The organism is Arthrobacter sp. NPDC057013, from assembly GCF_042674585.1.
In the GTDB taxonomy this organism is placed as follows: Bacteria; Actinomycetota; Actinomycetes; order Actinomycetales; family Micrococcaceae; genus Arthrobacter.
Map to the genome: position 1 here is coordinate 794179 of NZ_JBHUSE010000001.1, position 57671 is coordinate 851849.

The 57671-nt window shown below is 67.2% G+C and carries 46 protein-coding genes, 2 tRNA genes and 1 pseudogene (2 of these 49 only partly in view); 30 read left to right on the top strand and 19 right to left on the bottom strand.

Annotated features, from left to right (window positions below; translation table 11 throughout):
• Positions 1-2309, top strand: the 3' portion of a protein-coding gene (locus ACFTSA_RS03740; RefSeq protein ID WP_377949716.1) for an ATP-dependent helicase. 1198 nt of this gene lie to the left of the window's left edge; the window shows 2309 of its 3507 coding nt (coding positions 1199-3507); the start codon falls outside the window, past its left edge; it ends in the stop codon at positions 2307-2309.
• A gap of 13 nt (positions 2310-2322) precedes the next feature.
• On the opposite strand, the gene ACFTSA_RS03745 is transcribed toward ACFTSA_RS03740, so the two are convergent.
• The gene (locus ACFTSA_RS03745) at positions 2323-3687 is read right to left on the bottom strand and encodes a phosphotransferase (RefSeq protein WP_377949717.1); all 1365 of its coding nucleotides are present in this window, start codon (positions 3685-3687) and stop codon (positions 2323-2325) included.
• Between the two features lie 164 nt (positions 3688-3851).
• Here ACFTSA_RS03745 and nudC point away from each other — a divergent pair, with 164 nt between their 5' ends.
• The 3 genes from nudC (at position 3852) to ACFTSA_RS03760 (ending at position 7716) form a co-directional block, all read left to right on the top strand.
• Positions 3852-4904, top strand: coding sequence for an NAD(+) diphosphatase (gene nudC, locus ACFTSA_RS03750; protein ID WP_377949718.1), 1053 nt, complete (start codon positions 3852-3854; stop codon positions 4902-4904).
• A gap of 86 nt (positions 4905-4990) precedes the next feature.
• The gene (locus tag ACFTSA_RS03755; RefSeq protein WP_377949719.1) at positions 4991-7123 is read left to right on the top strand and encodes an ATP-dependent DNA helicase UvrD2; all 2133 of its coding nucleotides are present in this window, start codon (positions 4991-4993) and stop codon (positions 7121-7123) included.
• Positions 7123-7716, top strand: a complete 594-nt coding sequence (locus tag ACFTSA_RS03760) for a M48 family metallopeptidase (protein ID WP_377949721.1) — start codon at positions 7123-7125, stop codon at positions 7714-7716. The genes ACFTSA_RS03755 and ACFTSA_RS03760 overlap by 1 nt, the downstream gene beginning before the upstream one ends.
• A gap of 9 nt (positions 7717-7725) precedes the next feature.
• Here the strand turns inward: ACFTSA_RS03760 and ACFTSA_RS03765 are convergent, their stop codons facing one another.
• Positions 7726-9180 carry a zinc-dependent metalloprotease gene (locus ACFTSA_RS03765; protein ID WP_377949722.1) on the bottom strand — a complete coding sequence of 485 codons (1455 nt, stop codon included), beginning with the start codon at positions 9178-9180 and terminating at the stop codon, positions 7726-7728.
• 222 nt (positions 9181-9402) lie between these two features.
• On the opposite strand from ACFTSA_RS03765, the gene ACFTSA_RS03770 reads away from it, so the two are divergent.
• The 5 genes from ACFTSA_RS03770 (at position 9403) to ACFTSA_RS03790 (ending at position 15226) form a co-directional block, all read left to right on the top strand.
• Entirely contained in the window at positions 9403-10563 is a 1161-nt protein-coding gene (locus tag ACFTSA_RS03770; RefSeq protein WP_377949723.1) for a PDZ domain-containing protein, read from the top strand.
• 123 nt (positions 10564-10686) lie between these two features.
• Positions 10687-13677, top strand: a complete 2991-nt coding sequence (locus ACFTSA_RS03775; protein ID WP_377949724.1) for a UPF0182 family protein — start codon at positions 10687-10689, stop codon at positions 13675-13677.
• Positions 13678-13836: 159 nt separating this feature from the next.
• Positions 13837-13910: transfer RNA gene (locus ACFTSA_RS03780), tRNA-Met, on the top strand.
• Positions 13911-14055: 145 nt separating this feature from the next.
• A tRNA-Met gene (locus ACFTSA_RS03785) sits at positions 14056-14132 on the top strand.
• A gap of 158 nt (positions 14133-14290) precedes the next feature.
• Positions 14291-15226 carry a cytochrome b/b6 domain-containing protein gene (locus ACFTSA_RS03790; protein WP_377949726.1) on the top strand — a complete coding sequence of 312 codons (936 nt, stop codon included), beginning with the start codon at positions 14291-14293 and terminating at the stop codon, positions 15224-15226.
• A gap of 4 nt (positions 15227-15230) precedes the next feature.
• Here ACFTSA_RS03790 and ACFTSA_RS03795 read toward each other — a convergent pair.
• The 3 genes and pseudogenes from ACFTSA_RS03795 to ACFTSA_RS03805 form a co-directional block, all read right to left on the bottom strand.
• Positions 15231-16654: pseudogene (locus ACFTSA_RS03795) on the bottom strand (cryptochrome/photolyase family protein).
• 85 nt (positions 16655-16739) lie between these two features.
• The gene (locus ACFTSA_RS03800; protein WP_377949727.1) at positions 16740-17528 is read right to left on the bottom strand and encodes a PspA/IM30 family protein; all 789 of its coding nucleotides are present in this window, start codon (positions 17526-17528) and stop codon (positions 16740-16742) included.
• Between the two features lie 109 nt (positions 17529-17637).
• The gene (locus ACFTSA_RS03805; RefSeq protein ID WP_377949729.1) at positions 17638-19716 is read right to left on the bottom strand and encodes a TPM domain-containing protein; all 2079 of its coding nucleotides are present in this window, start codon (positions 19714-19716) and stop codon (positions 17638-17640) included.
• Positions 19717-20023: 307 nt separating this feature from the next.
• On the opposite strand from ACFTSA_RS03805, the gene ACFTSA_RS03810 reads away from it, so the two are divergent.
• The 4 genes from ACFTSA_RS03810 (at position 20024) to ACFTSA_RS03825 (ending at position 24466) form a co-directional block, all read left to right on the top strand.
• On the top strand, positions 20024-21691 hold the full coding sequence (locus tag ACFTSA_RS03810) for a trypsin-like peptidase domain-containing protein (RefSeq protein ID WP_377949730.1): 1668 nt from the start codon (positions 20024-20026) through the stop codon (positions 21689-21691).
• Between the two features lie 222 nt (positions 21692-21913).
• The gene (locus ACFTSA_RS03815) at positions 21914-22714 is read left to right on the top strand and encodes an electron transfer flavoprotein subunit beta/FixA family protein (RefSeq protein ID WP_354263287.1); all 801 of its coding nucleotides are present in this window, start codon (positions 21914-21916) and stop codon (positions 22712-22714) included.
• Positions 22715-22728: 14 nt separating this feature from the next.
• Positions 22729-23682: an electron transfer flavoprotein subunit alpha/FixB family protein gene (locus ACFTSA_RS03820; RefSeq protein ID WP_377949731.1), complete on the top strand. Its 954-nt coding sequence runs from the start codon at positions 22729-22731 to the stop codon at positions 23680-23682.
• A gap of 4 nt (positions 23683-23686) precedes the next feature.
• Positions 23687-24466: a PIG-L deacetylase family protein gene (locus tag ACFTSA_RS03825; RefSeq protein ID WP_377949732.1), complete on the top strand. Its 780-nt coding sequence runs from the start codon at positions 23687-23689 to the stop codon at positions 24464-24466.
• A gap of 21 nt (positions 24467-24487) precedes the next feature.
• Here the strand turns inward: ACFTSA_RS03825 and ACFTSA_RS03830 are convergent, their stop codons facing one another.
• The 5 genes from ACFTSA_RS03830 to ACFTSA_RS03850 form a co-directional block, all read right to left on the bottom strand.
• The gene (locus ACFTSA_RS03830) at positions 24488-25261 is read right to left on the bottom strand and encodes a MerR family transcriptional regulator (RefSeq protein WP_377949733.1); all 774 of its coding nucleotides are present in this window, start codon (positions 25259-25261) and stop codon (positions 24488-24490) included.
• A gap of 54 nt (positions 25262-25315) precedes the next feature.
• Entirely contained in the window at positions 25316-26167 is an 852-nt protein-coding gene (locus tag ACFTSA_RS03835; protein WP_377949735.1) for an anti-sigma factor domain-containing protein, read from the bottom strand.
• 2 nt (positions 26168-26169) lie between these two features.
• A complete protein-coding gene (locus ACFTSA_RS03840; protein WP_331575826.1) occupies positions 26170-26775 on the bottom strand; it encodes a sigma-70 family RNA polymerase sigma factor in 606 nt (201 codons plus the stop codon).
• Between the two features lie 215 nt (positions 26776-26990).
• On the bottom strand, positions 26991-27458 hold the full coding sequence (locus tag ACFTSA_RS03845; RefSeq protein WP_377949737.1) for a tRNA (cytidine(34)-2'-O)-methyltransferase: 468 nt from the start codon (positions 27456-27458) through the stop codon (positions 26991-26993).
• Between the two features lie 31 nt (positions 27459-27489).
• Positions 27490-28434: a J domain-containing protein gene (locus ACFTSA_RS03850; RefSeq protein WP_377949739.1), complete on the bottom strand. Its 945-nt coding sequence runs from the start codon at positions 28432-28434 to the stop codon at positions 27490-27492.
• Positions 28435-28583: 149 nt separating this feature from the next.
• On the opposite strand from ACFTSA_RS03850, the gene ACFTSA_RS03855 reads away from it, so the two are divergent.
• Positions 28584-29276 (top strand): hypothetical protein, encoded by a 693-nt coding sequence (locus ACFTSA_RS03855; RefSeq protein ID WP_377949741.1) that lies wholly within the window; start codon positions 28584-28586, stop codon positions 29274-29276.
• Here ACFTSA_RS03855 and ACFTSA_RS03860 read toward each other — a convergent pair.
• Positions 29246-29692 carry a hypothetical protein gene (locus ACFTSA_RS03860; RefSeq protein ID WP_377949743.1) on the bottom strand — a complete coding sequence of 149 codons (447 nt, stop codon included), beginning with the start codon at positions 29690-29692 and terminating at the stop codon, positions 29246-29248. The genes ACFTSA_RS03855 and ACFTSA_RS03860 overlap by 31 nt on opposite strands.
• A 93-nt stretch (positions 29693-29785) precedes the next feature.
• On the opposite strand from ACFTSA_RS03860, the gene ACFTSA_RS03865 reads away from it, so the two are divergent.
• Together ACFTSA_RS03865 and ACFTSA_RS03870 are read left to right on the top strand one after the other, a co-directional pair.
• Positions 29786-30475, top strand: a complete 690-nt coding sequence (locus ACFTSA_RS03865) for a helix-turn-helix transcriptional regulator (RefSeq protein ID WP_377949745.1) — start codon at positions 29786-29788, stop codon at positions 30473-30475.
• A 52-nt stretch (positions 30476-30527) separates the two neighbouring features.
• Complete coding sequence (locus tag ACFTSA_RS03870; protein ID WP_377949747.1) at positions 30528-31757, top strand: cysteine desulfurase family protein; 1230 nt, start codon at positions 30528-30530, stop codon at positions 31755-31757.
• On the opposite strand, the gene ACFTSA_RS03875 is transcribed toward ACFTSA_RS03870, so the two are convergent.
• Positions 31736-32989, bottom strand: a complete 1254-nt coding sequence (locus ACFTSA_RS03875) for an NAD(P)/FAD-dependent oxidoreductase (RefSeq protein WP_377949749.1) — start codon at positions 32987-32989, stop codon at positions 31736-31738. The genes ACFTSA_RS03870 and ACFTSA_RS03875 overlap by 22 nt on opposite strands.
• A gap of 169 nt (positions 32990-33158) precedes the next feature.
• On the opposite strand from ACFTSA_RS03875, the gene mnmA reads away from it, so the two are divergent.
• The 5 genes from mnmA (at position 33159) to ACFTSA_RS03900 (ending at position 40136) form a co-directional block, all read left to right on the top strand.
• Entirely contained in the window at positions 33159-34298 is a 1140-nt protein-coding gene (gene mnmA, locus ACFTSA_RS03880; RefSeq protein WP_377949751.1) for a tRNA 2-thiouridine(34) synthase MnmA, read from the top strand.
• A 249-nt stretch (positions 34299-34547) separates the two neighbouring features.
• On the top strand, positions 34548-36182 hold the full coding sequence (locus ACFTSA_RS03885; protein ID WP_377949753.1) for an ABC transporter substrate-binding protein: 1635 nt from the start codon (positions 34548-34550) through the stop codon (positions 36180-36182).
• Positions 36183-36308: 126 nt separating this feature from the next.
• Positions 36309-37400: an ABC transporter permease gene (locus ACFTSA_RS03890; protein ID WP_377949755.1), complete on the top strand. Its 1092-nt coding sequence runs from the start codon at positions 36309-36311 to the stop codon at positions 37398-37400.
• A gap of 1 nt (position 37401) precedes the next feature.
• Complete coding sequence (locus ACFTSA_RS03895; RefSeq protein ID WP_377949757.1) at positions 37402-38424, top strand: ABC transporter permease; 1023 nt, start codon at positions 37402-37404, stop codon at positions 38422-38424.
• Positions 38421-40136 carry an ABC transporter ATP-binding protein gene (locus ACFTSA_RS03900; protein ID WP_377949758.1) on the top strand — a complete coding sequence of 572 codons (1716 nt, stop codon included), beginning with the start codon at positions 38421-38423 and terminating at the stop codon, positions 40134-40136. The genes ACFTSA_RS03895 and ACFTSA_RS03900 overlap by 4 nt, the downstream gene beginning before the upstream one ends.
• An 88-nt stretch (positions 40137-40224) precedes the next feature.
• Here ACFTSA_RS03900 and ACFTSA_RS03905 read toward each other — a convergent pair whose 3' ends face one another.
• The gene (locus ACFTSA_RS03905; RefSeq protein ID WP_377949760.1) at positions 40225-40881 is read right to left on the bottom strand and encodes an NADPH-dependent F420 reductase; all 657 of its coding nucleotides are present in this window, start codon (positions 40879-40881) and stop codon (positions 40225-40227) included.
• Positions 40882-40977: 96 nt separating this feature from the next.
• Here ACFTSA_RS03905 and ACFTSA_RS03910 point away from each other — a divergent pair, with 96 nt between their 5' ends.
• Together ACFTSA_RS03910 and ACFTSA_RS03915 are read left to right on the top strand one after the other, a co-directional pair.
• A complete protein-coding gene (locus tag ACFTSA_RS03910; protein ID WP_377949762.1) occupies positions 40978-41400 on the top strand; it encodes a chorismate mutase in 423 nt (140 codons plus the stop codon).
• A 3-nt stretch (positions 41401-41403) separates the two neighbouring features.
• Entirely contained in the window at positions 41404-42444 is a 1041-nt protein-coding gene (locus ACFTSA_RS03915) for a hypothetical protein (protein ID WP_377949764.1), read from the top strand.
• Between the two features lie 10 nt (positions 42445-42454).
• Here the strand turns inward: ACFTSA_RS03915 and ACFTSA_RS03920 are convergent, their stop codons facing one another.
• From ACFTSA_RS03920 to ACFTSA_RS03945, 6 genes are read right to left on the bottom strand one after another with little or no spacing between them, the layout of a single operon-like run.
• Complete coding sequence (locus ACFTSA_RS03920; RefSeq protein ID WP_377949765.1) at positions 42455-43189, bottom strand: DUF4166 domain-containing protein; 735 nt, start codon at positions 43187-43189, stop codon at positions 42455-42457.
• Positions 43189-44481: a DUF58 domain-containing protein gene (locus ACFTSA_RS03925; RefSeq protein WP_377949767.1), complete on the bottom strand. Its 1293-nt coding sequence runs from the start codon at positions 44479-44481 to the stop codon at positions 43189-43191. Before ACFTSA_RS03925 ends, ACFTSA_RS03920 begins: the two co-directional genes overlap by 1 nt.
• Before the next feature lie 4 nt (positions 44482-44485).
• Positions 44486-45466, bottom strand: a complete 981-nt coding sequence (locus tag ACFTSA_RS03930; protein ID WP_377949822.1) for an AAA family ATPase — start codon at positions 45464-45466, stop codon at positions 44486-44488.
• A gap of 56 nt (positions 45467-45522) precedes the next feature.
• Positions 45523-46719 (bottom strand): DUF4350 domain-containing protein, encoded by a 1197-nt coding sequence (locus tag ACFTSA_RS03935; RefSeq protein ID WP_377949768.1) that lies wholly within the window; start codon positions 46717-46719, stop codon positions 45523-45525.
• Positions 46716-47423, bottom strand: a complete 708-nt coding sequence (locus tag ACFTSA_RS03940; protein WP_377949770.1) for a DUF4129 domain-containing protein — start codon at positions 47421-47423, stop codon at positions 46716-46718. The genes ACFTSA_RS03935 and ACFTSA_RS03940 overlap by 4 nt, the downstream gene beginning before the upstream one ends.
• A complete protein-coding gene (locus tag ACFTSA_RS03945; RefSeq protein ID WP_377949772.1) occupies positions 47420-48853 on the bottom strand; it encodes a hypothetical protein in 1434 nt (477 codons plus the stop codon). The genes ACFTSA_RS03940 and ACFTSA_RS03945 overlap by 4 nt, the downstream gene beginning before the upstream one ends.
• A gap of 193 nt (positions 48854-49046) precedes the next feature.
• Here ACFTSA_RS03945 and mtrA point away from each other — a divergent pair, with 193 nt between their 5' ends.
• The 7 genes from mtrA to secA all read left to right on the top strand — a co-directional run.
• Positions 49047-49721, top strand: a complete 675-nt coding sequence (mtrA, locus tag ACFTSA_RS03950) for an MtrAB system response regulator MtrA (RefSeq protein ID WP_076801713.1) — start codon at positions 49047-49049, stop codon at positions 49719-49721.
• A gap of 199 nt (positions 49722-49920) precedes the next feature.
• Positions 49921-51726 (top strand): MtrAB system histidine kinase MtrB, encoded by a 1806-nt coding sequence (gene mtrB / locus ACFTSA_RS03955; protein WP_377949824.1) that lies wholly within the window; start codon positions 49921-49923, stop codon positions 51724-51726.
• A 23-nt stretch (positions 51727-51749) separates the two neighbouring features.
• Positions 51750-53459, top strand: coding sequence for an LpqB family beta-propeller domain-containing protein (locus ACFTSA_RS03960; protein WP_377949826.1), 1710 nt, complete (start codon positions 51750-51752; stop codon positions 53457-53459).
• 267 nt (positions 53460-53726) lie between these two features.
• Complete coding sequence (locus tag ACFTSA_RS03965; RefSeq protein ID WP_377949774.1) at positions 53727-54530, top strand: ComF family protein; 804 nt, start codon at positions 53727-53729, stop codon at positions 54528-54530.
• 143 nt (positions 54531-54673) lie between these two features.
• The gene (gene hpf, locus ACFTSA_RS03970) at positions 54674-55399 is read left to right on the top strand and encodes a ribosome hibernation-promoting factor, HPF/YfiA family (RefSeq protein WP_102971985.1); all 726 of its coding nucleotides are present in this window, start codon (positions 54674-54676) and stop codon (positions 55397-55399) included.
• 29 nt (positions 55400-55428) lie between these two features.
• Complete coding sequence (locus ACFTSA_RS03975; RefSeq protein WP_377949775.1) at positions 55429-56643, top strand: winged helix-turn-helix domain-containing protein; 1215 nt, start codon at positions 55429-55431, stop codon at positions 56641-56643.
• An 85-nt stretch (positions 56644-56728) separates the two neighbouring features.
• On the top strand, positions 56729-57671 hold the start of the coding sequence (secA, locus tag ACFTSA_RS03980) for a preprotein translocase subunit SecA (RefSeq protein ID WP_377949776.1). The gene runs 1787 nt beyond the window's last position; only the first 943 of its 2730 coding nucleotides appear in the window; its start codon is at positions 56729-56731; the stop codon falls past the right edge of the window.

Below are 57671 nucleotides of genomic sequence, written 5' to 3' on the forward strand. Positions count from 1 at the left end.
GTGCCGCCGCGGCGCAGGCCGGACCCGCGGGGCAGCGTTCCTCCAGCGCGGCCGTGGAGGTGCCCGCGCTGCAGCCGAGTCCGGCCGCCGTGCAGGGCCGGTTGGTGATTGGCCGTTTTGCCACCGATGAAGACGAAGCAGCGGCGATTGCCAAGGATCTCCTGAGGTTCCGGGCTACTGACTTTGGCGGTTCCCCGGCGGAAGCGCCCGTCCAGCCTGCCATGGCCGTGCTGTGCCGCAGGCGGGCTCAGATGGAATGCCTCCGCAAGGAGTTCGAGGCCACAGGCATCCCCTACGAAATCGTGGGCCTCGGAGGGCTGCTGGACACGCCCGAAATTGTGGACCTGGTCGCCACGCTGCGGGTTCTGGCGGATCCAGGCCGGTCCGACTCGCTGATGCGGCTCCTGGCCGGCGCACGGTGGAGGATCGGCCCCGCCGACCTCATGGCGTTCCGGGACTGGTCGGCGTTTCTGGCCCGCCGCCGCGGCATGGTCAGTGACGGCCGTGGCATGGGCGTGAACGAGGATCCGGGAGCGAACGATCCGCCGGTCGACGGGGATCCGGAAGCCGCCGACGCCGTCATCGAGGGTGACATCACCGACGCCGCCAGCCTCGTCGAGGCGCTCGACTGGCTCCCCAGCGAGGGGTGGACGTCCGCCCATGGCCGCAGCCTGACGGCTCCCGCCCGGGAGCGGCTGCAGCGCCTGGGCACGGAGCTGCGACAGCTCCGGACACTGATGGGCGAGGACCTGACCACGCTGCTGGGCGAGGTGGAGCGGGCCATGCTGCTGGACATCGAGGTTGCCGCGAGGCCCGGGTTCAGCATCCACCAGGCACGGCGGAACCTGGATGCATTCCAGGACGCGGCTGCCGGGTTCCTGCAGACCTCGCAGCGGGTGGACGTCCTGGCCTTTCTTTCATGGCTGGAAGCGGCAGCATCGGAGGAGGGCGGCCTGGACGTGCCGCCCGCGGACGTCAACCACGAGGCCGTGCAGCTGCTGACGGTGCACGCCTCGAAGGGCCTCGAATGGGACGTCGTGTTCGTGCCGGGCCTGAACGCGGGCGCGTTTCCCAGCAGCCGCGACTCCAGGTGGAGCAGCGGTGCGGCGGCCCTGCCCTGGCCCCTCCGCGGCGACCGTGCCGATCTTCCGCAGTGGGACCTGGACCAGCCGGACCAAAAGGGGTGGCTCGACGCCGAGAAGGTCTTCAAGGGGGACGTGCAGGCCCACGGCGAGGCTGAGGAACGGAGGCTGGCCTACGTCGCCTACACCCGCGCCAAGCACGTGCTCTGGGTTTCCAGCGGAGCGTGGGTGGGCGGGCGCGGCGGGATGGCTGAGATGTCGCCGTTCCTTGCCGAGCTGGCGCCCCTGGCCGAAGGGGAAACTGCGGAGATCCACCCTGGTTCCCTGGATGAGGAATCGTTGCCGCAGGAAAGTCCGCTGACCCGTGAGCTGGAGGTGGCGGCCTGGCCGTATGACCCACTGGAAGGTCCTGTGGACCCCCGCAGCGGCAACCGGCTCCGGCTGGTGCCGGGACGGCGGGAGGCCATGAACCGTGCCGCGGAACGGCTGCTCACGGAGATCGCAGCCCTTGAAGCTGGCGCGCCGGGGCTCTCGGCCGGCCAGGGGCTGCGCCCCCAGGCGGCAGGCTGGGAACGCGAGGCCGCCCTCCTTCTGGAACGCCGTGCCAGGCGGGCGCGGAGCCGCGACGTGCACCTGCCCGGGCATATCTCGGCATCCACCCTGGTGGACCTGGGGGAGGACGCCGGGACCGTGGTGCAGCGGCTTAGGAGGCCTGTTCCGAGGGAGCCCGGCATGTCCGCGCGGAAGGGCACCGCCTTCCATGCCTGGGTCGAAGAGTACTTCGGAACGGCAGGAATGCTGGATCTCGGCGAAACACCCGGCTCAGACAACCACATCGATGAGGCCTACGGCCTTGACGACATGGTCGCTACCTTCAAGGACTCCCGCTGGGCACACAGATCGCCGGCCTACGTGGAGGTCCCGGTGGAGACCCGGATCGGCGACGTCGTTGTGCGAGGCCGCATCGACGCAGTGTTCCGGGACGCCGACGGCGGCTGGGACCTCGTGGACTGGAAGACCGGCCGCCGGCCGTCGGCAGGGCAGCTGAAGACCAAGAGCGTCCAGCTGGCCGTCTACCGGCTGGCCTGGGCCCGGCTCAAGGGCGTGCCGCTGGAGGAGGTCCGGGCTGCCTTCTTCTACGTCGCGGACAACCATGTGGTGCGCCCGCACGACCTGGCGTCAGGCGCCGAGCTCGAAGGTATCGTGGCCGCCGCCCTTGCGGGTTAGGAAACCTCGCCGGTTAGGTCGTCTTGGCCTCAACCACCGTGAGGGCGACTGTGGAGGTGTCGGCGGCCGGGGGCTTCGGGGCCGGCGCGTCTCCCGGTGCCGCGTCCTTGGTCCCGGCCGCTTCTGCATCGTCAGATGCGCCGGCATCCTGTGCCGCCTCATCCTCCGCTGCGCTCTCCTTCATTGCGCTCCGCGGGGCGTCCTGGTCTGACGGCCGGTCCGCGTTCTCCCCGCCGTTCTCCGCTTCAGCCGGGATGGGCGTCACCTCGACCGGGATGGGCGTCACCTCCACCGGCAGCGGCTTCGGGTCAACAGGTATGGGCGTGACGTGGACGGCAGGCATGGCCTCGGAAATGTCAGTGGCCGCCGGGGCGTCGACCAGGCCGGGCGCGGCCGGCGCTTGGCCGGTTGGCGGGGCCTCGGGCTTGGCCGGGGGCAGCGGTTCCACGCTGATGGGCTGTCCGCCGTATTCGGCAATGTCGTCGGCGAGCGTGGACAGCATGCCTTCGGCCTCGGCGATCATGTCGGCGTCGGCTGCCGCGATGCCCTTGACGAGGTACTGGGCCAGGGCAAATTCCGCCGAAAGCGCGGCGCGGCGCAGCAGGTGGGTGTCCGGAGCGTCGCGGCGCTTTGCGGTGTAGTGCTTGACCACGGAGTCGACGAAGTCGTGCTCGTTGGATGCCACGAGCCATGCGAGGTCGTCGGCGGGGTCACCGATGCGCAAATCCGTCCAGCCGGTGACTGCCGTGACACGGCTGTCCTCAACCAGCAGGTTGTCCTCGTGCAGGTCGCCGTGGACCACGCAGGGGTTGAACCGCCACAGTGAGACGTCTTCCATGGCGTGTTCCCAGCGGCGGAGCAGGAGGGCGGGGATCTTGCCTGTGGTCGCGGCCATGTCGAGTTCGTTGAGCCGGCGCTGGCGAAATTCGTTGGGGGTGTAGCTGGGCAGGTCGGCGTTGCTGACCAGTGCGCGGGGCAGGTCGTGAATGGCCGCCAGTGCCGTGCCGATCTCCTTGGCCAGCTCCTGCGGCCCGGCCGTCAGCTCCTCAACGGTCCGCGTGGCGCCATGCAGGTGCGAGTAGACGAAGGTGGTCAGGTTCTGCTGCCGGACGGTGCCGGCCACAGTGGGCATCAGAAACGGCAGTTCGGCCCGGATCCCGGGTGCGAAGGCGCGCAGCACCAGGAACTCGGTCTCCAGCCGGGTGCTGGCTTCCGCGTGCCGGGGTGAGCGGACGCGCCACCGTTTGCCCTCGGCATCCAGAAGGAGAGCCGAATCAAAGTCCGCCGGGTCATCCGGGGCAGAGCTCACGGCAGTCGGGCTCAGTCCGGGGACTGCCGCGGTGGCCACAGCTGCCAGTTCGATTGGTTCTCTTCTCACGGTTCCACGGTAGATTGAGCGGCGTCCAAGACAATGATGTGTCGCGGCGAGTCTCGAGATCCGCCTAAATATGGCTGCCGGGAGGCAAGTGACGACTCTCATTCCGGGCCTGCCGGCGCCCTCCCGAAATGTAAATTGTCACTGCGAGTCAGTACGGTGGATACATGAGTCATGCGGAGGCCGCAGTGCCGGTCGGTCAAGCGGCGGATGCCATCCCGGAAAATCAGCTCCCGGCCGGCGGACTGCCGGCCAACCATCTCTTCGACACCGTGCTGCCGGTTCGGCCCGCAATGGTCAACAGGGGGTCGGTTGAACGGCTGAGGCCCGGCCTCATTCCGGACCTGCTGGCGGCGGGAACCGCCAAGGCCATGCTGCTGTCCGGACGGCACGCGCTGGTCCACGGGGACGCGCTCGTCCTGGCAGAGGCCGGACCGCTGCTCGACCGGCTCGAGACGTCCGCGTCCGGCCCGGCGCACATCATCTATCTCGGCGCTGCCCTCGGCTCCGAGGACCTTCCCGCAGGAACCGGCGTGCTGCTCTTCATCCTGCCGGAGCCGGTGGAGCCTGGTCCGGCCGGCCTGCCCGCGGGAGCCACCTGGGAGGGCTTCCGGGACGTCGCCGCGCAACTGGATCCGACGCACACCGCGCTGTTCGTTGAGGCCAGTGCCATCGCCAACTGGCACGCCACCCACACCCACTGCCCCCGGTGCGGCACCGTCACCAGCGTCGAAGCCGGGGGATGGGTCCGGCGGTGCCCGGCCGACAACTCCGAACACTACCCGCGCACGGACCCGGCCATCATCGTCACGGTGGTTGGCCCGGACGGCCGTGTCCTGCTGGGCGGCGGCGGTCCGCTGGACGCCAAGAACTACTCCACGCTGGCCGGATTCGTCGAGCCCGGGGAATCCCTGGAACAGGCCGTGGTCCGGGAAATCCAGGAAGAGGTGGGCGTGCGGGTCAAGGCATGCCAGTACCTTGGCTCCCAGTCGTGGCCGTTTCCGGCGTCCCTCATGCTCGGCTTTACGGCCGTCACCGATGACACCGAAGCAAAGCCCGACGGCGTCGAGGTCACCAGGGCGCGCTGGTTCAGCCGGGAGGAAGTCCAGGAAGCCGTGCTCAGCGGTGAAATCGTCATCTCCACCAGGCTCTCCATCGCGAGGGCCCTCATTGAGCACTGGTACGGCGGCGTGATCCAGGACCGCCCGGCCGACGACTGAACGGCGCGGAGTCCGGCGGAACCTACCTTCTCCAAAAGCCTCCATGGCGGAGCAGCCCATCCATCCCTTAAAGCAAGCAGCAAGAAGTGACGACAGAAAATCCTGATGGCAACGCCTCCCTGGAGGACCGGATCCTTGGCGGCCTCGACGCGGAGCAGCGGGAAGTGGCCACCACCCTGACCGGCCCGCTCTGCGTGCTTGCCGGGGCCGGCACCGGCAAGACCCGGGCCATCACGCACAGGATCGCCTACGGTGTGCACTCAGGGGTGTACAGTCCGCAGCGGCTGCTGGCCGTCACGTTCACGGCACGTGCGGCAGCGGAAATGCGCAGCCGGCTCCGCGACCTGGGTGTCGGAAACGTCCAGGCCAGGACCTTCCACGCGGCCGCGCTGCGGCAGCTGCAGTTCTTCTGGCCGCAGGCGGTGGGCGGGACACTGCCCAACCTGCTGGACCACAAGGCGCAGATGATCGCAGAGGCCGCCCGCCGCCTCCGGCTCAGCACCGACCGCGCCTCCATCCGGGACCTGGCGTCGGAAATCGAGTGGGCCAAGGTATCAATGCTCACGCCCGCCAACTACCTGGAAAACGCGCAGGACAGGGGCGCTCCGGGAGGCTTTGACCTGACGGCCGTGGCCCGGGTGTTCCAGGCCTACGAAGACGTCAAGACGGACCGCAACGTCATCGACTTCGAGGATGTCCTCCTGATTACCGTGGGCATTCTGCAGGAAGACCCGAAGGTGGCGGCAACGGTCCGCGAACAGTACCGGCACTTCGTGGTGGACGAATACCAGGACGTTTCCCCGCTGCAGCAGCGTCTCCTTGAGCTCTGGCTTGGCGGCCGCAATGAACTGTGCGTCGTGGGTGACGCCAGCCAGACTATTTACTCGTTCACCGGTGCGTCCCCGAAGCACCTGCTCGGGTTCAAGGCCCAGTATCCGGACGCGAACGTGGTCAAGCTGGTCCGGGACTACCGTTCCACGCCGCAGGTGGTCAAGCTGGCCAACGATCTGCTGGCCTCACGGCGTAGCGGCGGTCCGGCGGCGGACGCGGCATGGGCCGCGCCGCTGAAGCTCGTCGCCCAGCGGAACCCGGGACCAGAGCCGCAGTTCACAGAATGCACGGACGACGAAGCGGAGGCTGCAACGGTCGCCGGCAAGATCCGCACACTCCTCGACGACGGCGTGCAGGCGAGTGAAATCGCTGTCCTGTTCCGCACCAACGGGCAGTCGGAGGCGTACGAGCAGGCTCTGGCGTCGGCCGGGATCGGCTACCAGCTGCGCGGCGGCGAGCGGTTCTTTGCGCGGAAAGAGGTCCGCGACGCGATCCTCCAGCTGCGGGCAGCCACCCGTGCCGCGGCCGAGTCCGATCCCCAGCCGCTGGGGCAGCTGGTGCGGGACATCGTCGCGTCGCTTGGCTATACCGACACCGCCCCGCACAGCGGTGGCGCCCTGCGGGAACGCTGGGAATCGCTGGCTGCGCTGGTGGCCCTGGCGGATGAGCTGGCGCAGAACCGCGGACCCCAGTTCGGCCTGGCTGACTTTGTCAACGAGCTTCAGGAACGCTCCGTAGCCCAGCACGCCCCCACCGTCCAGGGGGTCACGCTGGCGTCCCTGCACGCTGCGAAGGGCCTTGAATGGGACGCGGTCTTCCTCGTGGGGCTGAGCGAAGGGCTCATGCCCATCTCCTTTGCAGATGATCCTGCCGCGGTGGACGAGGAGCGCCGGCTGCTGTACGTCGGCATCACGCGTGCCCGCGAGCGCCTGTCCCTCTCCTGGTCCACTGCCCGGACCCCGGGCGGGCGCGCCAACCGGAAGCCGTCCCGCTTCCTTGACGGACTGCGCCCGGACTCGGTGGCCAGCTCGTCCGCCCGGGGGAGGGGAACCGCGCCGCGCCGCAAGGCGGCCGCTCCCGCATCCTGCCGGGTCTGCGGGAGCATGCTGGCCAGCGGCGCCGAGCGCAAGGTCGGCCGGTGCAGCCAGTGCCCGCCCAGCTACGAAGAGCAGACGTTCAACGCCCTCCGCGAATGGCGCAAGGAGGTCGCGCATTCCGCCGACGTCCCCGCCTTCGTGGTTTTCACCGATGCAACCCTCACCGCCATCGCCGAAGCACGGCCGTCCTCCCTTGAAGAACTGGCCGGGCTCGCCGGCGTTGGCCCGTCCAAACTGGAGCGGTACGGCGAGGCAGTCCTCGCCGTCCTGACGGAAAGCAGCACCTTCTAATGCCCGGAAAACTCGAGACCCGCGCACCACTGACCACGCACGACGGGGCTCCCGTGGAGGTGCGCCGTTCCGCCCGCCGGCGCCGCACAGTCGCGGCGTTCTGGGAGAACGGCACCGCCGTGGTCGCCATCCCTGCCCATTTCAGCAGGGCGCAGGAAGCGGACTGGGTTCACCGGATGCTGGAGAAGCTGCGGACCCAGGGGGAGAAGCGTTCCAGCGGTGCGGGACGGCGGCCCTCCTCGGACGCGGCGTTGGCCGCGCACGCTGCGGAGCTCTCGGCGAGGTATCTCGGCGGCAGGTCGGCCCCGACGTCGGTCCGGTGGGTCAGCAACCAAAACTCCCGCTGGGGTTCAGCCACCCCCGCAGACGGGTCCATCCGGCTTTCGGACAAGCTCCGGCCAATGCCGCAGTGGGTCGTCGACTACGTGCTGCTGCATGAACTGGCGCACCTGCTGGTGGCCGGACACAACGCGGCGTTCTGGAAACTGCTGGAGGCGTATCCCGAGACGGAACGCGCCAAGGCTTTCCTGGAGGGCGTGTCGTTTGCCACCTCGCGCGGCCTCCCCGCCGGCGAAGCAGAGCTGGCCCTTTAAGGCCCCGGCTTAGCCCTTCGGAGCCTCGCCCTCCTCGCCGTCGGCCTTTTCGCCGGCGTCCCCGCCGTCCTTCGTGTCGGCGTCGCTGCCGGCAGCGTCGCCGTCGGCGTCAGCCGGGCTGTCGAAGCCGCCGTTCAACAGCTTCTGGAGGGCGTCGTCCACTTCGCTGTCGCTGGCCTCGGCGAGCTTGCGGCGTTCGCTGAATCCCTTGGGGTCGTCAAGATCCTCGGCGGTGGGGAGCAAGTCGGGATGCTTCCAAATGGCATCGCGGCCCTCGATGCCGCGCTCGGCCTTCAGCGATGCCCACAGCGTGGCGGCTTCGCGCAGGCGGCGGGGCCGCAGCTCCAGCCCCACGAGGGAAGCGAACGCGTGCTCCGCCGGGCCTCCGGTGGCGCGGCGGCGGCGGACCGTTTCGCGGAGCGCTGCAGCGGAGGGGAGTACCTTCTCCGTGGCGGCCGCGGTGAGTTCATCCACCCAGCCCTCGACGAGGGCCAGCGCGGTCTCCAGCTTCTGCAGGGCCTGGTCCTGTTCGGGCGTGCGCTGCGGCATGAAGACGCCCTGCGACAGGGCCTCCTGGATTCCCTCCGGGTTGCTGGGGTCCAGGTCCCGGGCCAGCTCCTCGATCCGCGACGTGTCGATGTGGATGCCGCGGGCGTAGGCCTCGATGGCGCCGAGCAGGTGACCGCGCAGCCAGGGAACCTGGACGAAGAGGCGGGCGTGGGCGGCCTCCCGGACTGCGAGGAAGAGCCGGATGTCGTTTTCGGGAAGACTGAGACCCTCGCCGAACTTCGCCACGTTGCCGGGCAGCAACGCCATCTCCAGATCGGCCAGCGGAACGCCGATGTCCGTGGAGCTGACCACGTCGGTGGAGAGTGCTCCGATGGCCTGGCCCAACTGCATCCCGAAGATGGCGCCGCCCACGTTCTGCAGCATGGACGAGGCGCCGCCCATCATGGACTTCATCTCTTCCGGCATCTGCTCCGTCATGGCGGCGGAGAGGGCGTTGGCCACGCTGTTGGCCACCGGTTCCGTCAGCCGCTTCCAGGTGCCGAGTGTCTCCTCCACCCATTCGGCGCGGGACCATGCCTTGCCGATGAGGCCGGTGGCAGGCAGGTCCGTGACCTGGTCCAGCCACAGTTCGGCGAGCCGCAGCGCCTCATCCACTTCGCGTGACTGCGTGGGCGTGACCGAGGGGTCGGCGCTGCCGGCGGCCACCCGGCGGGCGTTGTCATGGGCGAGCTTCCAGTTGACGGGGCCCTCCGAGGGCGCGCTCATCATGGCCTGCACCTGGGAGAACATCTGGGCCAGCAGGTTGGGATCGTTCGGCAGCCCGGCGGCCTTGGCCAGTTCTGCGGGGTCAATGTCGCCCAGGCCCTTGCCGCCCATGAGGTTCTGCAGCATCTCCGCCAGCGGATCCTTTGGATTTTCGTCGCCGTTGGACGGATTGAGTGGATTGGAGGTCATGATCCCGCCGATCGTCGGTGTGACTATTAATCAACTTCACGCTACCCCTGTGCGGGAGTGGCTGTCTGCCGAAAGCCGGGACGTTCGCTGTAGGCAAAGAGCTAAGGGCAGGCCGGGACGCGTAGTGTTAGAAGCCGGAATGTATGTAGGCTGCGCCCCGGCCGTCCGCCGGGCTGCAGCCGCGGTGCAGCGCTGAATGACGCGGTGCGGAGAGGTCCTTCAGTGACGATAACCAAGGGCGGCCAGCCCGCAGAGGAGTCCCCGGCGCCCGCCGACGGTACCGGCGATCCCGATGGAACCGGGGACGCCCGCCGGTGGCGGCGCGCCCGGGGCCGGGATCCCCGCATCTCCGCGATGACACTGTCCGGGCTTCTGGCGCTCGGGCTCGGCGTGACGGCCGCCGTCCTGCCCGTCCCGTATGTGGTGGAATCACCCGGGCCCACGTTCAACACACTCGGCACGGAAAATGCGAAGCCCGTGATCAGCGTTTCCGGCCGCGAGACATTTCCGGCCAAGGGATACCTCGACCTCACCACCGTCTATGTCGACGGCGGCCCTAACGGCCCCGTGAGCGTCTTTGAGGCGTTCTCGGCGTGGCTTGACGGCTCCAAGGCGGTGTACCCCGAGGAACTGATCTTCCCGACGGGCGTCACCAAGGAGGAGTCGCAGCAGGAGAGTGCCGTGGCCATGGCCACGTCGCAGGAGAACGCCGTGGCGGCGGCCCTGAAGGGGCTCGACATTGCCTATACGCAGAAGCTCGAAGTGGCGGACCTGTCCGAGGGCTCGGCCGCGCAGGGCAAACTGCAGAAGGGCGACGTCTTCACCTCCATCAACGCCAAGCCCGTCACGTCACTTGAGGTGATCCAGGACGAACTGGCCGCCGGGAAGGGAAAGCCCGCCGTCGTCGTCGTAAGCCGGGACGGCAAGCAGGTGACCGAAACGGTGACACCGGCCAAGAACCCGTCCGGACGGTACATCCTGGGCGTCCTGCTGCAGTACCGCTTCACCTTCCCGTTTGACGTGAAGATCTCCCTGGACAAAGTGGGCGGCCCAAGTGCCGGAATGATGTTCGCCCTGGGAATCATGGACACCCTGACGCCCGGGGATCTCACCGGCGGAAAGCACATCGCCGGGACGGGCACCATCAGCCCTGACGGTGTGGTGGGCCCGATCGGGGGCATCGCGGTGAAGATGCACGGTGCCCGGGCCGACGGCGCCACCATGTTCCTGGCGCCGGCGGCGAACTGTACAGAGGTCGTTGGGCATATTCCGGACGGGCTGCAGGTGGTCAAGGTGGAAAACCTCGATGAGGCAAAGTCCGCCGTGGAGCTGGCCGCCAAGGGCGCCGACACCTCGGGGCTTCCGGCCTGCACCAACAACTAGACTAAATCGAGGAACTAAGGCTCCGGTCCGCTCGTGGCACTAATTGAGAGCCGGAGCCATGCAGGCCCGCCACTGAAAACTTAAGATCAAGACCAGCAACTGACACAGCTATGAGGTACGAGTTTGTCCCGTCCTGCCAGCCCCACCCCGCCCGGAAAACTCCAGACAAGGCGCGGTGCATTGACGCCCACGCTCATCGTCGTTGCGCTGGTTGTCGTCGGGTTCATCTTCTTCGCCAACGTGTGGACGGACGTCCTTTGGTACCAGCAGCTCGGCTACTTCGAGGTGTTCCTGACTGAGAACCTGGCGAGGATCGGCATTTTCGCCGCCGGCTTCCTCCTCATGTTCGCGGCCGTGTTCTACGCGATCCGGATCGCGTACCACGCCCGGCCCGTCTACGCGCCGGACTCGGAAATCCGGGACAACCTCAACCGCTACCAGGCGCAGCTGGAACCTGTGCGCCGCGTGGTCATGATCGGGCTGCCCGTGCTGTTCGGGCTCTTCGCCGGCAGCGCGGCCTCCAGCCAGTGGCAGAAGGTCATGCTGTTCTTCAATCAGGAGTCCTTCGGCCAGAACGATCCGGAGTTCGGGCTCGACATCGGCTTCTACCTGATGACGCTGCCGTTCCTGGGCTTCGTCACCGGGTTCCTGATCAGCGTGGCCATCGTGGCCGGCATCGCGGGCATCCTCACGCACTACCTGTACGGCAGCATCAGGATCATGGAACGCGGCATCTTCACCAGCCGCGCCGCGCAGATCCACCTCGCCGTTACCGGCGCATCCTTCCTGATCCTGCTGGGCATCAACTTCTGGCTGGACCGTTACTCCGCACTGCAGAACAGCGGCGGACGCTGGGCCGGCGCACTGTACACCGACGTCAACGCCGTTATCCCCACGAAGGCGATCCTGGCCGTCGCGGCGGCGCTCGTCGCCATCCTCTTCATCATCGCAGCCGTCATCGGCAAGTGGCGGCTTCCGGTAATCGGCACGGCCATGCTGATCATTACCTCCATCCTGGCCGGCGGCGTCTACCCGTGGGTCATCCAGCAGTTCCAGGTCCGCCCGTCCGAGCAGACCCTGGAACGGAAGTACATCGAGCGCAACATCGGCATGACCCGGGCGGCCTACGGCCTGGACCAGGTAAAGGTGGAGCGGTACAACGCCACCACCACTACCACGCAGGGCGCCCTGGCCCCGGATGCGCAGACCACGGCCAACATCCGGCTCCTGGACCCCAACCTGATCTCCGACGCCTTCTCGCAGCTTGAGCAGTTCCGCCCGTACTACCAGTTCCCCAAGGCGCTCAACGTGGACCGGTACATGGTGGACGGCAAGGTGCAGGACACCGTTATCGCCGTGCGCGAGCTGAACCCGGACGGCCTTAGCGCCGACCAGCAGTCCTGGCTGAACCGCCATGTTGTCTACACCCACGGCTACGGTGTTGTCGCCGCGAAGGGCAACAAGTTCACGGTCGACGGAAAGCCGGAGTTCCTGCAGTCCGGCATCCCGTCCACCGGTGTCCTCGGCAACGACCAGACCTACGAACCCCGCATCTACTTCGGCGAGGACTCCCCGGAATACTCGATCGTGGGTGCCCCGGAAGGTGCACCGCACCGCGAGCAGGACCGCCCGGCGTCGAAGGAAGGCGGCGAGACGCAGTACACCTTCACCGGAAACGGCGGCCCGAACGTCGGCAGCTTCTTCAACAAGGTCCTGTACTCGATCAAGTTCCAGTCCTCGGACCTGCTGCTGTCCGACGGCGTGAACGAGGCCTCCCAGATCCTCTACGAGCGCAACCCTCGGGAACGCGTGCAGAAGGTGGCTCCCTACCTGACGGTCGACGGCAACGCCTACCCCGCCGTCGTTGACGGCCGGGTCAAGTGGATCGTGGACGGCTACACCACCAGCCAGTACTATCCGTACTCGCAGCAGGAACAGCTTTCCGACGCCACCACCGATTCGCAGACCACCGCCGGCCGCAATGTGGCGCTGCCCAACAGTTCGGTCAACTACATCCGCAACTCGGTCAAGGCCACCGTGGATGCCTACGACGGTTCCGTCACGCTCTATGCGTGGGATGACCAGGATCCCCTCCTGAAGGCCTGGCAGAAGGTGTTCCCTTCCACCCTGAAGCCGTACTCGGAGATGTCCGCCGCGGTCATGAGTCACGTCCGCTACCCCGAGGACCTGTTCAAGGTCCAGCGTGAGCTGCTGGGCCGCTACCACGTGACGGATCCTGTGAGCTTCTACAAGAACGACGACGCGTGGAGCGTTCCGAACGATCCCACCGTGTCCCAGGAGGTCAAGCAGCCGCCGTTCTACATGTCGCTGAAGATGCCGGACCAGAAGACACCGGCGTTCCAGCTGACCTCGTCCTACATTCCGCAGGTGGTCAACAACAACGCCCGCAACGTCCTTTACGGCTTCCTCGCCGCCGATTCCGACGCCGGTTCGAAGAAGGGCGTGAAGGCGGAAAGCTACGGCCAGTTGCGGCTGCTGCAGGTTCCGCCGGAAGCCCAGGTGCCGGGCCCCGGGCAGGCGCAGAACAAGTTCAACTCCGATCCCACCGTGTCCCAGGCGCTGAACCTGCTGCGTCAGGGTGCATCGGATGTGCTCAACGGCAACCTGCTGACACTTCCCGCCGGCGGCGGCATGCTCTACGTACAGCCGGTTTACCTCAAGTCCACGGGTGAGACCTCCTACCCGACGCTGCAGAGGGTGCTTGTGGCCTTCGGCGACAAGATCGCCTTCGAGTCCACCCTGGACGAGGCCCTCAATAAGCTGTTCGGCGGCCGCTCCGGAGCCAGCGCCGGGGACTCGCCGAATAACGGCAAGACCCCGACGACTCCGGGCGGCGGGACCAACCCGCCGTCAACTGGTTCGGAGGACGCCAAGGCGGCGCTGAAGGCAGCCCTGGATGAAGCGAACGACGCCATCAAGGCCGGCCAGGCAGCACTGGCCAAGGGTGACTTTGCGGCGTACGGCGAGCAGCAGAAGAAGCTGTCGGCCGCGCTGAAGAAGGCGCTCGACGCCGAGGCGAGGCTGGGCACCGGTACTGCTGCCAGCAGCCCGACGTCGCCGTCCGCGGTGCCGTCGCCATCACCCAGCAGCTGATCGACTGGTGACCGACAGCTGAACAACTGAAAGGCCGGCCCCCCCGACAAGGACAGGGCCGGCCTTTTCCGTTGGCGAGAGCTTTGGCCTCCCGGAGACGCAGATCACGTCGTTTGGATTTGGCCTCCTGTTCACCGGCCGGTAGAGTAGTTCTTGCGACGCGGGGTGGAGCAGTTCGGTAGCTCGCTGGGCTCATAACCCAGAGGTCACAGGTTCAAATCCTGTCCCCGCAACTGAAGAAAAGACCCGGATCACCGCATGGTGGTCCGGGTTTTTTGCTGCCCGGCTGACGGCCGGACTGTGCGATGGGCTTAGCGGGCCGGGCCAAGCGGCCGTGGTCAAAGCCGCCTCAAAAGTAGGGTACAGTTGATCAAGCGACGCGGGGTGGAGCAGTTCGGTAGCTCGCTGGGCTCATAACCCAGAGGTCACAGGTTCAAATCCTGTCCCCGCAACCACGAAGAGGCCCCGACCGGTGATACCGGTCGGGGCCTCTTGCTTTCCCGGTAGCTTTTGTTCACGTATTGGCTGTTCCTAGTATTCTCTTTCGCAGGGCCCGAGCGTTTCTGCGGGGCAGATGCCCGACCAAGCCATCCTCGAGAGGAATGTAGTTTCGATGTCCACAACGAAGAACAAAACCGGCACTTCGAAAGGCAAGCGGTCCAGGCTCTACTGGACGGTGCCGGCGGTCCTCGTGGCTGCAGTGCTGGTGGTTCTGCTCGCAAAGTGGGCCACGGGCCTCTCCGGCGTACAGTCCTTCCTGGTTTCTTACCCTGGGCACTCGCAGCTTCCCGCCGGCGCCCCCGTCGGTTTCCCGGCCTGGCTCGCGTGGCAGCACTTCCTGAACGCGTTCTTCCTGCTGCTTATCATCCGTTCGGGCTGGCAGGTCCGCACCACCACCCGCCCCGCGGGCTACTGGACCCGGAACAACAAGGGGTTCATCAGAACCAGGACGGCGCCCACCAAGATCAGCCTGGATCTCTGGTTCCACCTCACCCTGGACGCGCTGTGGATCCTGAACGGGCTGGTCTTTCTGATCCTCCTCTTCGCAACCGGCCAGTGGACCCGGATCGTCCCAACATCGTGGGATGTCTTCCCCAACGCCGTCTCGGCCGCCCTGCAGTACGCCTCGCTGAACTGGCCCACGGAGGACGGCTGGGTGAACTACAACGCCCTGCAGCTGCTGGCCTACTTCGCCACGGTGTTCATCGCGGCTCCGCTGGCCTTCATCACGGGCCTGCGGATGTCCGCCGCGTGGCCTAAAAAGGCAGCCGGGCTGAACAGGGCCTTCCGCATTGAGGCCGCCCGTGCGGTGCACTTCCCGGTGATGATCTATTTCGTGGCCTTCATCGTGGTGCACGTGTTCCTGGTTCTGGCCACGGGCGCGCTGCGGAACCTCAACCACATGTACGGCGGCAGCGACGACGTGAGCTGGGTTGGCTTCTGGTTCTTCGTGGCGTCGGTCGCGGTCATGGCGGCTGCCTGGTTCCTGGCCCGGCCGCTGTTCCTGCGGCCCATTGCATCGCTCATGGGCAAGGTCACCAACCGGTAGCTTCTCACCCCTCCTTGAGCCGCTGGTAGGTGTCCAGCGCCCGCTCCCGGGATTCCTGCAGACCTACCAGCGGTTCGGGGTAGCCCGGAGCCCCCGCCGGGTTCCTCCACGGCTCGTGCACCGTCCGGTTATCCAAATCCGCCAGTTCCGGGATGTAGCCGCGAAGGTAACTTCCCCCGGCGTCGAACTTCTTGCTCTGCGTCACGGGATTGAAGATCCGGAAATAGGGGGAGGCGTCCGCGCCTGAGCCGGCAACCCACTGCCAGTTGGCCGGGTTGTTGGCCGCGTCAGCGTCGACGAGGGTGTCCCAAAACCAGGCTTCGCCCAGGCGCCAGTCGGCCAGCATGTTTTTCACCAGGAACGATGCCGCGGCCATGCGGACCCTGTTGTGCATCCAGCCGGTCTGCCACAGCTGCCGCATGCCGGCGTCCACGAGCGGATAGCGGTGCGCCCCTGTTGCCAGGCCTCCAGTTCCGCGTCCGACGGCGTTTGCCAGGCAAAGTGGTCAAACTCCCGGCGGTAGTTTTGGGTGGCCAGATCCGGATTTTCGAACAGCAGTTGCCAGCAGAATTCACGCCAGCCCAGTTCGCTCCGGAAAATCCCGACGTCGGCCGGTGCGTGGCGCGGGAAGCGTTCCCGGAGCGAATGCCAGACGCGGAAGGGACTGATTTCGCCGAAGCGAAGGTGCGGCGAGAGGCGGCTGGTGCCCTCGACCCCGGGCAAGTCACGGCCCCTGCCGTAGTCCTCCACAGGACCGTCGAGGAAATCGTCCAGCCGTTCGTGGGCGCCGCCCTCGCCCGGGGTCCAGGTCGCTGCGAGGCCTCCGCTCCAGTCCGGCCGCCGGGGGAGGAGCCGCCAGCTGTCCAGGAGGTCACCGGCCGGTGGCCGCCCTGACGTTCCGGCTGCAGGCTCTGGGAACCGGTCCGGGGGATCGGCGGGAAGCCGCGGTTCTGCACCGGCGAGGCAGGAGCGCCAGAACGGCGTGAAGACCTTGTACGGTCCGTCCGATCCGGTGCGGACAGTCCACGGCTCGAACAGCAGGTTCGCCTGGAAGCTGGTGGCCTCGATCCCCTGCCCGGCCGCCCACTCCTTGATTCCGGCGTCGATGGTCCGCTCCGGCAGGCCGTACCTCCGGTTCCAGAACAATCTCTCCGCACCGGTCTCAGCGGCCAGTTCCCCGATGATAGGAGCGGATGCGCCCCGGCGCAGCAGCAGCCGTGACCCGTGCGCTTCGAGGCTCGAGCCAAGGGCGGACAGTGATTGGTGGAGCCACCACCTGGCTGCGGCGCCCAGCGGGCGGATGCCGGGGGAGTCCTCGTCGAGGATGTAGACGACGGTTAGCGGATCCGGCAACGCAGTTGCGGCGGCGAGGGCGGGGTTGTCGTCGAGCCGGAGATCGTCCCGGAGCCAGACGATGGTGGAAGCCATGGTTTCACGCTACACGGCCCGGGGACGGCAGAGGCCGGGATCCCGGTGGATCCCGGCCTCTGCCGGTGAAGCCGACGGTGCGGGCTTACAGCTTGTCGAAGTCGGCCTCGTCCACGGTGGACGACGAGGATTCTGCGTTGCCGCCGGCTCCGATGGCGGGCTTGGCGTTGCCTGACTTCAGCGCGGCAAGCCGGGCCTCGATCTCGGTCTGCTCGCCGAGGTCCTCGAGCTGGTTGAACTGGGCGTCGAGGCTCGAAGCGGCAAGTTCCTGCTGGCCGCGGACCTTGGCCTCTTCGCGTCGGATCTTTTCTTCGAAGCGGCCCACCTCGCTGGTGGGGTCCATGAAATCGATGCTCTTGAGCGCGTCATGGACCTGCGACTGGGCGGCGGCCGTCTTCGAACGGGCCACGAGTTCGTTGCGCTTGCTGGTCAGCTGGTTCAGCTTGCCCTTCATCTGGTCCAGCCCGGTCTTGAGCCGGTCCACCACCTCGGTCTGCGAGGCGATATTCGGCTCAGCGGCCTTTGCCTCGTTCTCCGACGACATCTGGCGTTGCAGGGCCACCTTGGCAAGATTGTCGAACTTCTGCGCGTCGGCCGCGTTGCCGGCGCTGCGGAACTCATCTGCCTTGCGGGACGCGGCCAGGGCCTTGTTGCCCCAGTCCTGCGCGTTCTTGATGTCCTCGTTGTAATCGTCCTGGAGCATGCGCAGGTTTCCGATGGTCTGGGCCACCGCGGACTCGGCTTCGGCAATGTTGTTGGTGTAGTCCCGGACCATCTGATCCAGCATCTTCTGCGGATCCTCGGCCTGGTCCAGGAGCGAATTGATGTTTGCCTTTGCCAGCTGCGCCATGCGGCCGAAAATGGACTGCTTCATGGTGTTACCTTTCGTCCTGCTCCGTATGTGCCACTGAGTTCAGTGAACAGTTGTGTACCGCTTTTACCCGCCGGCCCGGTTGCGCGGGCCGGCGCTTAGCCTGTGCCGGTCAGAAACTGCCCGAGTCCCCGCCGCCGAAGTCGCCCCCGCCGAAGTCCCCTCCGCCGAAGCCGCCGCCGGAATCGCCGCCCCAGCCGCCGCCGTCACCCCAGCCTCCGCCGTCGCTGTGGCCACCGCCCCAACCGCCGCCGCTGCCGCCGTTGAGGATGGAGTTGATGAGGATGCCACCGAGGATGGCACCGCCCAGGCCGCCGCCTCCGCCGCCACCAAACATGCCGCCGCGGCCGTAGCCCTGGCCATATCCCTGGTTGGCGTAGCCGAAGCTGTCGACGTCGGACTGGGCCAGCTGGGCGGCCTGCGCTGCCAGGGCATGCGCCTGCTGGGCGTAGGTCAGCGCGGTCACGGGGTCGTTGCGCGAGATGGACAGTGCATAGTCGAGGTTCCGCTGCGCCTCCGCGAGCCGGGTCCGAGCCTCGGTGCCCACGCCGCCGCGGCGGGCGGTGATGTAATCCGATGTGGCACTGATCTGCGCCTGGGCGGACATGATGGTCTGCTGCAGTGAAGCCTGCGCCCTGCGGGCCTGCTCCTGCTGGTCCCGGATGCCGCCGAGGGCCTGATCGAGGGCCTGGTGCGCGGACTCGACCCGCTCCAGGGTGGCGATGGGGTCAATCTTGCCGCTCTGGATTTCGCTCTTCACCCGGGCAAGGGCTGCCTCCACCCCGGCCACGGGACCCTCGAGCTCCGGGTGGGAACCGGACTGGATCATGGCCTTGGCCTGGGCCAGGTCCTGGGAGGTGTCCACGACAGCCGACTCCAGTGCCTGACGGGCCGAGTCCAGGTTGCCGGCAACCTTGGAAATCGCGTCCAGCAGCACGTTCGTCTGGTGCAGGCTCTCCTCCGATGCGCGGACGGCGACGGCGGCGAGGCTGCTTTCTCCGGAAGCGAGCTTTTCACGCGCCGTTGCGCTGGCGTTCTGCACGAAGGCCAGGCGCTCCTTGGCCTGCAGGATGTTGTCGGAGACCTGGGCGAGTGCGCTGTCCGCATACTTGCCGCGCAGTTCGGCCAGCGTTTGGTCCGCCCGTGCGATTTTGGCGTCCGCCTCCGCGGCGCCGGCGTCCACTGCCGCAAGGGCCTGCGGCGCGTTCTTCTCGAGTTCGCGGAGCGAGTCGAAGTCCGCCTTCTGTTCCTGCAGCGATGCCAGGGCGGCTTCCGATCTGCGGATGATTTCGCCAAGCCAGCTGCGCTGCTGCTCTTCAGTGTCCGGGATGTGGTCGTCCAGCTGCTGCTGCAGCTTGAACGATTCCGACATGTGCGCTTTCGCCTCCTGGAGCGCCTTGGTGAAGTTGCCTACCGCTGCTTCCCCGTATTGCGCCTCGGCGAATCCCAGTTCCTGCTCGCTGGTCTTGATCGCGTCGTCTGCCTCAATCAGCACGGAACCGCTCTTCCGGCGGAGGTCCTCGATGCTCATCCCGGCCAGGGGATCGAGTTCGGCGCCCTGCGGGCCGTAGCTTGCGCTGGAGGCCTGGCCGGCCTTCTTCCGCCTGTTCCGCAGGTAAAGATACGTGCCCGCGCCGCCGGCGGCCACGACGCCCGCACCGACGAGCACGGCAGTGCCCGCGCCGGCGCCAGAAGGGACATTGCCGCTGCCGCCACCCGCAGCGTCGCCGATGGCAGCCGCGGTGTCGATGGCGGCCTGCGCGTAGTCCCGCTTGCCGCCCCCGAGGTTGGCCGCGATCGCGTTCTGCGTGATGTTCCCGGTTTTCGACGCGATGGCGCTTGCCGAGTTGGGAGCGAAGTAATACTTGCCCTCGGTGGAGATCGCCAGCAGAACGTCAGCCCTGCCCATGCCCTTGTTCGTGGCCACGGCCTGACCCCACGACTTGGGATCTGTTGGATTTTGGAAGGACTTCACGGTGACCACGTACAGGTTGTACTTGTGGTCCTTGAGGAGCTTCTGGATGGAGTCCTCAACTTCGCCCTTGCGGCTGCCGAGGACATTCGCGTCATCGACGATGTTTTGGCCGGAGGGGATGGCTACCGGATCCTCGGCCCAGGCCGCCGCGGCCGGGGCCGCCAGCACTGCCGTCAGGCCGATCACGGCGAGAACACGTTTCAACATTGACCGCATGGCAACCCTTCAGCACGCCGCGGCTGGTTCGGGACGAACAGCCGTCATAGAATGCAGCAGCGCCCCCACGCCGGGTGTAAAGCCGCAGGTCGCTGTGGCAATTCTTCTTGATTCTATGGTGCACCAGCGGGACCGTCCACGGCGGGGAATATGCCACCAGCGAAAAGCGCTGGAGACGTCGGCGGCGGTCCAGAACACTGGCAGTACTGCCCCCACGGAGGGCATTCAGGAACCTCCCAGCAAACGTCCGAATTAGTTTCAGTCCGATCGTCCATAGTTAATACAGACGCGGATGAAAGGAAGTCCAATGACTGAGCACCCAGTACCGGGCGCAGCACCTGAGAACCGAGATCCTTCAGGGCGCCCTGTTGATCCGACCCCTCGGCCTGAGCCCGCCGAGGGTCTCCAGCCTCCTGCACCGCAGGACAGCGCACACACCACCGCCGGCGGTTCCGAGAACCCTACGGTACGCCTTGACTCCGGCAGCAACCCCACCCGGCCGTTGTACCGGCCCGCCCAGGAGGCAAGCCAGCCCGATGAAGGCCAGGCCCGTGCAGCCCAGGCCGATGAGGGCCAGGCGTATGGCAGCCCTGCGGCGAGCCGCGAGCACGCGCAGCAACAGCGTCCCGGCGGTCCGCATCCCGTTTACCCCCAGCGTGCACCCTTCTACGGGCAGCAGTCGGCACCGGCGCCGCAGTCGACCGGTTCCCAGTACTCGCAGCAGAACAGCCATCCCGCTTTCCAGGACAACCGCACCAACCAGCCCAAGCGCAAGGCGACGTTCGGCGTCGGCACGCTGGTGGCAAGCATCCTGGCCGCAGGCCTCGTGGGCGGCGGCGTTGCCACCGTTGGTTCCGGCAACCTGTTCGATGCCGGCGGAACCGCGCCGGCCGTCAGTTCCGGCAGCCAGCCCGGGACGGTGATCGTCAACAACCAGGATTCGGTCAACGAGATCACGGCCGCGGCCGTCAAGGCATCGCCGAGCGTGGTGACCATTAAGGCCACCAGCGGGAGCGACGGCGGCACCGGCTCCGGGATCATCCTCGACGACCAGGGCCACATCCTCACCAACACCCACGTGGTAACGCTGGACGGCGCCACCGCGAACGCGGACATAGAAATCCGCACGAACGACGGCCGCGTCCTCACCGCCAAGGTGGTTGGCACCGATCCGCTGTCAGACCTCGCGGTCATCAAGGTGGACAACCCGTCCGGCCTGACGCCGGCAGCGCTGGGTGATTCCAGCAAGCTGAACGTCGGGGACACGGCCGTGGCCATCGGCTCCCCGCTTGGCCTCACCGGCACGGTGACGGACGGCATCGTCTCCACGCTCAACAGGACAATCAGCGTGGCCTCCTCGGCGGCCCCGAAAGAGGGAACGGACAGCTCCCAGGGCGGCGACCAGGGCTTCCAGTTCGCTCCTCCGGGCCAGGGGCAGGGCCAGAGCTCGGCCAACCAGGGCTCGATCTCCATTAATGTCATCCAGACGGACGCGGCGATCAACCCCGGCAACTCCGGTGGTGCCCTGGTGAACAGCAAGGGTGAAGTGATCGGCGTCAACGTCGCGATCGCCTCGGCCGGCGGCAGCTCCGCATCCAGCGGAACAGGCAACATCGGCGTGGGCTTCAGCATCCCGATCAACAACGCCAAGCGCGTGGCCCAGGAAATCATCGACCACGGCAAGGCCACCCACGGCCAGCTGGGCGTCAGCGTCAAGGAGAAGGCGGCATCAGCCTCCGGGTTCTCCACGGGAGCCGACGTGGCCACGGTGGAGGCGGGCTCGGCGGCGGCCAAGGCAGGGATCAAGGTGGGCGACGTGGTGACGCGCTTCAACGACCTGGCTATCAGTGACCCGAACCAGCTGACGGCAGCTGTCCGCGAGCAGCCGGCCGGTTCCTCGGTGAAGATCACGGTCCTGCGCAACGGCCGCGAGCAGCAGCTGGACGTCACGCTCGGTGCAGCGGCAGAACAGTAACTGCGCCAAGCGCGACGGCGGGCCGCACCTGGGGGTGCGGCCCGCCGTCGTTGTGCCTGCCATCAGCCGGGCCTTTGACACAGGCGTTAACGGGACGTCATATGACGGGCCCAATATGGTTAGCTAGGAGCTACCCGTATCCCGGGCGTTCCACGGCCATGACCTCACCCGGCTGGCTATCCACAAGCACGGAAGGCTGCTGTAAATACAGTGGAAGAGACATTGAAGATCGTCGTCCTGGTCAAGCATGTGCCGGACGCCCAGTTCGACCGGCACCTCAGCGGCGAGGGCCACACCACGGACCGCGACGAGAGCATCCTGTCCGAACTGGATGAGTACGCCCTGGAAGCCGCGCTGCAGCTTGCCGAAGCCCGTGGCGGTGCCAAGGCCGGGAACAAGGTGATCGCTTTGAGCATGGGACCGGCCGGCGCCGTGAACGCCATCAAGAAGTCCCTGCAGATCGGCGCCACTGAGGGCGTGCACCTCACCGATGGTGCGCTCGCCGGCTCGGACGCGGCCGCCACCTCCCTGGCGCTCGCCGCTGCCGTCCGCCACCTCGGCGCGGACGCCCCCGTGGACCTGGTCCTGACAGGCATGGCCTCCACCGACGGCGAGACCTCCCTGGTGCCCGCACAGCTTGCCGAGCGCCTGGGGCTTCCGCAGGTCACCTTCGCCTCCTCCCTGGACGTCGACGGCGGACGGGTCACGGCGCGCCGCGACGCGGACACCCACTCGGAGACGGTTGAGGCGTCGCTGCCCGCAGTGGTCTCCGTGACCGACCAGATCAACGAACCGCGCTACCCCAACTTCAAGGGCATCATCGCGGCCAAGCGCAAGAGCATCACCACGCTTTCCCTGGCTGACATCGGAGTCGACTCCTCCCAGGTGGGCCACGCCGGCTCCTGGACCCGCGTGACGGCGGCCGAGGAACGCCCGCCGCGCACCGCCGGGACCATCATCACGGACGAAGGCGACGCCGGCATCAAGCTGGTTGACTTCCTGGCCGCCCAGAAGCTGCTCTAAGAGGACTCCACAACATGGCAAACGTACTGGTATTCATTGACAACCCCGGGCAGGCTCTCAAGAAGAGCAGCCTGGAACTCCTCACCATCGCCCGCTCCCTCGGGGAGACCGCCGTGGCGGTCAACGGCGAACTGTCCGACGACGCCGCCGGCACCCTGGGTGCCTACGGTGCCGCCAGCATCTTCCGGCCGGCCGCAGCGGACCTCGACGACTACCTGGTCGCCCCGAAGGCCGCCTTCCTGGCTGCCGTGGCGGACAAATCCGGTGCCACCACTGTTCTGCTGGAGAACTCGCCCGAGGGCAAGGAAATAGCTGCCCGGCTCGGCATCCGGCTGAGCGCCGGCGTCATCACCGACGTCGTCGCGGTTGACGCCGACGGCACCGCCCACAAGTCGGTGCTCGCCGGTTCCTACACCACGGCGGCGAAGGCCACCACCCCGGTCACCGTGCTGTCCGTGAAGGCAAACTCCGTGGACCCCGAGCCCGCGGCGGCTCCCGCCACACCCGAAACGGTCACCGTCGACGCCCCTGCTGACGCCACCGCAGCGGCTGCCCGCATCACCTCCCGCGAACAGAAGGTCGCCAGCGGCCGCCCGGACCTCACCGATGCGCGCATCGTGGTGGCCGGCGGACGCGGCCTCGACGGCGACTTCGGCCCCGTGGAGGAACTGGCGGACGCACTGGGTGCGGCCGTGGGCGCATCCCGCGCGGCAACGGACGCCGGCTGGATCAGCCACGACGCGCAGGTCGGCCAGACCGGCAAGACCGTCTCGCCCCAGCTCTACATTTCCGCCGGTATCTCCGGCGCCATCCAGCAGAAGGCCGGCATGCAGACCGCCAAGGTGATCGTGGCCGTGAACAAGGACGCCGAATCGCCCGTCTTCGAAATCGCCGACTTCGGCATCGTGGGCGATCTCTTCCAGGTGCTGCCGCAGGCAACTGAAGAGATCAAGAAGCGCAAGGGCTGAGTCCTTGACCCCAAACGCTGCACCAGCGCAGAGCCCGTTCAATCCGGAACAGCACCGGATTGAGCGGGTGCTCTGTTTCTCAGCCCATCCAGACGATATCGATTTCGGCGCCGCCGGCACCATCGCCGCGTGGACGGCGGCCGGCGTCGAGGTCAGCTACTGCATCATGACCGACGGCGACGCCGGCGGCTTCGACCCTGCGCACCGCGCCGAAATCATCGCACTCAGGGCGGCCGAGCAGGAACGCGCCGCGGCCCTCGTCGGCGTCACGGACATCCATTACCTGCACCAGCGGGACGGATACCTTGAGCCGAACCACGAGGTGATGCGCGGGGTGGTGAAGCTGATCCGCGAAGTCCGGCCCGACGTCGTGCTTTCCATGCACCCGGAGCGCAACTGGAAGCGGATCCAGAAGAGCCACCCGGACCACCTGGCGGTGGGCGAGGCGGTGACCCGGGCCGTCTACCCGGCCGTGGAAAACCCCTTCGCGTACCAGGACCTCGCCGAGTCCGGCCTGGAGGCCTTCAAGCTTCCGTGGCTGTGGCTCTACGCGGGTCCGGAGGAGCGGGAAAACCACTTTGTGGACGTCACGGACCATGTCGAGAGCAAGCTCGAGGCGATCCACGTGCACGTCAGCCAGCATCCCGACGCCGAGGCCATGGAGGCCACCGTCCGGCGCGGCATGCAGGCAAATGCCCGACGCGCCGGCCTCCCCGACGGACGGAGCGCCGAGGCATTCCACGTGGTCATGGTCAACGGCCCGGGGACGATCGCCGGCTTCTAGGCTGCCCCTCTTTCTTGGGCGTCAGCCGGCGGCCGGACGGAGCTGCGACGCCGCGTAGACCTTGATCCCCTCCAGCAGGTAGGAGGCGAGGCCTGCGCGGCTCGTGTCGTAGAAGGCGGTGAACCGCGGGTCCTCCACGTACATCCGGCCCAGTCCCACGTAGCTGTCCGCATCAGGCGTCCAGCTGACGCAGATCCAGCGGTAATGGCGTTCGACGGCGGCCTGCACCCGGGCGTCGTCCGCCGGCAGGCCGGCGTCCAGGCACCGGGCCAGTTCTTCGTTGATAGCACCGGCCTCGGCCAGAAAGGCCTGCTTGTCGGCAGCGCTGAGCGCTGCGTGGCGCGCCTTGCTGTCCTCGACGGCCCGGTCGCCCCACCGCCGGCGGGCCTCCTCCTCGTACGGGTTGGTGTCAAAGTCCTTGAAAATGTCTTCGCCTGACATGGCGTCTCCCTGCTGCAGTGCCGATATGGTTGCCCCGACGGTCCTGGCCATCCTGTCCAGGCGGTCGCGCTCGGCCAGCAGCCACTTCCGGTGCACGCTCAGCGCATCCAGCTGGTCTGCCTGGCCGTCCAGAACCTGCCCAATGGTTTCAAGGCCCAGGCCAAGTTCGCGGAGAAGCAGGATCCGCTGGAGACGCAGCAGTTCAGACTGCGTGTAGTAGCGGTAGCCGTTGTGCCCTGTGTAGGCAGGCGGCAGCAACCCCACCTGGTCGTAGTGCCGGAGGGTCCTGGACGAGACCCTGCTCAGCTTCGCCAGCTCGGCGATGGACCAGCTCCGGAGTTCTTCCTGCTTCATGCCTCCAGCGTAGAAGTTGACGCAACGTCAACGTCAAGCGCCCGGCGCGGAGCGTCAGGTATTCAGCGGCGCGGCAGCCACAGTGGGGAGCGTCGGGGTCGCCGATCCGCCGACGGGCTCGACGGTGATGCCGAGCGAGGCGGCGGAGCCGATGCCCTTGACCAGTGCCGGCTTCGACAACGCCTCCGCGTCCATCAGCCCCTCGGAGATGGGCGTGGAGCCATCCTTCGGAATCAGCCACATCTGGTACACCTTGCCCGCGGGCGGCGGCGGCACATCCTTCATCCGCACCACCAGGGCATCACGCGACGGCGAGATCGAAACCGTGGCCGTGCCTCCGCCGGTGACACGGACGGTCGCCTGCCGGGCGTCCTGCGCCTCGATGATTTGCCTGAAGGGATCGTTCTGGTTGGCCACGTAGGCCCCGATCCCCACGCCGCCGAGCGCGATCACGGCAGCAGCCGCAACACCGATCAGCCAGTTACGGAGGCCTGCCGGCCGGCGTCGTGCTTCACGGCGCTGGCGCGCAGCGGCAAGCTCGTCGACTGCCGGTTCAGCCAACGCATCTGCGTCCGCGCGGGCCTTGGCCGGCTCCGCGGCCGGGGCGGCAGCGGGAAGCTGCGCGACGATCCGGGCGAACAGGTCCGCGGGCGGCTCCTCCTCGGCGGTAAAGGACATGGCCAGGGTCTCCCTGGCCTGGCGGACGCGTTCCTTGAAGGATGCGCGTTCCGCCTCGGGAGCGCCGCTGACATAGGCGTCGATGGCTTCGCGCTCGGCGTCGCTGATGGCGTCGAGGGCATAGATCTCGGCAAGCTCAACGGCCCGGCCGGCCGCGAGGTCGGTGGGAATGTCGGCGGCAAATGCCCGGGGCAGCTGGCGGCCGCGGGAATCATTCGTATCGGTCATTGTCAGCTCACCCCCAGGCAGGTCTTGAGTCGGATCAGTCCGTCGCGGATGCGGGATTTGATGGTTGGAATGGCCGCGTTCAGCTTCTCGGCCACTTCGCGGTAGGTGAGGCCCCCGTAGTAGGCGAGCCGGACGGATTCCTGCTGCGTTTCGGTCAGCGTCTCCAGGCAGCGCACCACTGCTTCGGCTTCAAGCCGGCTGTCCACCTCGTCCGACACGGAGTCGTGGTCGATGTCCTGGCTGTTGGCGCCGTACCTGGCCTCACGCTCGCTCGCGGACTGGGATGACCGGACCCGGTCGACTGCCCGGCGGTGCGAGATGGTCATGAGCCAGGCCAGGGGGCTTCCGCTCGCCGGATCGAACTTCGCGGCGTTTTGCCAGACCTGCAGGAAAACCTCCTGGACGGTGTCCTCGCTGAGCTCCGGGTCGATCAGCACCCGGCGTGCCATGCCGAACACCCGCCGCGACGTCAGCCGGTAGAACTCGGCGAAAGACGCCTGGTCGCCCTGGGCAATGCGCTCCAGCAGCTGTGCCAGCTGCTGATTAAGGTCGACGGCGGTGCCGGGCGGCGCGGTGGCGTCAAAGTTCGGCGCGTTGGGAGTTTCCATCACTCTCAAGCATAGGTGGCCTGCAGGCGCGTGCGGCACACCATAACCGGCCGCGGCAGCATCGTGCCGGACAAAACGAAAAGCTGCGTTGCGCGGCCTCTGTGTTCTCACCTGCCGCTCCCTACGCCTGTGGATGTGCATGCCCTTTGGATGTGCTCAGGAGGGATTCGGTGCGGCACGGGCCTTGGATGGGTGGCGGTCCGGACGGGCTGCACTCAGAGCTTGGCGCCGGTGAAACCTTGCTGGCGCCAGGCCTCGTAGACGGCGATGGACGCCGCATTCGCCAGGTTCAGTGACCGCAGCGACGGCAGCATGGGCAGGCGGACCCGGGACGTGACGTGGGGATCGCGCTTGAGGTCATCAGGCAGGCCCACCGACTCCGGGCCGAACATCAGGACATCACCGGGCCGGTAGGCAATGTCCGTGTAGGACACCTCGCCGTCGGACGTGAAGGCGAAGACGCGCTCCGGCTGCAGCGCGTCCCAGGCGGCCTCGATGTTGGGGTGGACGGTGACCACTGCCAGGTCGTGGTAGTCCAGGCCGGCACGGCGGAGCTTGGCGTCGGAGAAGTCGAAGCCCAGGGGCTCCACGAGGTGGAGTTCGGCGCCGGTGATGGCGGCGAGACGGATGGCGTTGCCCGTATTGCCGGGAATTTCGGGCGTGTGGAAGAGGATGCGGAACACGCTTCCATCCTAGCGGCGGCAAAAACCGACCTTAATGCATGCCCCTCAGCAGCCGCGCGAGCACGGGAACGTTGACGGTGTTCGGCGCCGGACCGGAGGACAGGAAATCCTTCAGCCCCCGGGCCAGGCCGGCGGCATTGACCACCTGGACAATGTCGGAGCCGCCGCGGGACCGGCGGTGGCGGTCGATGACGGGTTCGTGGAGGTTGCCGTCCGGGCTGTGGACCACTGTCCAGCCGGTCACGTTGAGCTCCGGAAAGATGTCCTGCATCCGCCGGACCACGTGGGCCAGCTGCGGCGGGGCGATCGACCTGCCACCGTGGTTCAGTGTGCTTCCGTCCCACGCGTAGGCGCCCTTGGGCAGCAGCATGGAGCCGATCAGCGCGAGCCGGTAGCCCGAGAGCAGGGCGTGGTCAATGTGGCTGTTGTCCGCCGGGGACTGCAGCCCGTTGATCAGGCGCGCCGCGGGGATCGCCGGCAGGACCTGCCTGCTGATCAGCTGTACCGTGCGCAGCTCCCGCTGGATCCGGGCCTCAGCGCCGAAGATGCCCCGCTTCCTGGGCATGCCGTGAACCTGCTGGCCGGCGAGTTCCGGCGGCAGCAGGGGAACGGCGCCGGGGGTGTCGAAGGGGGGTACATAGACAGGGGCGTCGCCCGAGGTGTTCCGGGGCGTTCCCGGCTTGTGGATCGTCGCGGAGGCGTGGCTGCCGGCAGCGGGGGCGTCAAAGTGCGCCTCGTCGCCGTCTGCGCGGCTCCGGCGCGGGCCGGCCGCGTAGGAACGGTCATAGGCGGCCCGCCGCTGGGGGTCGATGAGCGTTTCGTAGGCAAGGGTCACCTGGCGGAACGCGGCGGCGTCGCCTCCGTGGTCGGGATGCGAAGCGCGGGCAGCCTTGCGGTAGGCCACCTTAATCTCCCTCTCCGTCGCGGTCACCGCCACGCGGAGCACTTCGTAGTGGGAACTGCTGCCCTTGGTCAAGCATGATCCTTAAGTCGTTGGTGCCGGCGCGCATGCGCGGCCCGGTGAGCCAAGCATATAAGCCGGTCTTGACGGTCTTCTGGATCAACGACCGCGGCAGGGCTGCCGGTTCCCGCCGGTGGAAACGCGGGACGTCTAGACTTTTCGGAATGGGAGTTCGGACAGCTCGCGGCGGTCGCCGTACACGTGTGGTGGTGGCAGCCGTTGCCGCCACGGCCTTCGTGGGCGGCTGCAGCGTCGGTGTCCCGGATCCTGCGGCCCCGAACACCCCGCCTGTCACCAGCGGACCCGGCACGCCGACCATCACCCCCGGGCACGACGCCGGTGCCGTGGCTGCCCGCGACATGCCCTTCTCGGCAGGTCCCGCGCTGGCGCACGGCGTTCCCGTCGGGCTGTCGGAGGACCTTGCCGAAGCGCCGCAATGGAAACAGGTGGTCAGTAACGCCGGCGGCACGAGCCGCTATCAAAAATCCGACGGCTGCCAGGTTGCGGCCGGGGTGCGCCAGAATCAGTGGCCCCTGGTGGCGGCTGATGACAGGGCCTCGACAGCGGCGCTATTCGCCTATCTGGACCCCACGATCCTGCCTGCCTACCTGAAGCCCGCGTCGCTCCGCTGGGGCGGCGAACGGGGTAAGCCCGCGCCGGCCGTGGATGTACTAGCCCTGGAACGTGCCGCCAAACCAACAGGCCGGGAAGCCGGCAGGGCCACCGCCGTGCTGGCCCGGGTTTTTGGCGAGGCCGGCTCCTCGGTGTACGTATCGGCGTCGTGCCCGACGGCGGCGGCGCTCGCCGCCGCCCGGGCAGACATTGCTCAGTGGCTGACGGTGGTCCCGCCCGGCTGACGGGCCGCCGCTGCGGTGGCCAGCCGGTTAAGGGCCAGAGCGGCCACGAACAGGCCGAAGTCGCGCAGGGCGACGTCGAAGAAGGCCCCGAGGATGAGCAGGTTCAGGATGATCCCCAAGAGCCATGCAGCCACCACGAGCGAGCCGATCCGTGGCCGCAGGGCTACCAGTATTCCGGCGATGATCTCGACGACGCCGACGACGTACATCACCGTCTGCGCCGGCAAATGCAAGGTATCCGGAACGATCGGTGCCAGATAGCCGGTCCAGTGGGTCAGCAGGTTGGTGAACTTGTCCAGGCCGAACAGTATGGGCGCCACGGTGAAGACGGTTCGCAGGAGCAGGAACGCCTGCCGGGGCGGATCCGCGGCGAGCGTGTTCGGGCCTGCCGACTCCCTGAGTGCTGTGGTTTTCATGACAGACTCCCTTTCTAAAAGTAGATAGCTTGATTTTAGAACTGCGGATCCTTCTTTAGCAACAGATCTTGATTTTAGAGTTACGCTGGATTGATGAGCCGCAAACCTGAAGACCGCGAACCAAGGACCGCTCTTTCGTGGACCGGCCGTTTGGCCGCCCTGGCCTCGCTGGGTGATGCGAGCAGGCGGCGCCTTTTTGAGTACGTCACCGGGCAACCGTCGGCTGTGGGGAGGGACGATGCAGCGGCTGCGCTGGACATGCCCCGGTCCACGGCGTCGTTCCACCTGGACAAGCTGGTCCGGGACGGGCTGCTGGCCGTAGAGTTCCGAAAACTCGGTGGAAAGGCCGGACCGGGGTCGGGCCGCCCGGCGAAGCTCTACCGCCCGGCGCTGGACGAGGTGGGCGCGTCAGTTCCGGAACGAAGCTACGACCTGGCCGGAGAACTGATGGCCACCGCGATTGAATCCTCCATAGCCGACGGGGCAGGGGTCCGCGAGGCGCTGACCGATGCCTCTTATTCGCGCGGCCATGCCCTGGGCGGCAGCGGGGCATCGCTGGACGAAGTGCTGCGCAGCATTGGCTATATGCCGGAACAGGACGGCGAGGGCGGAACCGTCCTGATGAACTGTCCCTTCCACCGGCTCGCCGACGGGCACACGGACGTGGTGTGTGCCATGAACGGAGCGTTGCTGAGTGGTGCCGCCGCGGCCTGCGGGATCCCGGAGGACAAAGTCGTGGAGGACCGGACGGTCGGGCGCTGCTGCGCCAGGATCAGGCCATGAGGCCGCTCGAGCCTGACGGCAGCGGAAATCCGGCGGCGTCTAGAATTTAAGCGTGCCTGTTTACCTGGACCATGCCGCCACTACACCCATTGCCGCCGAAGCGCTGGCTGCCCTGACCCGCGAGCTGTCCCGGACCGGAAATCCCTCGTCCCTGCACGGCTCCGGCCGCCGGGCGAGGCGTTCCGTCGAGGACGCGCGGGAAACCCTTGCCGCCGCGGCAGGCGCCCACCCGTCGGAGGTCATCTTCACCTCGGGCGGCACCGAAGCGGACAACCTGGCCGTCAAGGGCCTGTATTGGTCCCGCCTGGCTGAAGACCCGCGCCGGCAGCGGATCCTGTGCTCCGCCGTCGAGCACCACGCCGTTCTGGACACCGTTGAGTGGCTGGAACGCCACGAAGGGGCGGAGGTTGGGTGGTTGCCGGTAACCAAGGACGGCGTGCTGGACCTCGAAGCGCTACAGGCGGAACTGCAACGTGAGCCCGAATCCATCGCTCTGGTGACGGTCATGTGGGCCAACAACGAGGTGGGGAGCATCCAGCCCGTCCGCCGCGTCGTGGAGCTCGCGCACGCCGCCGGGGTGCCCGTGCATTCCGACGCGGTGCAGGCATTCGGCTCCGTCCCCGTGGATTTCCGCGACTCCGGGCTCGATGCGATGTCCATCTCAGGCCACAAGATCGGCGGCCCGGTGGGCGTCGGGGCGCTCATTCTGGGGCGGTCGGTGAAGCTCACGCCGGTGCAGCACGGCGGCGGCCAGGAACGCGACGTCCGCTCGGGAACGCTCGACACCGCATCCATCGCGGCCTTCGCAGCTGCAGCTGACACGGCGGCAAAGAACCTCGACGCCGAGGCTGCGCGGATTTCCGGGCTGCGCGACCGCCTGATCGCGGGGGTCCGCGATACGGTTCCGGCCGCGGTGCTGCGCGGTCCGGAGGGGGAGGGGCGCCTGCCCGGAAATGCCCACTTCACGTTCCCCGGCTGCGAAGGCGATTCCCTGCTGTTCCTCCTGGACCTTGCCGGCGTCGAATCATCGACCGGGTCGGCGTGTACGGCAGGTGTTCCGCGTCCGTCGCACGTCCTCCTGGCCATGGGTCTGGATGAGGAGACGGCACGCGGTGCACAGCGCTTCACCCTGGGGCATCCTTCGACCGAAGCGGACGTGGACGCCCTCCTCGCCGCCCTGCCCGGCGCTTATGCCCGGGCCCGGCAGGCCGGAATGGCCGGACACGAATCCTCCATTCAGACGGCTGCCACCGTCGCCCGTCAGGGTTCCGGAATCAGCTGATCGAACGTCACGTTCCCGTCGGCCAGCCGCTCGGCAGGCACCTCGGCCCGGGCGGTGATGAGCGCCTTGATGGTCTTTTGGGCACTCGGCTTGACGGACCTCGGCCAGTTGACGTTCATGCCGGCCACAACCCGGCCGTCCTGCTGCCAGAACGCCACGAACTCCTTGCGCTCCAGTGAACCGCGGATGACCGGGGCCGCCTTCGCCGCCAGGGACGGGAAGCCGGAGTACTCCATGCTGACGTCGAACTGGTCGGTGTAGAAGTAGGGAACCATGTCAAGGGCAACGTCCTGGCCGAGCATGGCCTTGGCCGCCACCTTGCCGCCGTTTAGGGCGTTGGACCAGTGTTCGCTGCGGTGGTGCTCGCCCGTGAACGGATGCAGGGCATTGGCGGCGTCGCCGGCGGCAAAAATATCCGGGGCGCTGGTGCGCAGTGAAGCGTCGGTGAGGATCCCGTTGCGGATCTCCAGGCCGGCCGCGGAGGCAAGTGAAGTTTCCGGAACCACCCCCACGGCGATGACCACGATGTCCGCAGGCAGGAGCTCGCCGGCGTCGGTCACCACGCCGGTCACCTTCCCGTTGTGTCCGGTGATCTCCCTGGCTGAGGCGGGGAGGCGGAAGTGAACGCCGTTGTCCTCGTGCAGGGCGCGGAAGAAGCTGCCGAGCTCCGGGCCGAGCGCCGCGGCGAGCGGGATGTCCTCAAGTCCGAGCAGCGTGACCTGGTTGCCGTAGGTTTTTGCCGCTGCGGCCAGTTCCATCCCGATCCAGCCGGAGCCGATGAGCACGACATTGCGGCCGCCTGGCGCGAGCTGGTCCCGCAGGCGGCGGCTGTCATCGATCGTGCGGAAAGTGGTGACGCCGTCCAGTTCGGCGCCGCTCAGCGGGAGTGTCCGGGGCGTGGCGCCGGGCGCAAGCAGGAGCGCCCCGTACCCCTGGACTGTTCCGTCCGCGAAGCGGACGGTATGTGCCGCCGGATCGACCGATGCCACCGGGCTGCCCGGCCGCAGGCTGACGTTGTTCTCGGCGTACCAGCTCGCCGGCACAACCTCGACGGCGTCCTCCCCGGCCTTGCCGAGCAGGTATTCCTTGGACAGCGGCGGCCGGAGATAGGGAGGGTGCGGCTCGGTCCCCGCGATGGTGATGTTCCCGGCGTACCCTTCGGCGCGCAGGGTGCGCGCCGCCGTCGCTCCGGCCAGCCCGGCGCCAGCGACGACAATGCTTTCAGGGGTCATGGCGTTACTCGATTCGCACGGCAGGCTGCAGGCCTGCGTTCTAAAAACGGTACTCGTGACTTTAGAAGGGCGGGATGGAGCCGTCAAGGAATTTAGGCTCTGATTCCGGCGGGCAGTAGAATAGTTCGGCAACCCGTGCGTCATGGGGCCAATCCAACAGAAAGCCATAATGCGAGTTCTAGCAGCCATGAGCGGCGGCGTTGACTCCGCCGTTGCAGCCGCCCGCGCCGTCGAGGCGGGGCACGACGTCGTCGGCGTTCACCTTGCGCTGTCGAGGATGCCGGGCACCTTGCGCACCGGCAGCCGGGGCTGCTGCACGATTGAAGATTCGCGCGACGCCTGGCGGGCCTGCGACGTCCTGGGAATTCCCTACTACGTGTGGGATTTCTCGGAGCGGTTCAAGGAGGATGTGGTCCAGGACTTCATTGATGAGTACGCCGCCGGCCGCACGCCCAACCCCTGCATGCGCTGCAATGAGCGCATCAAGTTTGCCGCCCTGCTCGAAAAGGCGATCGCCCTCGGGTTCGATGCCGTCTGCACGGGCCACTACGCCAAGGTCATCGAGGACGCCGACGGAAACCGGGAGCTGCACCGCGCCGCCGACTGGGCCAAGGACCAGAGCTACGTCCTGGGCGTGCTCACCCATGAGCAGCTGAAGCACTCCATGTTCCCGCTTGCGGACACCCCGTCCAAGGCGGAGGTGCGCGCGGAGGCCGAACGGCGCGGGCTCTCCGTGGCCAACAAGCCGGACAGCCACGACATCTGCTTCATCCCCGACGGTGACACCGCCGGATGGCTCGCGGAAAAGATCGACATGACCACCGGCGACATCGTGGATGAAACGGGCGCCAAGGTGGGCGAACATGCCGGCGCGAACGCGTTCACCGTCGGTCAGCGCCGGGGTCTGAAGCTCGGCCGGCCGGCCGCGGACGGCAAGCCGCGGTTCGTCCTGGAGATCCGGCCGAAGGAAAACAAGGTGGTGGTGGGGCCCGAGGCCCTGCTGGCCATCGACGAGATCCGCGGCATCAAGGTTTCCTGGGCCGGCCTCCCCATCGCCGAGGTTGGCTCCGGCGCCGAGTTTGACTGCCATGCGCAGGTGCGGGCGCACGGCGACCCCGTTCCTGCCGTAGCGCGGATGGAGCGGGTTGCCGACGACTCCGGAACCGGGCGTGACAGCCTTGTGGTGACCCTGACGGATCCCCTGCGCGGTGTTTCGCCGGGCCAGACCGTGGTCCTGTACCAGGGCAGCAGGGTCCTCGGCCAAGCGACCATCGACGCTGCGCGATCCCTGCAGCGGGCGCAACTTTGACGATGCTCCGGATTCCGGAGTGAGGACGGCCGGCGGATTTGTTCCGCCGGCCTATTTTGTCGCCATTTCCGGGTTTCCGACCGTTCGGTCAGCGGAATGGAATTCCTTCTGGTAAATTTTGTGTCTCAACTCACACGATGCAATGTTTCACCGGGCAACCATCTGGTTGAATCAGAGGCATCAGCGGGCTGCCCGCACACGAGTCGGATCGGGCACCCCGCGCGTACTCAACGAACAGAAAGTTCACAGATGGCAAAGAATCAGAGGGCCTTGCGGAGCGCTATCGCGCTGGCAGGCGTTTCCGCTTTCGCACTCACAGCCTGCACCGGACCGTCCGGAGGCGGCGGCACGTCCACCGGCGGCGCCGGCGGGGGCACCATCACCTACGGCACCACGGACAAAGTCGTCACCCTGGATCCGGCCGGTTCCTACGACGCCGGCTCGTTCATGGTGATGAACCAGATCTATCCGTTCCTCATGAACTCCAAGCCGGGCAGCGCCGACGCTGTTCCGGACATCGCCGAATCGGCGTCGTTCACCACCCCCACTGAGTACACCGTCAAGCTCAAGCCCGGACTCAAGTTCGCCAACGGCCACGCGCTGACCTCCTCCGACGTGAAGTTCTCGATCGACCGCGTGGTTAAGATCGCCGACCCCAACGGCCCGGCTGCCCTGCTGTCGAACCTGAAGTCCGTGGCGGCCAAGGACGACTCAACCGTGGTCTTCACCCTCAAAGCCGGCAACGACCAGGTCTTCCCCGGCGTCCTGGCCGCCAACTCCGGACCGATCGTCGACGAGGAGGTCTTCCCGGCGGACAAGGTCCTCAGCGACGACGAAATCGTCAAGGGCAAGCCGTTTGCCGGGCCGTACACCATCGAGAGCTACAAGAAGAACGAGCTCGTCAGCCTCAAGGCCAACCCCGACTACCAGGGGCTCCTAGGCAAGCCCGCCAACGACGGCGCCAACATCAAGTACTACGCCGACTCCAACAACCTGAAGCTGGACGTCCAGCAGGGCAACATCGACGTCGCCGGCCGCAGCCTGACGGCCACCGACGCCGCCGACCTTGAGAAGGACTCGAAGGTCAAGGTGCACAAGGGCCCCGGCGGCGAACTCCGCTACATCGTCTTCAACTTCGACACCATGCCGTTCGGTGCAAAGACGGCTGACGCCGACGCCAAGAAGGCGCTCGCCGTACGCCAGGCGATGGCGGACATCGTGGACCGCGAGGCCATTGCCACCCAGGTTTACAAGGGCACCTACCTTCCCGCCTACTCGGTTGTCCCGGACGGCTTCAACGGCGCCATCCAGCCGCTGAAGGAAATGTACGGCGACGGCAACGGCAAGCCCAGCCTGGACAAGGCAAAGAAGGCCTTCTCCGACGCCGGCATCACCGGCACCGTCAACATCAAGCTGCAGTACAACCCGGACCACTACGGCAAGTCCTCGGGCGACGAGTACGCCATGATCAAGGAACAGCTGGAAAAGTCGGGCCTGTTCAAGGTTGACCTCCAGTCCACCGAGTGGGTCACCTACTCGAAGGCCCGGACGGCGGATGCCTACCCCGTCTACCAGCTCGGCTGGTTCCCGGACTACTCCGACGCCGACAACTACCTCACGCCGTTCTTCATCCCCGGCAACTTCCTGAAGAACCACTACGAGAACCCCGCGGTCACCGAGCTGGTCACCAAGCAGCTCACCACGGTGGACAAGGCCGAACGCGAGAAGGTGCTGGGCGATGCCCAGACCGCCGTCGCCAAGGACCTCTCCACCCTGCCGCTGCTGCAGGGCGCGCAGCTCATGGTTGCGGGGGCCGACGTCAAGGGCGTGGACCAGACCCTCGACGCCTCGTTCAAGACCCGCCTCGGAGTGATCTCGAAGTAGGGCTCCACCCCAGGTCCTGACCAGCCACGGAGGCGGGACGCCTTCCCGGCGTCCCGCCTTCCTGCTGGCCAGTGAACAGCCGATTCCGGCTCCGTTGCGGATCCGGAAACACAGAATCAGGCAGTAATGACAACTCTTATTGAGGCGCCGCCAAGCGACGCCGACGGCCTTTTGCCGACAAAGAAAAAGAAGTCCGGCGGGGGACTGGGCCAATACCTCCTGATCAGGTTCCTCCTGATCTTTCCGACAATCTTCATCCTGGTCACCATGGTGTTCTTCCTCATGAGGATCACCGGCGATCCCATCACGGCCGCGCTGGGCGGCCGGCTGCCCCCGGAGCAGCTGCAGGAACGGATTCACGCGGCCGGCTATGACCGCCCGCTTCCCGTGCAGTACTTCGAATACCTGGGCCAGCTCATCACCGGCAACTTCGGAACCACGCTGTCCGATAACCGCAAGGTCACCGAGATGCTGGCCACCTACGGCTCAGCCACGCTCGAACTGACCGTCAATGCGCTGATCGTCGCGCTGCTGGTGGGCATCCCGTTCGGGATGATCGCCGCGCACCGGCGGGACCACATTCCCGACGCCGTGCTGCGCGTCTTTGCCATCCTCTGCTACGCCACGCCCGTGTTCTTCGCCGGCATGCTGCTGAAGCTGACCTTCGCCGTGTGGCTCGGCTGGCTCCCCGTGGCAGGGCGGGCCAAAACCTCCAGCGAACTTGCCCTCACCGGGCTCCAGGCGCCCACCGGAATCTATTGGCTCGATGCGCTCAGAAGCGGCAACATGGCCGCTTTAGGCGACGTGATGGCCCATGCCGTCCTGCCCGCGCTTGCCCTGGGCCTGCTCACGGCGGGCATCTTCCTCCGGCTGGTGCGCACCAACGTCATCGGCACCCTGGGCCGGGACTACATCGAGGCCGGACGCTCCCGGGGCGTCAGCGAATTCCGGCTGGTCACCAAACACGCCTACAAGCCGGCCCTGATCCCCATCATCACCGTGATGGGGCTGCAGATCGCCGTGATGCTGGGCGGCGCCGTGCTCACCGAGACCACCTTCGAGTGGAAGGGGCTGGGCTTCCAGCTGGCCAACTACCTGACCGCCCGTGACTTTGTGGCCGTTCAGGGCATCGTGGTGCTCCTGGCCGTCATCGTCGCCGTCACCAACTTCATCGTGGACATCGTGGCCGCGCTGATCGACCCCCGTGTGAGGTACTGACATGAGCACTGCCACTCCGGTGGAAACCACCGTGGACCGCAGGGCCCCGCTGTTCAAGCGGCTTCCCGTGATCTCCCATTTCAACAAGAGCGTAGGACTCCAGCGCGGCATGCTCGTCGTCGGCCTCGTCCTGACCGGCGTGTTCCTCCTGACCGCCATCTTCGCGCCGCTGCTGGCCCCCTACGGATATGCCCAGCTGTCCGACGCCGACGGCAGCTTCCCCACGCAGCAGCCGCCCGGCGGAAAGCATCTCCTGGGCACCACCGTGGGCGGTTACGACGTCCTGTCCCGGGTCATCTGGGGCTCCCAGACCGCCATCCTCGTCATCGTGGTGGCAGTCGTGCTGTCCATCTTCGCCGGCGTCATCCTCGGCCTGGTGAGCGGGTACCTCGGCGGCTGGCTCGACCGGGTCCTCGTGGTGGTGGCAGACGCCATCTACGCGTTCCCGTCGCTGCTGGTGGCCATCGTCATGGCCATCGTCATCAGCGGCGGGGAGTCCAGCCTCTTCGGCGGCGTGCTCGCCGCGGCGATCTCCATCACCGTGGTGTTCATTCCGCAGTACTTCCGGGTCATCAGGGCCGAGACCATCAGGCTCAAGGCTGAACCCTTCGTCGAATCGGCGAAGGTGGTGGGCGCGTCCAGCATCCGCATCATGGGCAGGCATATCTACCGGAACGCCACCCGCACCCTGCCGCTGATCTTCACCCTGAATGCCTCCGAGGCGATCCTGACCCTCGCGGGCCTGGGCTTCCTGGGTTTCGGCATCGAGCCGTCATCCGCCGCCGAATGGGGTTTCGACCTGAACAAGGCCCTGGCGGACACCACGTCCGGCATCTGGTGGACCGGTGTATTCCCGGGTCTGGCCATTGTCTGGACGGTGCTTGGCCTCACCCTCGTGGGCGAGAGCATCAACGACCTCAACGATCCACGCCTCCGTGGCCGCAAGCGCGCCGGTAACAAGGGCGGACCGGACTCGACCCTAGCGGCCCAGGCAGCCATTTCAGCAGATGTGAGAAGCTCATGACCATCAATATCGGATCTGTTTCCGACCGGCACGCGGCCGGCGCCGGACAAGTGCTGGACATCGACCATCTCAAGGTCACGTTCGCCACCGACGCCGGGGACGTCCACGCCGTCAAGGACGTGAGCCTTGAGGTGAAGGCCGGTGAAGTGCTCGCCATCGTCGGTGAATCGGGCTCCGGCAAGACCGTGACGGCCAAGACCATCCTGGGTCTGCTGCCGGAAACTGCCATCAGCTCCGGCGCGGTGCTGATCAACGGCAACAACGTCATCAGCGTCAGCCCCGCGAAGCTCCGCCAGATCCGGGGGCGGGACGTGGCCATGGTCTTCCAGGAGCCGTCCACGGCACTGAACCCCGTCTTCACCGTCGGCTGGCAGATCGCCGAAGGGATCCTCGCCCACACCGGCCGGGACAGCGGTAAGCGGGTCACGGCGAAGGAGGCGAAGGCCAGGGCCGTCGAGGCCCTGCGCAAAGTGGGCATCCCGGACCCGGAAACGCGCGTCAACTACTACCCCCACCAGTTCTCCGGCGGCCAGAAGCAGCGCGTGGTCATCGCCGCCGCGCTCGCACTGAACCCGGGGCTGATCGTGGCGGACGAGCCCACCACCGCCCTGGACGTCACCGTGCAGGCGGAGATCCTGGAGCTCCTGCGTGATCTGCGGGACAAGTACGGGACATCCATCGTGCTGATCACGCACAACATGGGAGTGGTGGCGGACCTCGCCGACCGCGTCGTGGTGATGTACCGGGGCGACGTCGTCGAGGAGGCTCCGGCGAAGACCCTCTTCGCCGAGCCGCGGCAGGAGTACACCCGCAAGCTGCTGGCCGCCGTGCCGCACCTGGGCCGGCATTCGGCGTCGGAGGGCATGACGGAACGGGCGCACCAGGACGGCAAGGTCCTGGTGGAGGCGAAGGGCCTCACCATCGAATATCCCGGGCGGCTGGGCAGCCCCGCCTTCAAGGCCGTGGACGGCGTCAGCTTCACCGTGTCCGAGGGCGAGGTATTCGGGCTCGTCGGCGAATCGGGGTCGGGCAAGACGACCATCGGCCGGGCCATCGCCGGCCTCAACCGGACCACCGGCGGAAGCCTGAACGTGCTCGGTTACGAGATGCTGAACTTCAAGGAACGGAGCTTCAAGCCGCTCCGGAAGGAGATCGGGTTCGTCTTCCAGGACCCGGCGGCGTCCTTCAACCCGCAGCTGACCATCGGCGACTGCGTCGCCGAACCCCTGGTCATCCACACCAACCCGTCACCGGCACAGGCGCGCAAGCGCGTCGGTGAGCTGCTGGAGTCAGTCCAGCTGCCGGCGTCGTACGCCGACCGTTTCCCGCATGAGCTGAGCGGCGGGCAGCGCCAGCGCGCTTCACTGGCGCGGGCGCTCATCCTGAACCCGAAACTGCTCATCGCGGATGAGCCGACGTCGGCACTGGACGTTTCGGTGCAGGCGAAAGTCCTGGAACTCTTCAAGGAAATCCAGCAGGAGTTCGGATTCGCAGCGCTGTTCATCAGCCACGACCTTGCCGTTGTGGACATGCTGTCGCACTGGGTCGGGGTGCTGTACAAGGGCAAGCTCGTCGAGCAGGGGATCGGCCACCAGGTCATGGGTGCCCCGCAGCATGACTATACGAGGCGGCTCATCGCGTCGCTGCCCGTCCCGGATCCCGCCGAGCAGGCCAAGCGCCGGGAGGACCACCGCGCCCTGCTGGGTATCTAGCCGCTGGTTATCCAGCGCACGCCGGACGCCGCAAGGCAGCCACGCGTCCCCGTCCTCTCCCGAGGACGGGGACGCGTGGCTTTGATGGCTACTCGGAGACCACCTTGATGTTGAACACGGTGTTTCCCTGCTTCAGGAAGATCCGCAGCCACAGCGGCAGCCACATCTCCAGGCCCCGTGCCGCCTCGAGCGCGCCCAGATCCCTGATGTGCTCGGGCCGCCAGCCGAATTCCCGCAGGAGTCCGGCCACCACGTCCTTGGCCTCCGCGTCATCCCCGGCCATGAACACGTCGTGGTCCCCGCCCGCCAGCCGGTCCGGCGCCACCATGACATCGGCGCGCATGGTGTTCAGTGCCTTCACCACGCGGACAGTGGGAAACGCGCGCTGGATGGTCTCCGCCAGGCTGTCGGTGTTCGAGATGGAGAGCGACGGCGGAAATCCCGCCGAATGGTCCAGCGGATTGGCAACGTCGATCAGCACCTTGCCGGCGAGGTTCCCCGTGCTGGCCGCGGCCAGCACATCAAGTGATACCGCGCCGGGCGTCGCGTTGATGACCACCTCGGCCTCCGCCGCGGCGTCGAAGAAGGTCGCGGCCTTGGCCCGCGGCCCCGCCTCCGCTGCCCAGCCCACGGCGGCCTCGTTGGCGGCGGTCCGTGACCCGAGAACGACGTCGTGCCCGGACTCCACGAGTTTGCCCGCCAAAGTCCTGCCCACCACGCCGGTACCAAGAACTGCGATCCTCATGTGCATCCTCCCTCATCGGTATGTGCGAACACCTACATTCTCTGCCACCATCCTTAACACGGGCAGAGAGTCCGGCGCTGCCCATAGACTGGAACCATGACCGAGCTAAACCATGATCTGCCTGACACCGACTCCTACAATCCCGCCGCCAGCTCACTGGCCGGGCATGTGGATCCTGCGGTAATGGCGGAGCTGTTGTCAATCCGGTCGAGCATCGACAACATCGACGCAACCCTCGTCTACCTCCTGGCGGAGCGGTTCAAGGCGACGCAGAAAGTCGGCTTCCTCAAGGCTGCCCACCGACTTCCGGCGGGGGACCCCGGACGCGAAACGGCCCAGATTGCGCGCCTGCGCCGGCTCGCCGAGGACGCGCAGCTTGACCCGGCGTTCGCGGAAAAATTCCTGAACTTCATCATCGGCGAAGTGATCAGGCACCATGAGGCGATCGCCGAGGACCACAACTCCGCCGGCGGAACGGCCAACGGGACGGCCAGCGCCTCCGCGCCGGTCACCGCATAAGCCGTGCCGGACGCAAACCCCCAGCCGCCGGCGCAGGCAACGGCAACCGCCCTGGGACCCTGGCCCGGCCAAGACCCCGTGGAGGCCACCCGCATCATCCGCGGGGAGCTCGGCAGCCCGCACCTGCCCTTCCTCGCTGAGCTGCCCGACCGCGGCGTCGGTGCCGACGCCATTGGCCGCACCTCGTCACTCCTGGTGGACCTGGCGGTGGACGTCCAGCCGCACGGCTGGCGCATTGTTGACCGGCCCGGGCGGGACATGGTCCGCGCTAAGTCTGCCCTGTCCACGGACATCAACGTACTGGCCGATATCGCCGGCGAAGAGGACAGTGCGGCCGAGGAGTTCAAGCTCCAGCTGCGGGGCCCCCTCAGCCTTGCCGCCGGACTGCACCTTCACAACGGTGAACGCGCCCTGATCGACTATGGTGCCCGGCGCGACATCGCTGCTTCCCTCGCCGCCGGCGTAGGTGCGCATCTTGCCAAGGTGGCTGCCGCGGTGCCCGGGGTCAGGCTCGTGGTCCAGCTCGACGAACCGGACATCGCCTCGGTCCTCGCCGGTACCATTCCCACCTCCAGCGGCTACCGGACCCTGCGCTCTGTTGCCGGGCAGGAAGTCACCGAGCTCTGGCGCGTGGTGATCGACGCCCTCCGCGAGGCCGGTGCTGCCGAAATCGCGATCGCAGTGCCGGAGATCGAGGCCCCGTTCGAAAGGATCCTTGCCGCGGGCGCTGACGCCATCGCCGTCCCGCTGCGGGCCCTGACCACCCGGCAGTGGGAACAGCTCGCGGAGGCGCTCGAGGCCGGCAAGCGGCTTTGGGCCGGGGCACTGCAAGCCGACGGGCCGGGCGGCCTGCCGAAGGCATCCGGGATTGTGGAATCCGTCCGGCGTCCGTGGCAGCAGCTCGGACTGCCGCTGGCGGCGCTCGGCACTGTGCGGGTCACGCCGTCGGGCGGCCTTGAAAGCCTGTCACCTGCTGCCGCAACGGAGGCCCTCACCCGGCTGACCCAGGTTGCGGACGGCCTGAACCAGCTCGCGCTCGGCTAAGCCTGCGTACTTAGCTTCGTCGCTCCCAGCGGTCGGGCCTGGCATACGCCGGAAGGAAGCCCTCCGTAGAACAGCCGGCCGGATAGGGCTTCAGCCGGTAGTCAAAATGGCCCGCATAAACCAGGACGAGGCCAAGCTGCGGCTGGATCACCTTCACCTGTATCCTGTGGCGCCCGGTTTCCCCCGCGGCCGGGTCCCACCACTGCTCCGCGTACGCTTTCGCGTCGAGGGCCGCCGGCAGCGGCAACCGCAGCGGGCCAAGGAACAGGCGGGATGCTTCGGAAACTCCCCGCAGCCGGCCCCCGGCCGTCACGCTGAGGTTCAGGTCGGTGACCAGCCGGCGGTACCGGCCCACATAGTCCACAAGACTGGCCCCGTTGCCAGGGGCGTGGGAACGGGCGCCGTCCGCCTCCACACTCGTGGTGTCCTGGAAAATCCTGGTCCTGCCGGGGAAGAAGATCTCCCGCCGGGCCGTCAGGCTGGAGCGGCCGAAGGGGTCCAGATGCGCATGGTTTTCGATCCGGAACGACACACCCTCGCCGTACTCCGGAAAGAAGGCCTGCTCGCCGGCGGTCAGCCGCAGCAGCGGCCGGAGCCACCGTTGCCTGCAGCCCACCACCTCGAAAACGCCCTCGCCCACGCCATAGCTGCCGGAGCCAGGGGCAAGCGAAAAGTACTCCTGCAGTTCCGCCTGCAGACTGGAGAAGTCCCTACCCAGGGCCTGGCGGTAGATCGGGTCGGTCATCACAGCCGTCCCGCCGCCTTGAGCCGGATGTAGGCGTCGGCCAGCGCCGGCGGCAGCTGGTGCGGCTCCGCGTCCACCACTTCCACGCCGAGCTGGCGCAGCTGCACACTCACCGATTCCCGCTCGAGCAGGGCGCGTTCTGCGGCTGCGGCACGGAACACCTGGGTCGCTGTCGTCCGCTCCCGGAGCATCTCGCCAAACAGCGGGTCGCGGACCGAGGCCACCACCACGACGTGCTGCCGCGCGAGGCGCGCCGCCATGGGAATTAGCCCTTCCTCGGGCGCGCCGCTGTCCAGTGAGGTCAGCAGGACCACGAGGGAACGGTGCGCCGAAACAGCACGGATCTGGGCAGGCACCCGTGCCCAGTCCAGCTCGATGAGTTCGGCCTGCAGCGGCGCCATGGCCTGCACCAGCTGGCCCAGCAGGTTGCCTCCCGCCGTCGTGCCGGCCCGCGCGCGCATCCTGCGGTCGAAGGCGAAGAAATCCACTCGGTCACCGCCGCGTTCGGCCAGGACCCCCAGCAGCAGTGCAGCCTCGATGCCGGTGTCCAGCCGGGGCTCGTCGTTCACCCGCGCGGCGGCGGTCCGGGATGTGTCCAGCATGATCACTACACGGCGGTCTCGCTCCGGCCGCCAGGTGCGGACGACGACGGCGGACCGCCTCGCCGTTGCCCGCCAGTCGATGGAGCGGACGTCATCGCCGCGGACGTAGTCGCGCAGGGAGTCGAACTCAGTTCCGGCGCCGCGGATCTGCACTGCGGCCTTGCCGTCGAGCTCCCGCAGCCGGCGCAGTTTTGACGGCAGGTGCCGCCTGGAATTGAAAGGCGGCAGCACCCGCAGCGATCCCGGTGCCTGCACCGTTTTCTGGCGGGCGGCCAGCCGGAGCGGCCCGAAGGAGCGGACGGTGATGTGGGGCGCCCGGAGGTCACCGCGGCGGACGGGCCTGAGCGTGACGCTGACGCGGCGCCGTTCACCCGCCGGAACCTCTGCGGCCTGGACCGGGTTTTCGGCCCCGGCGGATGGCTGCCAGGCGTCACGCACCGCGGCCCTGAGCCGGCGCCTGCCGCGGTTCTGCAGCGTCAGCACAGAGTCTGCCGTGCCCCCTAGTGTGACGTTGGCGGGCGCCGACCTTTCCACCGAGACCTGCTGCAGCCCCGCAGCCAGCAACACATCCACCACGACCAGGCCACCGAGGACCGCGAGCACGGCAAGCACTGTCAGCCAGCCGGGAAACAACAGCACCGGTGCCAGCCCGGCCGCCGCCAGGAGTACCAGCCGTCCGGAGATCGCCACCGGATCAGCGGGGGACCGGTACGGAGGCCAGGATGCTGCCCAGCACGTCGTCCACCTGTACACCGTCCATCAGGGCTTCGGGCCGGAGCGCCACACGGTGCCGCAGGCACGGCTGGGCCAGCGCCTTGACGTCATCCGGAGTGACGAAATTCCGTCCGGACAGCCACGCCCAGGCCCGTGAGGTGTTCAGCAGCGCGGTGGCACCGCGCGGTGAAACGCCAAGCTGGAAGGACGGCGCCGCACGCGTGGCACGGACGACGTCAACGATGTATGCCAGCACTTCGGGCGACACTCCGACGGCGGCCACGGCCTGCCGTGCCCGTTCCAGCTCGTCGGCGCCAGCCACCGGACGGATGCCTGCCGCGGCGAGGTCCCGGGGGTCGAAGCCCGCGGCATGCCTGCGGACCACCTCGATTTCGGCGTTGCGGTCCGGCAGCGGCATGGTCAGCTTGAGGAGGAAGCGGTCCAGCTGGGCCTCGGGGAGCGGATAGGTTCCCTCGTACTCCACGGGGTTTTGTGTGGCCGCCACGATGAACGGCACCGGCAGCCGGCGCGACACGCCGTCCACGGACACCTGGCGTTCCTCCATGGCTTCCAGCAGGGAGGCCTGGGTCTTGGGCGGCGTCCTGTTGATTTCGTCCGCCAGCAGCATGTTGGTGAAGACGGGGCCTTCGCGGAAGCTGAACTCCGAGTTGGCGGCGTCGTACACCAGGGACCCCGTCACGTCGCCGGGCATGAGGTCCGGGGTGAACTGTACGCGTTTGGTGTCCAGGCTCAGGGCAGCGGACAGGGCGCGGACCAGCAGCGTCTTGGCCACACCCGGCACGCCTTCCAGCAGCACATGTCCGCGCGATAAGAGGGCGATCAGCATACCGGTTACCGTGGAATCCTGGCCCACAACTGCCTTGGCCACCTCATGCCGGACATCCAGCAGGGCCTGCCTGACAGGATCAGGGGAATGGTCTGGAGTGCGCGGAGCGGCCATGGTGCCCACCGGCGCCTCGCCGTAGGTGCCGTGCTGGTGGCCGTTTGGCTGCTGGCTCATCTGGCCTTCACCTCTTTCTCGAGTCGGACAAGGTCCTGGGCCCAGCGGACAAGCTGGGCCTCGGTTGCGGGACGGTGTTGCAGGATCTGCTGTATTTCTGCGGCGCTGCGGTCCAGATGCCGGGCAGCGGCGGCCGCCACGTCGGAGCCGGACAGGTCGGCGAACCCGGCTGCTGTTCCCACCCGGAGGGCTGAGGCAAGCCGCACGAGGGTGCCTGCCCGGAGGCTGTCCGCCGCCCGGGCAACGTCGTGCGCCTCGTGATACAGGCGCGCCCTGCCCTCGGCCGTTTCCGCGGACTTCACCACCACGGGCAGCGGTTCGAAGACCAGCGGACCCAGGCGGCGTCCGCGCCACAGCACGGCAAACAGGGCCACCACAATGAGCCACGGGGCCACAAAGGCTGACCACGCGGGGGCAAGTTCGGCTAGGCTCTTCGGTGCAGGGCTGCTTCCCAGGTCCCCGGGACCCGGCAAGTACCAGACGAGGTGTGCCTGGCTGCCCAGGGTCCGCAGGGTGAGTGCGGCGTTGCCGTCGGCGGCCAGGAACCGGTTGCTGATCACGGCCGTGCTGCCGAGCACCACGAGCTTTCCGTTTTCCGCCGCGGCATAAACGCCCCGCCCGCTGCCCCCGGCGCCGTAGCACACGGTGGCGCCGGTGTAGAGGAAGCCGCCGTCCGCGCTGATATCGCCGGCGGCCCGGGCATCGGCAACATCGCATCCGGGCTGCAGCGTCTGCTCCGAGCCCGGAACCACCCCTGCCTGCCGGACGGTGCTGCCAAGGCCGGCCAGCGTGGCCAGGCGCGGCGACACCACCACCAGCCGGTCTGTCTCCGCGAGCAGCCGGCGAAGTCTTTCGGGCGCAAGGAACCCGCGCTGGTCATAGACCAGGACTGTTGAACCTGACCCCCTGCCCGCGGCCGCGCGCGCTGCTGCCACCGTTTCCCCGAACGAGGCTGTCTGTTCGACGCTGACGCCCTGTCCAGCGAGGATCTGGGCTGCTGCCCTGGCGCCCTCCGGACCCGGGTTGCGGATGGACAGTTCCTGGCTGTCGGCCCGCTGCGTCGACTGGAGTATGAGAATCACCGCAAGGGCCAGGGCCATGGCAACGCCGAAGAGCACTCCCGCCCGGTGCCGGCGGATCCAGCCAGTTCTCCTGCGCCGGACCGCGACCAGGACGCCAGCCGTGGGCGTCACCGGGGCACCGCCAGTCCGCCGGGGGCGGCTTCTGCGTAGGAGGGCGTGAGCCTCTCCAGCTCCGAGTCCAGCTCGACCATCGCGGCGTAGTCGGCTGCCACGGCGCTTCCGCTGCCGTAGCGGACGGCGTCGAACATGCCGGCCGCGGCATCGAGTTTGTCGCTGGCCGCCGGGAACGCGCGGGTCAGCTGTGCGGCAGCCTCGTCGGCTGTCCGGCCGGGCTGGGGGTCCAGGACGGCCCGGTCCTCGGCAGAACCCACCACGGCGCGGAACTGCTCGACGACGGCGGCCGCCCAATCGCCGCTGTCGGCAGCGGTTTTTGCGCGCCCGCGGTAGTCGGCTGCCGTGGCGGCGGTCTCGGCGTCGAAGATTTCCTTCGGTGAGCGGCGGCGGGCATTCAGCCGGGGCCGCGCCAGGATGATGGCGGCACCTATCAGAATGGCGAGGCCCAGGCCGAAGAAGGGCGCCACCGGCGGTCCATCGGCCGGGGACTGGCCACCGGTCACGGACTGCAGCCAGTCGAGGAACTGCTGCCAGATGGTTTCCAGCCAGCCGGGTGCCGCGTCCCGGTACTCGCGTTTGGAGAGCTCCTCCGCCGCCCAGCGCCGCGCTTCTTCCCGGTCAGGCTGTACGGGCGGTTCCAGGGTTCGCTGCAACAGCACCCTGACGTGCTGCAGGACCGCGAAGTGGCCGACGGCGATCATCCCGGCATCGTTGGCGGGCCCGGGGGCGGCGGCCAGCCTGCTGAATTTCCGTAAGGCCCCTGTTGTCGAGGCCCAGGCTGGTACGGCCCCTGGTACGGCCCAGGTTGTTGGTAAGGCCAAGGCTGGATAGGGCCCGCGCTGTTTCGGCCCGCACCGTTCCGGCCTCCGCTGTAGACGGGCACGCCCCGGCCCGGGATGCCGCCGTCGTCGTTTCCGGTTTCCATCAGCCGGAGCAGCGCAATATCCAGTCCGTCATTGCGCATCCGCAAATCCATGTAAAGCAGGGCCATGACCGACGTCTGGAAGGCGAACGCCACCGCACCGACGGCGGCGGAAACGACCGCCGTGGCCACACCGGCCACCACCTGCAGGGTGGCCGCCTGGCCGGCAGGGTCCTGGGGGCCGGCGACGGTGGTGAGCACCCCGGAGAGAAGGGTGACCGGGATAAGGACAATTTGGCCGATGATGCCCACGAGGAGGGACACGACGAGGACGATGCCGAGGACGCGCCACCAGTTTCCCCGGGTGACGGCCCACGAGCGCCGGATGCCCTCCAGCGCTCCCAGGTCCTCGACGATGATGACTGCCGGCGCGACCGTCAGCTTGACGGACACCCAGATCAAGGCTGCAATAAAGGCCAGGACCAGCGGAAGCACGATGACCAGCGACCCTGTGCCCATCGAATTGGCCAGCAGCACGGCGGCCAGGGCAATGAGGGCCGCCGCCAGCAGTACAGCCGCCACCTCGATTCCGGCCAGGCGGACCAGCGTCCAGGCCCGGCCGCGTGCCAGCAGCCACATCTGCCGGAACCCGGTGTGCCGGTTGAGGATGGCCCTGGCCACGGGGACCACCATGGCCCCCTGCATCACCACGGAGATGAACACGGACACCAGGCTGAAGAGCATGAGCCCGCCGACCACACCCGCGACGACGCCGGAGATCTCGGCGGTGCTGAGGTTCGCCAGCCAGGCCTCCGCGGAAGCACCGGAGGCCGGGGTGGCCAGTGGGACAACGGCGGTGATCACAGCGCCCAGCGCCTGTGCCAGCAGGCCTGCGCCGAGCATCGCTTTGGGATTCCGCCGGATTGTCTGGAAGGCCCCGTCCATGATTTCGCCGAACATCAGCGGCCGCAGCGGCACCACGCCGGGTTTCGGCGGGGCCGCATACACCGGATAGGGCACGGCCGGGTTCGGCCCTGCGCCCCATTGGGGCGGAGGCCCGTAGGGCTGGTGGGCACCGGGCGGGTACGGTCCGGCCGGGTAGGGCCCGGGCCGCTGGCTGCCCCACTGCGGGGCTGCGCCCCAGGATTGCTGCTGCGGTGGTGCCCACGGATTGTGGGGCTGGGAGGTGTTTTCGGAGGAGGGTTCCGGCGGTCGGTATTCAGGCGGCCGTTGTCCGGACGGCGGGTGCTGCGGATCCTGCTCTGACAACGCGTTCCTCCCCAAGGTGCGCACCGGCCAACCGCCGGGCACCTCCAGACTATAGTTCCGCCGTCGGGCATCCTAGCTTCCGGTCCGGTCGGCGTCCGGAGCGCACCCCGGGCCGCGTCCGGCGGTGCGGCACGCGCCCCGCCGAAAACTCCACCGATAAGACAAAGCAAGGGCAATAAGGGAATATATAACCATGAAGGCACGCATTTTGGTGGTTGATGATGACGAGGCGCTCGCAGAAATGATCGGCATCGTCCTGCGCAACGACGGCTTCGAGCCCGTCTTCTGCGCGGACGGCGGACAGGCTCTGGACGTGTTTCGCTCGTCAAAGCCGGATCTCGTGCTCCTCGACCTGATGCTGCCGGGAACGGACGGCATCGAGGTGTGCCGGCAGATCCGCTCCGAATCGGACGTACCGATCGTCATGCTCACGGCCAAGTCGGACACCTCCGACGTCGTCAGGGGACTGGAATCCGGTGCCGACGACTACGTGCCCAAGCCCTTCAAACCGGCGGAACTCGTTGCCCGGGTGAGGGCGCGCCTGCGCCCCGGTGACCAGAAGGCGCCCGAGACCCTGCGCATCGCGGACGTCACCATCGACGTTGCCGGCCACCTCGTGAGCCGCGGCGACGAGCGGATTTCGCTGACCCCGCTGGAGTTCGATCTCCTGGTGGCCCTGGCGCGCAAGCCGTGGCAAGTGTTCACCCGTGAACTGCTCCTGGAGCAGGTCTGGGGTTACCGCCACGCGGCTGACACCCGGCTGGTCAATGTCCATGTCCAGCGACTGCGGTCCAAGATTGAACGTGATCCGGAAGCCCCGGAAGTTGTATTGACGGTTCGTGGTGTCGGCTACAAAGCAGGGTCCTGAACCCCAGGGCCAGAATCCCCCTGAGGCGCCCGTGGGATCCGGTCCCGAAACCCACGGCAGCGCTCCCGCGGCGGAGCATGCCCGGGACGGTTCGCGCAAGGCCGGCTCCCATCCGGTCCCGGAGCACACCGACGCCTTTGGCGCCGGGCTCGCGAGGCTGCCTTCGCAGGCCCGTATCTGGCGGCGCCGCGCCCTGATCGTGGTGCTGCGGGTCGCACGCCTGGTGCGCACCGGCGTCGACCGCATATTTCCCGGTATCCGGTTCTTGCTGCATTCCCTCCAGCGGCGGTGGCGCCGGTCGCTGCAGTTCCGCACGGTGCTGACCACCCTGCTGCTGTCCATCAGTTCGTTCGCGATCGTCGGCGCCTACCTGTCGAACCAGATCGCCAACAACCTGTTCCAGGAACGGCTGACGCAGGCGGAGTCCGAGACCCGCTACAACGTCAAGCAGGTGCAGGACACGTTTGACGGCGCCCAGGTCACCGACCAGTCCAGCGTGATCACCCTCGTCTACGACACCCTGAACGCGGTGGAGGGCAAGGGCTCGGTGATCCAGCGCCGTTACGTGTTTGAGGCGATGCCCGAGCAGACCAAGCCCCGCAACCGGTGGGTGGAGTCGCGTGCATCGGACCAGCTGACCATCAGCGTCATCCCCCCGGACCTCCGGAAAGCCGTTCAGGATTCCGGCAAGGAACAGTTCTGGGCATCCACGGAATTCCCGGTGGGGACCGAAGACCGGCCAGGCATCGCCGTCGGCAACAAGGTGACCTTCAACGGCACCGTCTACGAGCTGTACCTGATCTACGACCTCAACACCGCGCAGCAGACCCTGAATGAAATCCAGAACGTCCTCTGGGCCGGCGGCGCTGCGCTGATTCTCATGATTGGCGCGATCGCCTGGTACGTCACCCGCAACGTGGTGAGCCCTGTCAGCCATGCTGCCGTGGTGTCCGAGAAGCTGGCGGCAGGCCAGCTGCAGGAACGCATGGTGGTCAAGGGGGAGGACGAGGTGGCCCGCCTCGGGGCGTCGTTCAACCATATGGCCGCGAGCCTGCAGGAGCAGATCACGCAGCTGGCCACGCTGTCGCAGATGCAGCAGCGCTTCGTTTCCGACGTCTCCCACGAGCTCCGCACGCCGCTGACCACCGTCAGGATGGCTGCCGAGGTGCTCTACGACGCCCGCGACGACTTCGACCCCATCAACAAGAGGTCGGCCGAACTGCTCTATAACCAGGTGGAGCGGTTCCAGTCACTGCTGGCGGACCTGCTGGAAATTTCCAGGTTCGACGCCGGTGTTGCCATGCTCGACGCCGAAGCAACGGACATCGTCCAGCTCATCTCGCATGTGATGGAGGGCGCGGCACCTGTCGCCGAAGAGTACGGTTCGAAGATGATCCTGAATGCGCCGGAGGGCAGTGTTGTGGTGGAAATGGACTCCCGGCGCATCGACAGGATCCTGCGGAACCTGATCCTGAACGCCCTCGAACACGGCGAAGGCCGGCCCGTCAATATCTCCGTGGCCTCGCACGGGGACGCCGTCGCCGTCACCGTGCGGGACCACGGAATCGGCATGAGTCCGGCCGAGGCGGCACGGGTCTTTGACCGCTTCTGGCGTGCCGACCCGGCCCGGGCCCGCACCACCGGAGGCAGCGGCCTGGGCCTGTCCATTGCCACCGAAGACACCAAACTGCACAACGGCTGGCTGCAGGCCTGGGGAAATACCGGCGTCGGCTCCAGCTTCCGGCTCACGCTTCCGCTCAAGCAGGGCGGCACCATCACGAAGTCGCCGCTGCCGCTCGAGCCTGCTGACGTGGGTCTGGGCACGCCCGGCGACCACAGTGTTCTTGTCCTCGGGCCGGGCGCCACGACAGTGCCCGAAGACTCCGCCGCTGGTGACTCCGCGTCCCACGGCTCTGCGGCCGCCGGGGACTCCGCTGGTGGCGTCGCTCCGGCCGGAGAGGCAGAGCCTGCCGCGGAGGCAGCGCACACGGGGGAGCGTTCGTGAGCCCGGTGCGCCCGGTGCGCACGGTGCGCCCGGCTGCACGCGGACTGGCCGCGGGGCTGCTGGCCGTCGTGCTGCTGTTCCTGGCCTCCTGCGCCCAGATCCCGCGGTCCGGCCCGGTTGGAAAGAGCACGGACGAAAGCGCCGGAAATCCCAATGCGCCGGTGTTCTTTCCGGTCGCCCCGCGCACAGGGTCCAGTCCCGAGGCGGTTATCGAGGACTTCTACCTGGCAGGCAGCGGGTACGAGGATGACTACGCCGTGGCGCGGCAGTACCTCACCCAGGCGTCCTCGGTCGCCTGGAAGCCTGACCAGCGGACGCTGGTGTTCCGCTCCGAGCGGGTGGTGAAGACCGGCGTCGAGGGCGTCTACAACTACGAACTGGACGTCGCGTACTCCGTGGATTCCGACGGCGTGGCCACCCAGATGCCTGAGGGAACCAAGGAAAACATCCCCGTGACGCTGGTGCAGGTTGACGGCGAATGGCGCATCTCGAAGATCCCCGACGGCACGGCCATTCCCGAGGAGACCTTCAAGGTCATCTACGGTGCCTACCCCATCTACTTCTACGACCCCAGCTTCACATATGCCGTCCCGGACGTCCGCTGGTTCATTAAGAAGAAGACAGTTAAAGCCATGACGAGTGCCCTGCTCGCCGGACCCGCCCCCTACCTGAAGGGCGCCGTCGTCAGTGCCTTCCCGTCCGGAATGAAACTCGCCAGAGAGTCGGTGCCCGTTGTGTCGGGCGCCGCCCAGGTGGACCTGTCGGCCAAGGAGCTGACTGACGCCTCCACCGAGGACAGGCTCAGGATGCAGACCCAACTGGCCCTCACATTCCGCAGCCAGCCGGACGTTATTAACGTGGAGTTGCGGGCGAACCAGGACCTCGTCCGGGTGGAGGACAACGGCTCGGTGCTGCCGCCGGTCCAGAACAGAAATGTGCCCGCGCGACAGATCGCCGTCAGCAACAACGAGCTGGTGCGGTACGAGAACAACAGAGTGTCGCCGCTGCCCGACATGCAGCCGGTGGCGGCGCTGAAACCACGCTCGCCTGCCGAGTCGCCCGTCTCGCAGACGGTGGCCTTCCTGAACAGCAGCCGCAGCACCCTCTATTCGATGGTGCCCGGCCAGCCGGCGCGCGCCCTGACCACCCGCAGCACGCTGACCCACCCCTCGTTCAGCCTGAACGACTGGCTGTGGACCGCGGGACCCGGGGCGCAGGGCGTCACGGAGCTGACTGCCTTCCGTCCCACGGGAATCGCCCAGGGGGCGGCGGTTCCTTCCGTAACGCTGACGCCGTCCTGGCTGGCCGGCCGCTCGGTCAAGGACTTCCGGGTGTCCCGGGAAGGTGTCCGGGCACTGGTGATCTCCGAACAGAACGGCACTACACGGGTGCAAGTGGCCGGGATCATCCGCGGTGCTGACGGCACTCCCAAGGAACTGACTGCGCCCATCACGCTGCAGGCCAGCGGCAACCCGGACCAGGGAGTGTGGGTGAACGACACCACTGCGGTGGTCATGAAGGGTGACGGCACGGCGAACGTCACTCCCGAACTGCTGTCCCTCACCTCGTCCCAGCCGCAGAAACTTGCGCCGTGGCCGGGGCTGGTTGCCCTCAGCGCCGGCAACGGCCCCGAGGAGATCTACGCGCAGTCCAGGGACGGCATCTTCCAGAGGCTCGGCAATGGCTGGTCGGCGCAGCTCAGGGGACCCACGGACCCGTCCTTCCCCGGCTGACCCTTACCGGTCCTGGCCGCGTTCGGCATACCCGCGCAGGGCGTTTCCCGGCCCGCGTTTTCCACATAGGGACACTCGCTCTTTTGCAGGCAGGCTCCAGCGCGGCAACCTTTAACCGTGGGGAGCCATCGGACGGGAGAGGGGCAGAGGGCGTCGGCAGATCCCGATCTCGGGCCCCAGCCGCCGTGGCATGCCCGCCACCGCGCGGATCACCGGCAGCGACTCCTTAGGGCCTGGGACCTGCTGGCGGGTGCGTCCGCGGATGTTATGGCGCTCGCGCTGCCGGTGGAATGCGTCTGCTGCGGCAAGGAGGACTTGGCGCTGTGTGCCGGCTGTGAGCGCAGGCTCCGGATGCTCACCCGCCATCCCTTCCGGGCTGAGACGGGGGCGCCTGCGCTGATGGATACCGACGGATCGGTGATCCTGCCCGTGGTTGCGGCGGGCATCTACCGTGAGGAGCTCTCACAATCCATTCTGGCCTTCAAGCGCCACGGCCAGGGCCAGTTGCGGCGGGTGCTGTCGAAGGTCCTCGCCAACACGCTGGCGGCGGCATATGCGGGAACGGACGGCATGGTCCTCGTTCCGGTCCCGACCAGCGGCAGCGCGTACCGGAAACGTGGTTTCAGCCCCGTCCACCTGCTGCTGGCCGGCGTACGGCGTGGCTGCAGCGACCGCCGCATGGAATGCAGCGATGCCCTGCGCAAGGTTCGCAAGCCCGAAGCCGGAGCTGGCCTGTCCCGAGCTGGTCTGTCCGGAGGGCAAAAGGGGCTCGGCAGGGGAGACAGGTCCCGACGGGTCCGCGGTTCCATGCGCACTGCGCGGGGAGCACCCGGACGCTCCCTGCGGGGGAGGCAGTGCCTTCTCGTTGACGACGTCCTGACCACCGGCGCCACCCTTGCGGAAGCCGCCCGGGCCATCCACGAGGCCGGCGGAATTGTCCGCGGCGCGGTGGTCCTTGCCGCCACCCGCGCCCCGGATGCGGCGGCCGCACCGGCGCGGTCGCGGCATCCTGTGGACCGGCTGGGGGATAGCTGGGACATAGAAAAAAATAAACTGCGAAAGGATGAATAACTGGTTGCTATGAACTAACGTCGGATATGGGTACCAAGATCAGTTGTACCTTTCGATAGCGGCTCGGAAAGGGGCTCGACTGTCAATCAGATCGTCCCCCGGAAGTGCCGCCGTCGTGTCACCGAAGTCATTTGGAGGGCACCATGGAGTTCATGATCAGCGGACGGAATCTGACGGTCTCGGACCGCTTCCGCGAATACGCCGGCGAGAAGATCTCAAAGATCGAATCGCTTGGGGACAAGGTCCAGCGGGTCGACGCGAAGGTTTCAAAGGAAACAAATGCGCGGCAGACCGGTGACCAGCTCACGGTTGAAGTGACAGTCCTGGGCCGCGGCCCCGTGATCCGTGCCGAAGCAAGCGCCGCAGATAAGTTCGCCGCGTTCGACCTCGCCTACAACAAACTGCTTGAGCGGCTGCGCAGGGCCAAGGACCGCAAGAAGGTCCACCACGGGCGGCACACGCCCAAGGCAGTACGCGAGGCAACTGCAACACTGGAGCCCGCAAGCTCCAACCAGCCGATCTACGTGGAAGCGAGCAACAACACCCAGGCCGCTCCGGAACCGGCTGAGAAATCGCCGTACGACGTCGACAACGACATCCCTGCCGGCGACTCGCCGGTACTGATTCGGCGCAAAGTGTTCCCGGCCGCGTCCCTCACCCTTGACGACGCCGTGGACAACATGGAACTTATCGGTCACGACTTTTACCTTTTCGTGGACAAGGCCACGAACGCACCATCGGTTGTGTACCGTCGCCGCGGCTGGACTTACGGGGTTATCACCCTCGACCATTACTGCGAACCCGGCGAAAACACGCACGAGGAGAAAATCCTTGCGTACCGCTCGGATGATGCAGCCGCAACTGCATAAGATGGAGCCCAAACAACGAAAGGGCTGACATGGGTGCATCGCTGAGCCTCTCGCAGGCACGGCGGATCGCAATGACAGCCCAAGGACTGGACAAAGGACGGCCCGCTGGCCCCGTGACCTCACGGGCGGTGGGCCGGACTTTTGCCCGGATCCAACTCGTACAGATCGATTCCGTCAACGTGCTGGCCCGCAGCCACTTCCTTCCGTTTTTTTCCAGGCTCGGCGCCTACGACCGCTCCATCCTCCATCAAATGGCCGCCAGGCACCCGCGGCGCATGATGGAGTACTGGGCCCACGAAGCCAGCTACATCCGCCCGGAACATTTCCTCGACCTGGTGGTGTGGCAGAACCGGAAGTGGGTTGGGGCAGCGGGAATGGACCCGGGGCTGCGTTCCGGTGTGACGGGCAGGGTGCTTGATGCGCTCGCCGACGGCAGGCCCATGACCGCCGCCGAACTCACCGCCAGGCTCGGGCACGTTGAAGACCGCAAACACGTCAACTGGGGCTGGAACTGGAACGCCGTCAAACGCGTCCTCGAGCACCTGTTCGAAGAGGGGGTCGTCTCGTCGGCGTCAAGGACTGACCAGTTCGAGAGGCAGTACGCCCTCACCCGCCAGGTGTTGCCCGGGCATGACCTCGCCGCTGTACCGGATCCGACCGATGCCATGGACCGGCTCATCGATGCAGCCGCCCAAGCCCACGGGATCGGGACCGTGCGGTGTTTCGCCGACTACTTCAGGACTCCGGCGAAGGCAGCCGCATCCTCGGTGCAGCGGCTGGTCGACGCCGGACGGCTCGAGCCGGTGACGGTGGCAGGCTGGGACCGGACCGTGTACCGCCACGCCGAGGCACGGCTGCCGCGCCAGGCAGCCGGCCGGGCCCTGCTCAGCCCGTTCGATTCGCTGGTGTTTGAACGGCGCAGGCTTGAAGAGCTCTTCGGATTCCATTACCGGATCGAGATTTACACCCCGGTGGCCAAGCGCCGCTTTGGCTACTATGTGCTTCCGTTCCTGCTCCGCGACCGCATCGTGGCCAGGGTGGACCTGAAGGCAGACCGGGCCGCGGGCCTGCTGCTTGCCAAGGCGTGCTTCGGTGAGCCGGACGCTCCGGCCGACACCGCCGTCGAACTCGCCGCCGAACTGCAGCTGATGGCAGATTGGCTGGGACTGGACGGAGTAGCCGTCTCGCCGGTGGGGGACCTCGCGCCCGCGGTTGCGGCTGCCGGCAACGGCTATCCGCTGTGAGGGAACAGGGACAACGTGCCATGCGTCTCTCCCGTAGACTAAATCACGCCAGAATTCGGCAGCATGAGACTGGGAGCAACTTCACGTGGCATCACTAATCGAAAAACTTCTCCGCACAGGTGACAAGAAGCTCCTGAGGCAACTGCGGAACTATGCTGATTCCATTAACGCCCTGGAAGACTCGTTCCAAACCTTCACGGATGCGGAACTGCGTGAAGAAACAGACCGGCTCCGCACGCGCCACCAGGACGGCGAGAAGCTCGATGACCTGCTGCCGGAGGCCTTCGCCGCCGTGCGCGAGGCGTCTTCGCGCACACTCGGCATGCGGCACTTCGACGTCCAGCTCATGGGTGGCGCTGCCCTGCACCTGGGCAACATCGCTGAAATGAAGACCGGTGAAGGCAAGACTCTGGTGGCCACTGCTCCGGCCTACCTCAACGCCCTCACCGGCAATGGCGTCCATGTTGTCACCGTGAACGACTACCTGGCCGAATACCAGTCCGAGCTTATGGGCCGTGTCTACCGCTTCCTGGGGCTCACCAGCGGCTGCATCCTGGCCAACCAGGACCCGTCTGTGCGCCGCGAGCAATACGCTGCCGACATCACCTACGGCACCAACAACGAATTCGGCTTCGACTACCTCCGGGACAACATGGCCTGGGACAAGTCCGAGCTGGTGCAGCGAGGCCACAACTTTGCAATTGTCGATGAAGTCGACTCCATCCTCATCGACGAGGCCCGCACACCGCTGATCATCTCCGGCCCGGCCCAGGGTGACACCAACCGCTGGTACAGCGAATTCGCCAAGGTGGTCCTGCGCCTGCAGCCGGAGAAGGACTACGAAGTCGACGAGAAGAAGCGCACCGTCGGCGTACTCGAAGGCGGCATCGAAAAAGTTGAGGACTACCTCGGCATCCAGAACCTCTACGAATCCGCCAACACGCCGCTGATCGGCTTCCTCAACAACGCCATCAAGGCCAAGGAACTGTTCAAGCGGGACAAGGACTACGTCATCCTCGACGGCGAGG

Excerpts from the sequence above, each read along its gene's own strand:
- nudC (WP_377949718.1), top strand. The coding sequence starts at position 3,852 with ATGAGTCATGCGGAGGCCGCAGTGCCGGTCGGTCAAGCGGCGGATGCC.
- ACFTSA_RS03760 (WP_377949721.1), top strand. The coding sequence starts at position 7,123 with ATGCCCGGAAAACTCGAGACCCGCGCACCACTGACCACGCACGACGGG.
- ACFTSA_RS03765 (WP_377949722.1), bottom strand. The coding sequence starts at position 9,180 with ATGACCTCCAATCCACTCAATCCGTCCAACGGCGACGAAAATCCAAAG.
- ACFTSA_RS03790 (WP_377949726.1), top strand. The coding sequence starts at position 14,291 with ATGTCCACAACGAAGAACAAAACCGGCACTTCGAAAGGCAAGCGGTCC.
- ACFTSA_RS03800 (WP_377949727.1), bottom strand. The coding sequence starts at position 17,528 with ATGAAGCAGTCCATTTTCGGCCGCATGGCGCAGCTGGCAAAGGCAAAC.
- ACFTSA_RS03805 (WP_377949729.1), bottom strand. The coding sequence starts at position 19,716 with ATGCGGTCAATGTTGAAACGTGTTCTCGCCGTGATCGGCCTGACGGCA.
- ACFTSA_RS03810 (WP_377949730.1), top strand. The coding sequence starts at position 20,024 with ATGACTGAGCACCCAGTACCGGGCGCAGCACCTGAGAACCGAGATCCT.
- ACFTSA_RS03820 (WP_377949731.1), top strand. The coding sequence starts at position 22,729 with ATGGCAAACGTACTGGTATTCATTGACAACCCCGGGCAGGCTCTCAAG.
- ACFTSA_RS03830 (WP_377949733.1), bottom strand. The coding sequence starts at position 25,261 with ATGAAGCAGGAAGAACTCCGGAGCTGGTCCATCGCCGAGCTGGCGAAG.
- ACFTSA_RS03835 (WP_377949735.1), bottom strand. The coding sequence starts at position 26,167 with ATGACCGATACGAATGATTCCCGCGGCCGCCAGCTGCCCCGGGCATTT.
- ACFTSA_RS03840 (WP_331575826.1), bottom strand. The coding sequence starts at position 26,775 with ATGGAAACTCCCAACGCGCCGAACTTTGACGCCACCGCGCCGCCCGGC.
- ACFTSA_RS03855 (WP_377949741.1), top strand. The coding sequence starts at position 28,584 with ATGGGAGTTCGGACAGCTCGCGGCGGTCGCCGTACACGTGTGGTGGTG.
- ACFTSA_RS03860 (WP_377949743.1), bottom strand. The coding sequence starts at position 29,692 with ATGAAAACCACAGCACTCAGGGAGTCGGCAGGCCCGAACACGCTCGCC.
- ACFTSA_RS03865 (WP_377949745.1), top strand. The coding sequence starts at position 29,786 with ATGAGCCGCAAACCTGAAGACCGCGAACCAAGGACCGCTCTTTCGTGG.
- ACFTSA_RS03875 (WP_377949749.1), bottom strand. The coding sequence starts at position 32,989 with ATGACCCCTGAAAGCATTGTCGTCGCTGGCGCCGGGCTGGCCGGAGCG.
- mnmA (WP_377949751.1), top strand. The coding sequence starts at position 33,159 with ATGCGAGTTCTAGCAGCCATGAGCGGCGGCGTTGACTCCGCCGTTGCA.
- ACFTSA_RS03885 (WP_377949753.1), top strand. The coding sequence starts at position 34,548 with ATGGCAAAGAATCAGAGGGCCTTGCGGAGCGCTATCGCGCTGGCAGGC.
- ACFTSA_RS03890 (WP_377949755.1), top strand. The coding sequence starts at position 36,309 with ATGACAACTCTTATTGAGGCGCCGCCAAGCGACGCCGACGGCCTTTTG.
- ACFTSA_RS03895 (WP_377949757.1), top strand. The coding sequence starts at position 37,402 with ATGAGCACTGCCACTCCGGTGGAAACCACCGTGGACCGCAGGGCCCCG.
- ACFTSA_RS03900 (WP_377949758.1), top strand. The coding sequence starts at position 38,421 with ATGACCATCAATATCGGATCTGTTTCCGACCGGCACGCGGCCGGCGCC.
- ACFTSA_RS03905 (WP_377949760.1), bottom strand. The coding sequence starts at position 40,881 with ATGAGGATCGCAGTTCTTGGTACCGGCGTGGTGGGCAGGACTTTGGCG.
- ACFTSA_RS03910 (WP_377949762.1), top strand. The coding sequence starts at position 40,978 with ATGACCGAGCTAAACCATGATCTGCCTGACACCGACTCCTACAATCCC.
- ACFTSA_RS03920 (WP_377949765.1), bottom strand. The coding sequence starts at position 43,189 with ATGACCGACCCGATCTACCGCCAGGCCCTGGGTAGGGACTTCTCCAGT.
- ACFTSA_RS03930 (WP_377949822.1), bottom strand. The coding sequence starts at position 45,466 with ATGGCCGCTCCGCGCACTCCAGACCATTCCCCTGATCCTGTCAGGCAG.
- ACFTSA_RS03940 (WP_377949770.1), bottom strand. The coding sequence starts at position 47,423 with ATGATCGCCGTCGGCCACTTCGCGGTCCTGCAGCACGTCAGGGTGCTG.
- mtrA (WP_076801713.1), top strand. The coding sequence starts at position 49,047 with ATGAAGGCACGCATTTTGGTGGTTGATGATGACGAGGCGCTCGCAGAA.
- ACFTSA_RS03965 (WP_377949774.1), top strand. The coding sequence starts at position 53,727 with ATGGCGCTCGCGCTGCCGGTGGAATGCGTCTGCTGCGGCAAGGAGGAC.
- hpf (WP_102971985.1), top strand. The coding sequence starts at position 54,674 with ATGGAGTTCATGATCAGCGGACGGAATCTGACGGTCTCGGACCGCTTC.
- ACFTSA_RS03975 (WP_377949775.1), top strand. The coding sequence starts at position 55,429 with ATGGGTGCATCGCTGAGCCTCTCGCAGGCACGGCGGATCGCAATGACA.